This is a genomic window from Dendronalium sp. ChiSLP03b (assembly GCF_034531165.2).
GTDB lineage: Bacteria > Cyanobacteriota > Cyanobacteriia > Cyanobacteriales > Nostocaceae > Dendronalium > Dendronalium minutum.
Genome location: NZ_JAVRBR020000130.1, coordinates 1 through 56642, shown reverse-complemented (window position 1 = coordinate 56642; position 56642 = coordinate 1). Strand labels below are relative to the sequence as shown.

Sequence of the window (56642 nt, the reverse complement as noted above, 5' to 3'; positions counted from 1 at the left end):
AAGGGCTTCGCCCAACGGAAGTTTTGATTCGACAGGAACCGGAGCCACTTCGGTCTTGGGGTTTCACGCCAGTCCGCTCAATGGGGGGAACCCCCGCACGCGGCTGGCTCCCCAAGTGCAAGAAGTGGCATCTAAGACTCCAACTTCCTCACCGCGTCTTCTCTAAAATTTCCCCAAGACAGATGCCTAGAGTCAGATGCTACAACTCATGGTGCTGGATATTATCTTAGAAAAAGTAAACCTTTGGGAAATCAGAGGAAATGCGTTGTCAATTTTTGGCGCTGCGTCGAGTCTTAATTTCAGGAGTTACTAGCTGTCTTCTACTCTTGGCTACTCCTGCCTTTGCTGCTGAACGAGTATTGCTAAAGTATAGTGTTTTACGTGAACCTATTTCAGTACAGGAGCTATCTACCTTTGCCCAAACTGGCAAACTTTCAAATAAACTGCTACTTATAATAACTTTGGCGCAACAAGACCCCGATATAATTAGGCAGTATTTGACTACACCAGTGAAAATAAACCCTGTAGTTTTAGATAAAGTTTTGAATAGCGAGATTGGTATCGCTACATTAGATCGATTAAGTCAAGTTATTCATCCACCATCTCAAAAAGGAGATCGCCAGGCTTTACATTCTGCTTTCGTACTTTCTGCAAGCCAAGATGAGCAGATAACATTGCTAGAAATAATTCAAAATTATCCCACAGCGGAAGTGGAAATTGAAGGAGACCGTTTGGAGGGTGCCTACCGTCAACTCCGTCGCTTGCAAGAAAGTTTACAAGATATCCTCAGCCCTCAATAAGCTAAAGTTTCTAGGGTTTCCCGCAAATAACGCTGTACCTGTTGTTCCAGACGCAGTTCTTGCAATTGAGCAGTGCTTTCTAGCTGCCAGCGCTGGAAACCAGAACTAGCTGCGATTGCATCTTTAAGATTGTCCCATATTTCAGTATCACGAGAAAATTGGCGATCGCTAGCAGCTTGAATTTTAGCCATAGTTTCTCATTCCTCAGTTTCAACTTTGACAGTCCGCTGGGGCAAGATGTGATTCACCCGCACCCCTAAAATCGTGAAATCCTGCTTAATCTTTTCTAAAGATAATGGTTCTAAGGCAGCAAATTCTGTCTCATTTGTCACTAAAATTCGCATGACGCTCACGGGAATTTGCAAAAACAGATTGCTTGCTAAAAAGGTTAAACCGGCTAGCAGCAAAGCTAAACTACGCCATTGGGGTAGAAAACTAGCTACATTGATGACCCGCGGAGCAATTTGATAGAGTTGCCACAGCATCCCAATCGATAATATGGCTGCCACCAGAGCTAGTACGCGATTTATTTTTGTATTAATTAAGCAAAGAATTTTTCGTTGCTGCTCAGTCAGATTTTCTGGCTTGAGCGCTATTCCTAAGATAGCAAATATGTAAAAAGGGCGACGCAATTGCATCCAAAGTAGTGGTACAACACCAATGGTTGCTACTAGGCATAGCTCTATCCATACTGGCAAAACTGGTTTGCCTACCGACAAGAACAATAAACACATTACCAACAGAATTGGCAAAGTCGCTAATCCAGCGACGTGAATCCACAAGATTGGTTCAGAGCGAAATGAGCGCATATGTAAAGTGCTGGGTGCTGAGTTGTGAGTGCTGAGTTGTGAGTTTTAAGTTGTGAGTTTCAAGTTTTGAAATTAAATTTTTCTTTACTCAAGACTCATTGCTTTCACTCAGTACTCAGCACGTAATACTCAGCACTATTTTGTCAATGTGAGAGTACGACGCTTAGTCACCATTTGATAGGCTTCGATGATGTCACCTTCAGCCCAGTCATGGAATTTATCAACGCCAATACCGCATTCATAACCGGCATTGACTTCACGGGCATCTTCTTTCATCCGTTTGAGGGAATCAAGGACACCTTCATAAATGACTTTACCGTTACGACGCACCCGCAGTTTGCAGTTGCGAATCAGTTTGCCAGATTGAACGTAACAACCAGCAACTGCACCGCGACCGACTGGGAAGACGGCACGGACTTCGGTTTGTCCTAGAGGTTCTTCCACCAACTCCGGTTCTAGTAGACCTTCCAAGGCTCCTTGGATATCTTCTAGGAGTTTGTAGATGATGTTGTATTCTCGGACATCTACACCAGCTTCGTCGGCAGCTTGTCTGGCTCCACTGGCGTAAGTGGTGTTGAAACCGATGATTACAGCATTACTGGCGGCGGCTAAGTCGATATCTGTCTCGGTAATTTCTCCAGCAGTAGCCAACAGCATCCGGATTTGGACTTCGTTTTGTGGAATTTGCTTGAGCGCTCCCACAATGGCTTCCACGGAACCTTGTACGTCTCCCTTCAAGATCAAGTTGAGTTCTTTCAACTCGCCTTCTTGTGCTTGGGCTGAGAGGGTTGTCAGGGTGACACGTCCCTGCAATAGACGAGATAGGCGTTGTTTATCAGCGCGATCGCCTGCTAGCGCTCGTGCTTCTTTTTCGTTCTCGAAGACCTCGAAATCATCGCCTGCTGCTGGTACATCACTTAAACCCAGCACCTCGACTGCAAAGGAAGGAGAAGCAATATCTACTCTTCTGCCTCTGTCATCGACCATTGCCCGGACTTTACCAAATGCTGAGCCAGCCACCAGCATATCTCCCACATGGAGAGTGCCATTCTGAATGAGTAAGGTAGCAACTGCTCCTTTTGCCTTATCCAGATGTGCTTCAATCACGGTTCCTTTAGCGACACGATCTGGGTTAGCAGAGAGTTCTTCTACCTCTGCTACCAGCAGAATCATCTCTAGGAGGGTATCCAGGTTTTCGCCCTTGATAGCGCTTACGGGAACCATAATTGTCTCACCACCCCATTCTTCTGGTGTTAGACCATATTGGGTGAGTTCTTGTTTGACGCGATCGGGCTGTGCCCCTTCTTTGTCAATTTTGTTGATCGCTACAACAATTGGGACTTCGGCAGCTTGAGCATGGCTAATAGCTTCAATGGTTTGGGGACGTACACCATCATCAGCAGCTACCACCAAAACAGCAATGTCAGTTACCCTTGCTCCCCGTGCCCGCATTGCTGTGAAAGCTTCGTGACCGGGAGTATCCAAGAAGACTATCTGCTGCTTTTTACCCTCATGTTCGATATCCACATGGTAAGCACCAATGTGCTGGGTAATGCCACCAGCCTCGCCAGCTGCAACTTTGGTTTTACGAATTGAGTCGAGCAGAGTAGTTTTGCCATGGTCTACGTGACCCATAATTGTCACTACTGGCGGACGGCGATGGAGATTTTCCAAGTCTGTCACGTCAATCATTTCAGTGACTTTGCGGGCTTCTGCTTCGGGTTCAGCCGTTTCGACTTCGATTTCTAGCTCTTTGCCTACCAAGGTAATTGTGGGAATATCTAGGTTTTGGGTGATACTCACCGCCATACCTTTGAGGAACAGGATTTTCACAATTTCTGTATCAGCCACAGCCAAGAGATCGGCCAGTTCTTGGACTGTCATCGGACCTGTCACCACAACTTTTTCTGGTCGTTCGCGCTTTGTTTCTACTTCTTGGCGACGGTTTTGGTCGCGGCTAGAACTAGTTCTCTTACCTCTAGTCGTTGGGGCACTTGCAATTGCTGTGGCTGCTGTTTGTGCAGGTCGAGTCGCCTTGGGCTTGGGGGGACGGGCGATGGAAAGGCTAACCTGAACGGTTGCTGGTGATTCGAGATCGTCATCATCCAGGAGATCGTCTTCTTCAAAATCGTCATCCAGGATCGGCTTGACTCGTTTGCCTTTAACAACTCCCTTGCCAGCTTTTTCTTTTACCTCGTCAATGATTTCCTCTTCCTGCCACTTTTTCCCACCTTTGTTTATGCGAGGTGGTGTTGGGCGTTTGAGATCGAGGAGATCGGGTGCGATCGCGTCATCTCCAGCCTCTGTTTTTCCAGTCCCTCCTGGAATCGCTCTGGGCGGAGTCGCAATCGGCATAGCTGCTACGGCTTCCGATGGACGTACTGGTCTTGTAGGTCTTTGTCCATCTCCTAATGGAGCCGACCCAGGAGGTCTATTGCCTCTTTGCTCCGGTTTCATTGGCGACGGAGTGGGACGAGCCTGTTTTTGAACTGGAGCTTGTGGCGCTTCTGTCTGCGTCGGTTTCGCCACCTTGGGTTTAACGCCGTCACTGCGATCGCGCTTGAGAATTGGTTTCTCTGCCGGACTTCCCTGATCGCTTACAACGTAAGATTTTTCCGCTGCTGGTCTTGAGGGTGGAGAAACCAATTGTGGTTTCTGGGGTTTTTCCGGTTTTGGTCTGGGTGTAACGACTTTTTCCGGTTTTTGTACTGCTATTGTTTCCGGTATCTGTTCCGTTACCTGTGTCTGGGGCGTTTGTTCTGCCTCTGTAACAGTAGGTTCTTGGGAATTCTCAGATTGATTCCGGGGTACAGGTCGAGTTGGTGCCGTCGGCTTCATGGGCGAGACAGGTGTAGCGAAGGGCCGTGGAGGTGCAGGAGAATTAACTTCAGAAGAAGCAACTTGATTGTCGATAGCAACTGACGCATCTGGGGCGTTGGAGGTAGAATTTCTCAATATTTTGGGCTTGCGAATTTCCAAAATTTGTTGTTTGTGAGGTGGTGCAGGTCGGTTACGAGAGCCAGTTTGTGGTGAATTTGGTTTATGACTGGATGAACCTAGTTCTTTTTTTGGCATCACATTCGTAGATGCTAGTTTTTCGGCAGCCGTCCGGATACGTTCTGCCTCCGATTCTGAAATTGTGCTGCTATGGCTTTTGACCGCAATATTGAGCTGGTCGCAAATTGCTAATAGCTCTTTGTTATCCAAATTCAATTCCTTTGATAATTCGTAGATTCTAACTTTGCCGTTGTTCATCCACTCTTCCCCTTTAATTTACAGTTTTTTAGCGGATGGCTGCCTGGGAGTGCGACATCTCCATCCTTTGATTACTGTTTTTAGGTTGCCGTTAAGATTTTGCCGGTGCCTCCAATCAGGAAAGAGAGATGTTTCGGTTTAATGCTGGCATCTCCACCAGGAATGATGGTTGCCGAACTGCGCCTGAGCGCTACCAGGTTGCCATTCTGTAGTTTCTTGTTTTGCTGATTCTGAGTTTTCCACAACACAATCGAGTGAAAATTGTTGGGAGTATTGCTTTGCTACTCTTTTTGTGAAAGAGCCGCTTGCTAACTACACCCATTTACTATTTTGACACTAACCCCAGCAATTGCAGAGGGTGTGATTATAGCGCGATTAGTTCGGCTTTTGACACATATCCTCTGGGGATTACCGTTACAAAGTTGTTCAACTTAAATTTTATTTTGGGGTATTGTTTTAGGCTAGACGCTGCCACAATGTTTGATACAGTGTTTCTGGCACTGATGCATGTAGCGATCGCCCTAGTCGATTTTTTTTCTGAGCCGCTTGTAGGCAGCCAGGTTGCGGACAAATATAGGCTGAACGCCCCATGCCCCGATCTAATTGTACCTTTCCCGAAGGAAAGACGCGGACAATCCGCCAAAAGTCTTCTTTTGAACTGACTTTGCGGCAACTAATACAACGCCGATAATTCGGTTTCATTGGTCTTTGATGACCTCAGGTTAGCATTTTGGTTATGAAAATAAAGTTGATGATGCCAATCTTTATCTCTACCAAACCAACTATTCTTATCCTAAATAATTATTTAAGACTAGTATTGAGGTTAATCGTACCGGAACTCAACGCAGCTAATAAGTTACTCTTCATCGCTAGGCTCAAAAGATTCTTCATCTAATTCTTGTTGATTGTCATCTTCATCTTCTAGTTCTTCTTGTTCAATGTCATCTTCCTCTAGTTGATATTTGGTGTGGGCAGCGGCGAACTTGGCATCTTCTCCTGCATGGTCATATTTAGCTTTGTCTTTGATGTCGATTTTCCAACCAGTCAGTCGGGCTGCTAAACGAACATTTTGTCCTTCTTTCCCAATAGCTAAACTTAGTTGATCTTCTGCTACTAGTACATGAGTTTGTCGAGTTTCAGTATCCATGAGACGTACCTCATCCACCCGTGCTGGACTCAAAGCGTTAGCAATATATGTTGCTGGGTCTGGAGACCAGCGAATTACATCTATTTTTTCACCACGTAATTCGTTGACTACTACTTGAATTCGCGATCCCCTAGCTCCAATACAAGCACCAACTGGGTCTACATCGCGCTCCAGGGTATCTACAGCAATTTTAGTCCGGGGACCAACATAACGTGAGGGGGGATTGGCTTCCCGTGCTACGGCAACAATCCGTACCACTTCATCTTCGATTTCTGGCACTTCGTTGGCAAACAGATAAACTACCAAACCAGCATCAGCTCGAGATACCAATAACTGCGGTCCCCGTTGTTGCCCTTGGGAGACTTTTTTGAGGTATACCTTGAATGTGGCATTTGCTCGATAATTGTCGTTGGGCAATTGTTCCCGCTTTGGTAATTCAGCTTCAACTTCTGGCTGACCAAAGCCGCTATTTACTGCCAGAATGACTGATTGTCTTTCAAACCGCAGGACTCTAGCTTGCAATACAGTACTTTCCAAATCTTGGAACTCTTCTTGCACCATCTGGCGTTGCTGATCCCGAAGTTTTTGCGCCAGTACTTGCTTGGTTTGCATCGCCGCCATTCGCCCAAACTCTCCTTGATCTGGAGTAACATCCAAAACTACAGAGTCTCCCAATTGAGCTTCGGGCGCTACTTGTTGTACTTCATCTAGAGAAATCTGATGGTCGGTGTTGCTGACTTCTTCGACAATCGTTTTGGTGGAAAGAACGCGAAACCCTTCTCCATCAATATCGAGTTCTACTTCAAAATTATCAAAGTAATCTTCGTCAAACTGTTTTCGCTCCAAGTTTTGGGCGCGACGATATCTTTCGTAACCTTTCAGGAGTGCTTCTCTAATAGCTGATTGAACTGCTAAACGAGGTAAATTACGTTCCCGACTTATACTTTCAATTAATTCTTTTAATCCTGGTAAAGTAACCATTGACATAAGCATTCTCCTTAAATTTTATGTAAGCGCCCAGCAAAATTTAAAAATTAGGAGTTAGGAGGAGGTGGTGCGTTGGGAGACACTGCGTTGCGCGGGTTTCTCGCGTTTAAGCAAGTGTCGTCGGCTTTGCCGACTTGTACTCCTTCTCCTAGGTCGCCGCTAGCGCGAACGGAGAACCCGCAGGGTAGCAACTGCCGTTTAGGAGTTAGGAGTGAGGAGAGACGCGATTAATCGCGTCTCTCCTCACTCCTAACTCTCAACTCTTACCGTCGCTCATCTAGCTGCACCCTAATAATTAGGGAGCGGGGAATTTCAACTACACGTCCTTTTTGATTTAAATAAACTGCTGTGTCATCTCGGCGAATCAACTGACCAGTCCACTCTTGCTGTCCGTCGTAGAGTTGGGAAGTGGAGATAATTACAGGAAATCCTTTAAAGGAAATAAACTCCCTGTCGGTTACGAGTTGGCGCGAAATACCAGGACTGGACACTTCCAAGACATAAGCATCTGGAATAATCTCCGCCGCATCTAAGGAGGCTTCCAAAGAACGGCTCATTCTCTCACAATCATCTAAACCAGTATCCTGCTGGGGATTGCGAATATCTACCCGCAATACTGGTGGACGTTGGTTAGTGTGAAAAACTATGCCAACGACTTCTAAGCCCAGTTCTTCTGCTACTGGTGTCGCCAAATCTATAATTTGTGGGACTAAGGGATGAGTCATGCGAGAAATCAATAAAAAAAGTGGGCATCGACCCACTTCCTGCGATATGGATATCTTCCAAGAAGTCTTGTAACGAACCAATAGTGGTTCGCCTCTAATTCGAGTTTAGCGCATTTCTTTAATAGTCAATAGTCATTAGTCACTGGTCAGTAGTCAGTTGTTAGAAGGCAATAGGCAAGAGTCAGTGGTTATTCTGTGTGTTCCCCCGCTTCCCCGTCATCTCCCTCTGTTTCTTATCTTTCCCTAATTTCTGGAAGAGCAGCACTTTTGTCCATCGATGGCTGAACAGGTGCTTTTTCTCTTAGCTGTCTAGTTTGCTCCACAATTTGCTCTATGTCTTCTTCAGACAAACGCTGGACGTAGTTAATCTTGACTTCTTCTAAGAAATCAGAAAGTAAGCTCTGAAGTTCTGATAATACGTGTTTTTTCTGTACTTCTGCACCTAAGGCTTCGCTGAAGTGTTGCATTAGTTGACTGGATAATTTTGCACCTACAGGATCTTCGACAGCGCTGACTATAGCGTTGTATAGATTAGTTGTGATTTGAGTTGCTAGTTGTTCGCTCAGCTGAGTTTGTACTTCTCCTATGCCAGGTAAATTCTGGAGGTTGCGATAGACAGGGACTTGATGAAAAACTGTGGCGATATTGTGGCGCAAAAGGGCGACGATTTCTGGTTGAATTTGAGGTAGAACTTGATAGACTACTGTTTGCACAAAAATACCAGCGATCGCTTCTACTTCGTTGACATTATTAATATCTATGTATGGATGCAGGTTTTGTTGTTGCGATAGCCAGCGCGTCAAATCACCCCGCTGAATTGAACCCTGAATTTGGTTAATTACTCTCACTACAACAATTTCTGTGAGTTCTTCAGCAAAATTTGCGACGAATGCTTGATTTATTTGCCGCCGTAATGGCTGAAAATTTATTAACTGTGCTTGGTCGAGGCGAACTAACACAGGTACGATCCGCAACCATCGCCAAAATGGTAGCAGCAGAAATAAATCGTACCAGCGCCACAAAACTGCATTTAACCAACTCATACTCGGATGGCGACGCTGAATATAAAAAGAACGTGCTAGCAACTCGATACCAAATAAAAGCACAAATGGTAAGTCAATTAACCAGAAATAATCGATAAATTCGCCATTTTCTCCAATTTTACGGTAGTAGTTGGTGGCAATCAAAGGTTTGATTTTCTGATTGAAAAAATTAATTTCTTGCAACCAGCCCTTTTGAGATAAATAATCTTGACTCCAAAATGTAGCAAATGCAACTTTTGCAGATTCTTGGTTGGTGCGATCGCGTATGCGGTTTTTGATTTTTTCTAGAGTACCGCTCTTATCTGCTGCTGCAAATGGATTGCCATCGATCGTATCTCTGCTAAGACGACTGATTTCCTCCAACTGAGTCTTAACCTCTGGTGATGTTAAACCTGTTTGACTGACTTGTTCTTCTAATGCCTTTACTTTCTGGAGATAGTTGTTTGTTTCTCTATTGGGTTCAATGCCTTTAATTGGGTCATAAATTTGGGTAATTTCGGGCATTCTTCGCAAGTAAAAATCTCGCCAGGGCACGTAAGTCAAATTAAACAAAACCAAACATAAATTTACTGTGGCAACAATTGCCATTAGTCTTTCAAAGTAAAGGTTTCGCAGTTTTAGAGGTTTGTGATTAGCCATTTTTAGTTTTGAATTATACAGATTTGAATATAGCTTTAAGTTTTTCTATCCCATTACTACTACCTTAGTCAAGATACTTCTATAGGTAGATGGCAAAAATCGGGATGCTAATGCTAGTTAAATTTAATCAATAGTGTTCCAATTAATCAAAAATCATGAATAATTTAGACAAAAACTTTAAAGAAACGTAAAATGCACCTGTTAAGCTAATATATTCTGCTGATTCATCCCGAAGGAGTTTTCAATTATGTGGTGTGGGTTTCAAAAATCAAGTGTAACGATTGCCGCTACCTGCTTGATAACTGCTAGTTTCGTAATTTCAAATACAACTTTTGCTGCGCCTGTGCGTAGTTATTCGCCACAGCAATTCCGTGCTGTTTTGCGAGGATTAGGTTACAACGTTAAGGTCACAAATACACCTCTCACGGATGAAGAAACTAAAAAGGCAATCCGTGAATTTCAGAAGGGTTACAAACTACCTGTTGATGGGATAGCAGGGCCAAAAACTCAAGGTTTTGCCGCTAATATCATCCAAATTCTGCAAGCAAATTTGAATGCGACGCTTAAACCTAATCCTCCTCTACCCCGCGATCAATTTTATGGGACACGCACAGAAGCCGCTGTCAAGGAGTTTCAGAAAAAGTATAATTTGCAAGAAACTGGAATTGCTAATTTAGCACTTCGCCAAAAGCTGAATGAGGAGGCAAAGAAAGCTATTAGCCAGCCTAGTCCTAAACCGACATCTAGTCCGTCATCAACTCCCACAGCGACACCGACGGCTACACCAACTCCCACGGCGACACCGACGGCTACACCAACTCCCACGGCGACACCAACGGCTACCCCAACCCCCACGGCGACACCAACGGCTACCCCAACGGCTACGCCAACTCCCACGGCTACACCAACAGCTACGCCAACTCCAACAGCGACACCGACGGCTACGCCAACTCCCACACCCTAAGCATCACCAAATTAATTCTGGTGCTAAGACCTCAAGTCCTCTGATTTGGTTCTTCTAAAGGTCTACCTTTAGGTACAGGCAGCATGGGGCGACGGTCATCATAAGGCATGGGAATGTACTGTACGGTAGGTCGTCCGCCTTGTGGTTGGGGATACAAATCCATGAGTTCGTAGATAGAACGGGGCAGTCCGACAGTTACGGGCAGCCCCATTTCTGTTGCTTCCTCAACAGTGATGGGATAATCGTGGGTAACGCGCCCTGTTGTCAAAGCTTCGATAATCGATTCGATATTTTCAGGTAGAACTTTTTGTTTAGGTATATTATCTTTCAAGAGAGTCCGCACGAAGCGCTGCACCTGCTGAATTGCTTTGCGAGACAGGTCTGCCATAATTAGGGTTTCGTCGTCAACGTCACCGATGGGTTTATCTTCAATTACTTTCAGGATACTTGCCGCTGGAAAGTTACCCAGTTGGGGGTCAACTGGCCCTAAGACAGCATTAGCATCCATGACAATTTCATCAGCTGCCAGGGCAAGCATTGTACCGCCACTCATGGCATAGTGAGGTACAAAGACAGTGACTTTTGCTGAGTGGCGAATTAATGCTCTAGCGATTTGTTCAGTAGCTAGTACCAAACCGCCGGGAGTGTGCAAAATTAGGTCGATTGGGACATCTGGGGGTGTGAGGCGAATTGCCCGCAGTATCTGTTCTGAATCTTCGATAGTAATGTAGCGCGATAAGGGAATTCCCAGCAAGCTGATGGACTCTTGGCGGTGAATTAGTAAAATCACCCGACTTTTGCGTTCCTGCTGAAATTCCTGTAGGGCACGTAAGCGTCGATATTCTATCTGACGTTTTTGCCAAATTGGTTGCAGCGAAGAGAGGAGGAGGAAAATCCAGAATAAATCACCAATACCAAAGCCCATAGGATTGATTGTTCAAAATAACGATTGCCAGGATCAATTGTGACAAGTTATGGGCGATCGCAAGTCTATCTAGAGGTTAATAAAGCAACAAAGACAAGATACCTAGAGTTGTAACAATTAATAGTTTCGCAGTGACTCTTACTCATCTGCTCCCTGTTCTAGTCCTTTAATAATTACTCGGCTGTAAAACGATGCCATGAAACTTGTCCAAGTCTGGTAACTAGCGAAATATTACTTGTTCATTGGTGTAAAAAATTTCTATTAATTGCTTACAACTAACTATGACTGCCTAACTGACTTGGGGAATACTGAAATTAAGTTCCATTATAAGTGTATGAAAAATGGCAGAAAACAAAGTTAGTGCAAGACTTTCCCCAGGAGATCGGGAAGCAGTTATGCAAGCTATTGCTACTATCCGCGAAAAGTTACCGTTCTTAGTAGATTTGACAACTGAGGAGCGTAAATCTTTACCCAAGCTGGGGGATAAGAGTCGGGCGTTTGTGAGTAAGGCGTTAGAAATAGCCGCACAGAACCCTGACTTCTTACCTCGGTCTTTTGACTTGGATGAAATGCGCCGAGATATCGAACTATTTGAAGCCTTGTATCCGATTTTCCTGTCGTTGACACAACTGCAAGAACTAGTGGATGATACATCTGTGGCTGTGGGCAGTGAAGCTTATGCAGCGGGGTTGATGGTTTATAACTATGCCAAAGCTAGTGGTAAAGGCGCTGGTTTAGATTCAATTGTTGATGATTTAGGACGAAGATTTGCGCGTAAATCAAAAAAAGTGCAACCACAAGCCTTGTAAGTCGAGAAATTAACTCGACACTTATACCTGAAAACTTAACACTTTTAGCTCTGAGCTTAGATGTTTCTGTTTAAAGTGAAAAACTCCGAGTTCAGAAGCTCAAATTTGCTATTGTAAGTGAGAACGTTCTTGTTTGAAACGAGAACGTTTTAGTTTCAAGTGAGAATGTTCTTGGTTGAAACGAGAACTTTGCGGTTTGAAGTGAAAAAGTTTTCGTTTCAAGTTAATATTTTTGGGTTTAAAATTAAACAGTCGAGGGTCAAAGAGCAATACCTACGGTCAGTTACGCTAATGCTTGACATTCAGCATAGTCACGGCAAAAAATTATCGAGCAGTCTGGTAGTGAATTGAGTATTAGAGACTTTGATGTTTGAAAAACAGCACTTGCTCAAGCACCTTGATGCTTATCTTAGATATTCATGAATGATGAAAACTTGTTTGCTGGATTTGGGCTGGTTTTGCTTCTTGATACGAACGAGACGATTTTGCAGTGTCACTGCCCAAGCAAGACTTTGTGACTTTATATCTTGCAAGTAGGTGTGGAGGGTTTGAGTTTGCCCCTTCTTCGTTTGCTCCCTGTTGGCGAAAAGCAACTAGCGTCCATACAGGGATACGCGTGTTACGAATGCGTGGTTGTCCACCACATACACCAGCTGTCACTTGAATTGGCTTGCTGCTTAGTCGTTCTTGCAAAAAAATGCGCTCTTCTGGGGTGAGGGATTCGATGATTTGTACAAGTGAATCGACCAATCGCGTGTTCATGGGCTACTTTATTTCCGGCGATAACCCAAGGATATCAAAGCTAATTGAGCGGCGATCGCACCCAAGCTGGTAATTAATGAGGTATCACTTATATATTGATGGTGGTTGAACAATGGTAATTTTCATTATTCAATGGAAGACCATATTTGCTGGATGTGCTGACGCACTTTTTCCCAATCATTTGGATGTAAAGTTCCTAGTTGACGCTCTAATAGGCGCTTTTCTACTGTGTTTATCTTATGCAATCTAACTACCGACGGACGCATTAAACCTGCTTGCTGCCATTCGATAATTTCAACATCAAAAGCAGTTTGAGTTATTTGACTGGTAATCCGCGCGACGATAATATCATCATCTCCTGTATCTAAAATTAATAACACCGGACGCAGTTTGAATGTTACTGCATCAGAAAAAGGCAATTTGAGTAAAATGACTGAGCCAGATTGATAATTTTGCATTGCTTAAATCGTGTCGTAGATAGCATCATCTTCGCTGTAGCCTTTTAATAATTGATCGGCTGCAAGACGCTGCCAAGCTGCTTCCTCTTGTTCTTCTTCTGTAGGTTCAGTGACGAGAATAATTACTTTTACCTGCTGATTATTTGCTAACTGTTGCCAAATCACATCTGGTAATTCTATTTTGCCTTCAGTGGTAACGTTTGCTGGAAATTCGTATGCTTTCATGTTGTTTTTAATGTTTGTCAGTCTTACTTACTATTTTGACGCTGTTATTCCACAACTAGCTGCGTCGCCAAATTTTGATATTTCCGCTTTTATCGCCAGCAGCAAGCCAACTTCCATCGGGAGTAAAGGCGACGGAAATAACCTGGTCGAAAAGACTGAGGGTTTTGATGACTCGCAACTCGCCGCGTCGATTTTTTGCCAGATAGGTTATGCCTATACCACCTTCGCCCAATTTTCTCTCAATGATGTAGCGCCTACCAAATAACTGCTGCCCCGAATTCCACACCATTGGTCAAGACCGTAGTTTTACTGATATTTTATTTTGGCACACCATAAATATCTGTTTTTGGCAAGTTAAATTTTAGGCAATTATGATGCAGCCTACAATAAGCAGTGTATTCAATCGTAATCAACCTATGGCGATCAAACCTTCATCCTGGCTAGAGAAAGGTATTCAACTTGAAAAAGTCAGTAATATTAATCTGTTTAAAATTACAGACGAATTGTCAGATCGTATGCAAGAACTTGTTGACAAAAAAACAGCTGATTCTCAGACACCAGAAGAAGAGGCTGAACTGGAAGCAATTGGTGAATTAGTGATAATTGTTACCTACATCAATGGGATGATTGCTAATGAAGCACGAGAATCCAACGAACCAGGAAATAAGGACATGGGAATAGACAGAAATTAATAGAGACGTTGTAATGCAACGTCTCTACATCTAGTTTATTGCATTAGAATTTGCCGGATTAAAATACTCATTACCTCATCTGGGTTGCCAGTTGGTACTAGCGGACTCCAATCTCCTACGCTGGCGTAGCCAATTACTTGTAAATAGTGAATTGTACTAGTAACGGCTTTTTCAGAACCAATCAATATATGCTTAATCGGTTTTCTCTTAGGAAATGGCTTTTCAGTCGATTGTTTGGTGGTAGGTGTATCTAAATATTCACCTAAGAACTGTTCTAATTTTGACTGGGCGGAATCTTTTGATTGTGCCATGATAATAATTGTCTCTGATAAAGGGGCCAGATAAGGGCGATCGCATTCATCTTTCCGGGATTGGGCGATCGCCTTTATCATGCTTTCATATTAGTGTATAATTTTATACCTGTCAAGTATATGTTCAAAAATTATTATTAGCAATTACCAAGTTCTTAGACGAAACAATTATCCTTACTTCGAGTAATGTTGGCAACACTAATTAACAGAATTGCTGAATATTATTAAAAATTTAATTCCGCCAAAAAAAATGCTAGAGAAACTAAAAATTAGCTCATCCAGCAAGACTCAATTATTCGCAATAAGTCTAATCTTCCGGCTCAATTCCTGCATCAAATACCAGTATCTAATTTCTTCTCCCCCTGCTCATCCAAGCGATTGATTATTTTTTTATTTGGAAGTCCCTTGGGTGAGGGCTGTCATGGTGGATTTTCCTTTAGTATGTGTCAAAATTTGGGAGCTACCCTGGTGTTTGACTTTATAGATTTCCCCAATCCCCCTTTTTTAGGGGGCTATGGTTACTCATCTTCATCAAGTTCTAAATCCTCGTCTGTCAGTTCTTGATGGGGGATGGCGGCGATAATTGCATCTATTACCTTGGCAACTGGTAAAATCTCGATATTAAGGTCGGGGAATTTTTGCCCTTTGGGAACGATCGCTCTCTTAAATCCTAATTTAGCTGCTTCTTTTAAGCGCAATTCCATCTGGGAAACCGATCGCACTTGTCCGCCTAACCCAACTTCACCAATCAATACCGTACCTGGATCGACGATGCGATCGCGGAAACTAGCAACGATCGCAATGGCTATGCCTAAATCTACTGCTGGTTCTTCGACATTCAACCCACCAGCCGAAGCCACGTAGGAATCTAACTTCGACATCGGAATCCCTACCCGTTTTTCTAACACCGCGAGAATTTGCACCAAGCGGTTATAGTCTATACCAGTGGCAGCACGACGGGGGGAAGGGTAACTGGTAGGACTTACAAGGGCCTGCAACTCGACGACAATGGGGCGAGTTCCTTCGCAAGCAACAACAATTGCAGTACCAGGAGCAGGATCGTCACGATTACCTAGAAATAGCTCACTAGGATTGGGGACTTCTCGCAATCCATTTTGCACCATTTCAAAGATGCCAATTTCGTGAGTCGCTCCAAAGCGGTTTTTTACAGTTCGTAATAATCGATGGGAGGCAAAGCGATCGCCTTCAAAATACAATACTGTATCAACTAAGTGTTCTAAAACTTTCGGCCCGGCGATCGCTCCTTCTTTGGTAACGTGTCCCACAATTAACATTGTGATATCTTCGTGCTTGGCCACCTTCATCAACGCCGCTGTACATTCTCTTACTTGTGCTACTGAACCAGGCGCAGAAGTCAGTGCTGGAAAGAACACAGTTTGAATACTATCAATTACAGCCAGATTAGGTCTGAGAGATTCTATCTCCTTTAAAATCTCCTCCAAATCTGTTTCCGGCAATACATACAAATCTGCATCTACATGTGCCGATTCTTCGGAAGTTTCTACTGCTGCTGTTACCTTTTCATCACTAGTGTCTACTGCTGTGCCATTCTCATCACTAAGTATCTCCAAGGGTTTTGATACTCCCAAGCGAGAAGCTCGTAATTTTACCTGTTGTCCTGATTCTTCTCCAGTTACGTAGAGAATACGGTATCTCTGCGCTAGTTGACTTGATACTTGCAGCAGTAAGGTCGATTTACCAATACCTGGGTCACCGCCAATCAAGACCATCGAACCAGGAACAACTCCACCACCTAGCACTCTATCCAGTTCTTCATAACCAGATTCCCAACGTGCAATTTGGCGATCGCTAATTTGCTCAAATGTCAGAGAAGCGCGTGGTTTTGCTGGTTTGACAGCGGTTTTGCCATTATTTTGAGTTGCGTGCCAACTACTTATGCCTCTAGTGGGTATATCAACTGAGGACTGGATAGCAATCTGCTCTTCTAAAGAATTGTATGTGCCACAATTTGGACACTTGCCAAACCACTGGGAAGATTCTGCCCCACATTCGTTACAAGTGAAAAAGGTTTTAGATTTTGCCATTCTTAAAACTTGTTAAATAATCTTAATTTTTGCTTAATGTTTTGGTCAAAACTAAAATCCATGAATAGTAATAGTTGGAGCTTTTTCCCAATCAATTGATGGAATGATATCTTAATATTATGGTATTAAAAATTAATCATGAAAAATTTTAGTTAAGGAGCGTTGAGAAACTTGGAAAGTCATAAAGAAAAAATCCTGGTGGTAGACGACGAAGCCAGCATTCGCCGGATTTTGGAAACGCGCCTTTCCATGATTGGCTACGATGTAGTAACGGCTGGCGACGGGGAAGAAGCTTTGGAAACTTTTCGCAAAGCCGATCCTGACCTAGTAGTTTTGGATGTGATGATGCCAAAGCTAGATGGCTACGGTGTGTGTCAAGAATTACGTAAGGAATCGGATGTCCCTATTATTATGCTAACAGCCTTAGGGGACGTGGCCGATCGCATCACTGGTTTGGAATTGGGTGCTGATGACTATGTAGTTAAACCATTTTCACCCAAAGAGTTAGAAGCTCGGATTCGCTCAGTGTTGCGGCGAGTAGACAAAACTGGTGCTTCTGGTATTCCTAGTTCTGGGGTAATCCACGTTGGGAATATCAAAATTGATACGAACAAACGGCAAGTCTACAAAGGCGATGAGCGTATTCGACTGACGGGAATGGAATTTAGCCTCCTAGAGTTGCTAGTGAGTCGCTCTGGAGAAGCTTTTTCTCGTTCGGAAATTTTGCAGGAGGTATGGGGTTACACACCAGAACGCCATGTAGATACTCGTGTGGTAGATGTGCATATCTCGCGTTTGCGGGCAAAGTTAGAAGACGATCCTAGTAACCCAGAATTGATCCTGACTGCACGAGGTACTGGATATCTGTTTCAACGGATCATTGAACCTGGAGAGGAGTGAAGAGTAAGGGAAGCAGGGGAAGCTAGGGAAGTAAATAGTATAGATAACTCCTTACTCAGTAATACGAGTTGCTACCTGCGGCAAGCCCTTAGGGTGACGCTCCTTTTCCTGACGGAGACGCTACGCGTAGCTTGCTTCGACCTAGGAGTACGTCGCTAACGCTGCGCTAACACTAGTTACTCATGGGGAGCCACTGCGTTGGGCAGCTCTGCAAACTTGAAACAAGTGGCATCTAGGACTGCGACTGCCTCACCGCTACGCTAACACTACGGCGCTGTCTCTCCAATGGGTACCTTACCACCGCACTAGCTCCTCAGCACTCCTTACTCAAAACTGAACAAACATGACTAAACCCGATCCTAATCGAGTTTTACGTCGTCTACCCCTTGTTGTCGGCGGATTAGGCGCTGTACTCTTGCTGATTAACCGTTTGTTGACACCAGAACTAACAGAGTCCCAATCGCGTGGAGATGTGCTGGGTGTAATTTTGAGTGCGGTGTTGATTTTGACGGGTTTAATTTGGCAGCAAGTACAGCCGCGATCGCCTGATTCTGTAGAACTAATTGGAGAAGAGGGTTTTATCTTAGCACCAGATTTACCAGAAGCTATGAAAACAGAATTAGCTTGGGCATCGCATCTGTTATTAACTAATACAGTCACGCGATCGCTGGTGGTTTTCTATCAAGGTAAAATTTTGTTGCGTCGCGGCATTCTGGCTCCTAAATCTGAAGTAGTACCAGGGCCAATCTTAAAACGAGTACTAGAAAAACAACAGCCTGTTTATTTAGTTGCTTTGAAAGTATATCCAGGAAGAGTCGAATTTGATTATTTACCAGAAAATACTCAAGGTGTAATTTGTCAACCAATTGGCGATCGAGGTGTTCTAATTTTAGGAGCAAATGCTCCTCGTAGTTACACTAAACAAGATGAAAATTGGATTGCTGGAATTGCAGATAAATTAGCTGTTACTCTTAGCTCTAATTTATAAAATATTGTTGGTTGTTCGTTGAGCTATAAGTCACCAAGAAGTCAAAAAGTTCCATCCTTCCTTTTCTTGTACTGCCTTTAAATTTTTCTGTTGAAGTAAATTATCATATTCTCCTGAATCAATCCATTTTAATAACTCGCCAGTCCGCATAACTACCCAGGAAAGCTCGTCTTCCGCATAGCTTAATATTTTGGTGACTTGATCTACGGTATCAAAGCTAGTGGATGCAAATTCCCGAGCTTGGGCGAGGAAATCTTCAATGACAGCAGTTGTCAAGTACTCATCTGGCAAACCTGCGAGTTTCAGCAGTGCAGTGGTAGCCACATCAATATCTTGACAAGCTAACAAACCGGCGCGATCGGTAGTGAACTTGGACATCATCCGCCAATTATACAAAGCTAGTTCCATTCCACTAGCTACCAAGCCACCTAATCCTAGTGTCGTACTGCTCAAGACATTTTTCAAAGTTGGCATCACAAATGCCATTTGGTAATAAATCATATGCTGGCTCTTAATGCGAGCGACTTCGTGTCCCAAAACGTAAAGCAACTCATCTGCATCCAGCCATTCCATTGCATCTAAATTAATCCCGACAAGAGGTTTTTCCACCCCAATAATGTAGGTTCGGATGTGACCTGCGCCTCGATATAGATACATTTCTGGAAGTGGAGCAATATCAAGAATTTGGCACGTTTCTACAAGTGCCTGATGCAATTGAGGAAAATTACGGGTTGTGATTCTAATTTCACTGCCAAGGCTTTGCAGTCTCAGTAAGCGATCTATGCCATACTCATTAATTTTTTTGAGCAGCAGGGAGATACCGGGCATACTTTTCAAAGAGGCTAAGGCTTTGCGATCGAAGGGGTGTTCGTAAGCCTCTGAACTCAGTCCAGTTAATATTTTTCTTGTCATGGATTTTGAGCTTGCTGTAAGAGTGTTTGGGAAGTTAAATTACTGAGTACAAATAGGCTGTGCTGTCACCAGGCATATTGCTAGCGGTTTGTCTACTACCCAAACCTCAAGTAAGTAGGTCAGCGTGAATGTTTCTCGTTAAAACAAGGCAGATGGCAGAGGGCAGATGGCAGAAGGAAAGAAGGTTTGAGGTGACTTTACTTTCTGTTACATACTTCGGTTTATTTGCACCGTTCTACTTAATATGGTTGCTGTTCCGTTTTATGAACAATATAAATCGCATCTACCAGCAACTGATTAGTCTCCACCAACGACAATTACCAAGACGAGTCAAGAGCGATCGCAGACAAATTTTACCAGATTGAGGTAAAAGATTATATAAGGAGAAAAACAAGATTCCCGAATTTTCTAAAAATTCGGGAATCTTGGTCTTTTAAATTTCACAAATCAGATAGGATTGCTATAGCTGAGTCAAAAATTTTAAATTTTATGCAAATTATTTATTGGCTATTGGTTGCCTTAATGGTTGTGGGTATCATTGGTGCTGTGGTTCCTGCCATTCCTGGTACCAGTTTAATTTTAATTGCAATTATTATTTGGGGAATTGTTAGTAGTTCTTTTGTAGCTATTAAAATACCACTCATCGTTACAGTTATCGTTTTACTCCTCAGTGTGGGAGTTGATTTTTTAGCTGGCTACTTAGGAGCAAAACAAGCAGGTGCTAGTAAGTGGGGACAAATTGGTGCAGTTGTGGGTTTACTGTTAGGATTTTTTGGATTATTGCCAACTTTACCTTTTGGAGGGCCGCTACTCGGAATTTTATTTGGGCCTCTGTTAGGAGCAATTATTGGTGAATACATTTACCGTCGTCAATTCTGGTTGGCAGTTAAGGCTGGTGTAGGAATTGTGGTAGGAACATTGATTGGGAATTTAATTCAAGGAGTATTAGCGATCGCCGCAGTTATAGTTTTCCTAGTCACAACTTGGCCGCAAGTCTTTGGTGCGTAGAACTTAGTTAATTTAGCCAAAAAATAAAATTGAGTAGATATGAGTTTCTTGTAATCAAGCGATTCACAACTAACTTGCAAAACTAGGGTGGGTAAGATGTCTACTTCGCAAAAAGTTCAGGAAATGTTGTGTTGCAAATTAAATGTGTTTTAACTTACCCTATCTACTCAATCCCATCATTAAGCTACTGGAGAAGATTTTTTGCTTTTCCGCAAGCCAAACAAACCTGTTAATGCCAAAGCACCTAGACTGAGAATACTTGCTGGTTCAGGTGTACTGACTTTTAAAAGAACACCATCGCCAGTCTTGAAGTTACCACCAATGCTACCAAGCTTAATCACAAATGAATCTACATTTGTCAGCTTCACTTTCTTGATATTGCTATCAAGGCCTGAAGCAATTGCTTCATTAAAGGCAACACCATTTACATTCAGAATAGTAGTCCCATTTTGTTCTACATCAAAGAATGATAATTCTAATTCTGAGATTGTTTGAGTAAAATTGAACTTGAATTGACCAACTTCCAATTCACCATTTTCAACAAGACTACCGTTAGCTTTAATCGCTACTGGACGGAACCAATTTTCGATTGCAGTTGGGTTTGTTCCTGCATCAGGATTTGTGAATTTAATTACAAGTCCAGGATTCAATTGATTTGGATAGTTGTTTACAGTTGAACTTTTATCGCTAAACAACAGACTTCGTTTGTAATTTGGGCTATAAACTTCACTGCTGATTGTGTAGCCAAAGGGAACTGTAGAGATACAGTTCCCTGTAAAACAAGCAACGTTTGTTAGTGCAATTTCCCCTTCTTGTTGAGGAACTAAAGAAGCAGCTTCCGCCTTAGATATATTATTAACCAAGCTTAAGCTCAGGGTAGATGCTACAAGTGTGGTTGCTAGAATGGTGAACTTTTTCATTAGTATCTCCAAAATTTTGATTGCTAATGTTTTAGCCGAGAAATGTTTTGTACATGTTTGGTCAACACATTCGCCATGTTATTTGGAGATTTACTTAAGTGTCATCTGGCAAGATATTGTATTCACCCAATCTTTATTGGTGGATTTACTTATGTAAACCGTATTGAGATAATTACTTACTATATCTGTTTTTATATTACATTTCATATTATTAGTACTTACAAAAAAAATATTGTTGTTTCAGTATTTAGCTGGACTTTACTAAAAAAGTAAAATGTTTTTACAATAAAATTTGAAGTAATAATAAACCTATTGCGGTTTTACGCTGGTTGTAATACGCCCTTTAAGTAGGTAGACATAATTAAATGTAAGATGTCATTGCGTTCGCGTAGCGTCTCGTAGAGAGGAGGAACGACGTAGGCAGAGCCTTCTCGCAGAGTAGCAATCACAAAGACTGTCATTGCAAGGAACGAAGCAATGACAGAACATATTATATTTATTTGCGCCGATCTACTTAATAGCAAAAAACCTCTCCTATTGTGGAGAGGTTTTTGTGAGTGTAGAATATTTCAAGATGGGCTAATTTACAGCAGTGGTAATTTGAATTACTTGAAAAGCCCTGTAAACTTCTGATTTTTATTTTTTACAAAGTCTCGTTAAAAATACAGACTCAAACTGACTGCAAAGATTTTCTAGCTTCAGTTGCTACTGGTTCTACTTCATCATTTGTCAGGGTTTCTAATACAGATTTGGCATCTGCACCACCTAAACGAGTTAAAGCTTGCACAATTCTATAACGGATTTGCCAATCTGGATTGGTGGCATATGGAGTTAACAGGGGAATTGCCTCCATATTTCCTAACTCACCAAGTGAACTAATAGCCGCAGTTTGTACCAATTCGTTCTCGGAAGAAAGTGCTTGTTTGAGTAGTGCAAAGGCTCGCGGATCGCCAAACTCTCCTAATGTAGCGATGATACTGAATTGTACTAGCCACTCGTTGCTGGTTTGGTAAAGCCGCTCTAAGTCTTCAAAAGCAGCATGTAGTTTCAAAGCACCCAAACAGTCTGCTGCTGCTGCTTGGACATCAGCTTCGGGGTCGTTGAGCAAGCGATCGCGCAATATATCCAACGATAAATCTAGATTCTGTGTTCCAAGTGTATCCAACTGACTGACCGCTGAGTATCGGACTCTGGAATTGCTATCACCAATAGCAATTTGAATCAGTTCAAAGGCGATTGTTGGTTCTAGTTCGCGGATTTGATTAACTGCTCGCAAGCGATCGCCTAAATCCTCTGAACTGAGCAATTGCTTCACAGATTCAGGAGTAATACTCATCTAGTTATCCTAATTTTCAAAAGTTTTTTAAAAAATAGCCACATAGTCAGTAGTCACTAGCAACTGACAACTGACAACTGACAACTGACTAATATTAACTAGCAGCCATTGCCCGAATAATATCACCACGGGTAAGGATGCCAATAACTTGACCCGCGCTATCAAGTACAGGTAAACGGTGAACATTGCGATCGTGCATAAGTTGAGCAGCTTCTTTTACAGTTTTGTCAGGAGCAATAGTAATGGGGTTTTTGCTCATCACTTCTCCAACAGTTTGCCCTAGTGCCTTGTGCAGGTCACGTTCATAAGTACCAGGATTTTGTAAATAGATGACACTATCAAGAAACATAATGTAAGCCGGAGGAGTCACACCAGTTTCTTGCCACATCAAGTCTGTTTCCGAAATAATGCCCACCAATTTATCAGTATCATCTACAACAGGTAGCCCACTGATACGTCGTTCAGCAATAATTTGGACGGCTTCCTTTAGTGGAGTTTCAGCCCTAACAACAATTGGGTTGTGGCTCATCACCTCGGCAACGGTTTTAGGCATTTGCTTGCTAAACTCTCAATCAAAGTCTCTGGGATTATTGTAGAAAATTGCGGGTCTTAACCTGATTCAGTTAATACATTGTTACGGTATTGGTCATTATTAGAGACGCGATTAATCGCGTCTGTACAATAGTCAGTTGTCAGTAGTTAGGAGTTTTATCTCCTCTGCTTCCCCCGCTTCCCCTGCTTCTCCTACTCTCCGACTCCCCTTCAGAGCAGAAATGATTTGACTATTTGCTTGAGGAAAAGCAAACTCTTCCAGTTCATCTAAATTCACCCAGCGAATTTCATCACATTCTAGGGGTTGAGGAATACCTGTAAGCAGGCAACATTGATGCACTGTCAGGGTAACCCGCAAATGGGTATAGGTGTGGTCAATGGTAATTAGATGCTCTCTGACTTCAATCTCTATTCCTAGTTCTTCATAAATTTCTCTTTGAATGCACTCTTCCACAGTTTCACCAGGCTCAATTTTGCCACCAGGAAATTCCCATAAACCGCCCATTACACCTTCTGGACGACGGCGATCGATTAAAATTTGCTCTTGGTCATTCCAAATTACAGCAACACCAATAATTTTGTGGGGTGGCACAGCACTGGTTTCACTCATTGTTTGTAGGACTTATAGGGTGCTATTAAATCTTTACTGATGACTAACAATAAAACTCGGCAGGCGGGCTTAAGTATCTGCCGAGTTTGCTTTTATTAAAAATACAACTTGCTTTTGGTTTATCCATGTACCGACTCTATATATATTAAATCTAAGATGGTAGCGGATTTAACCAAGATTCATATTTTACCAAATTTTAAATGTGTCTTCAATTAATAAAGCGGCAATAGTATAAAACTCCAGCGGCGTTAGCACTTATGCCAATATTAGGATGATTATTGCTAACGCATAGCTGTGGATGTGGCTGAAGGGAAGGTGAGCGATCAAGATTCTGCATAAAACTAATTTTTGATTTTCTTACCCGCAACTATAACCGGGTGAAAATGCAATCAGGCTGAATTTTTTATCGAAAATTTCAATTTGCTATTCAGCTTCGTTATCAATAGTTTCAGTTCCTTGCAAAGCCATATCAAAGTTCATTCTCTGTTCAGCATTCCGCAAGAAATAACCACTAATCATTGCCGAAGCAAGTAGCCGACCAAGGCTTTCTCGACTCGTTGTAACCGTCACGCCAAAGTGTTCTGAAGGTAGATTGCCCAACAATCCTACAATGTTGCGCTCCATGACTTGGAAGACTTCGGTAGAACTGGGTTTGGATAACTGGGTAACTGTCTCTGGACTCAAGGATTTAACATATTGCCACAGCAAATTACCAGTTTCTGACTCACTATTAAAAAATTCTGAAACTTGATTGGATGAGTTACTCACGTTGTACCTCCCGTACTAAAACTGCTAAATACAGTATTTGTAAATTGAATAATTAAAGACCTGTTCTTTATTTGACTTGACTGACTATTAAGTGTTCCTGTCAAATAATGTAACAAGCTAATTCTTACTTGGGAGTCGTTGTAACCGTACCAAAAGCAGCGTATTTTCTTCCCTTAATTGTCAGTAGTTTCTTTTGCACTCACCACTAACTAATGACCCCTTCAGAGTGACGCTCCTGCGTCGCTAGCGCGGTGAGCCAATTGGAGTGGCTCACCAAGACTGCGCTGACTCACCACTGACTAACTCGCCAAATATTCATCCATGCTGGCTTTAGACTTGCGAAGTTTGGTTAAAGCTTCGCGCTCTATTTGTCGTACTCGTTCGCGGCTAATATTAAGGATTTCGCCTATTCTGGCAAGTGTCAGCGCTTGTCCGTCAGTTAACCCAAAGCGCAAGGTAATCACTTCCCGCTGTTGGGCGGTGAGTTGTTCCATCAACCGCTCTAAGTCATTAGATAGGGAAGATTGCATGACAAATTCTTCTGGAGAAGCTCCTGGATCTTCCAGCATTTCTCCAAGTTCGGTATCGTAATTATCTCCCAACCGTAAATCTAAGGATAAGGGCAATCGCGCTTTTTCGAGATACTCTCTCACTTGCTTTGGAGTTAATTCTAATTCTTGAGCTAGCTCAGCAGCTGTGGGAGCGCGTCCCAATCTTTGAGATAACTGGCGCTGAGCCTTTTTAATTTTATTTAGCTTTTCGGTAATATGAATTGGCAAGCGGATGGTGCGAGCTTTTTCGGCGATCGCCCGAGTAATTGCTTGACGAATCCACCAATAAGCATAGGTAGAAAACCTATAACCTTTGGTGGGGTCAAACTTTTCTACACCCCGTTGCATCCCAATGCTGCCTTCTTGGATTAAGTCGAGTAAATCGACATTGCGTTTAATATACTTTTTGGCAACAGATACCACTAGTCGCAAGTTGGCTTCTACCATCTTGCGCTTGGCAATTTCACCCTCTGCGATCGCTTCGTTTAACTCTGGTATTTCTAGTTTTGTGGCCTTTGCCCACTCTTCTATTGTTGGTTGACGACCCAACTGGGTAGCAAGCTCTTCCCTTACATCATGCAATGTGGTTGAACGTTGCACCTGTTTGCCATAACAAATTTCCTCCTCGTGAGTTAAGAGTGGCACACGGCCAATCTCACGCAGGTAAGTCCGCACGAGGTCTGTGGCTGTTGGAGCGGTCTTCATGGCGCTACTCATTGGTAATGATGGGTTTTTAGTTAGGGTCATTAACTTAATAAATGTTCTTTGAGGCTGCTACCCAGTTAGCTTTATAGTTGGCTATTTGCGCGCCCGATAATTACGTCGGCTGCTCATATTAATCAAATTAAGGTCTTAACTGCTAGACGTTACAGTTATTTCTCAGCTTTCACAAGTATCTATGGTTAGATAAAAGGTAGCGAGACAGACACTTTTTGTATTTAATCATTATTAATAATTGTAACATTTATGAGAAAAATTGGAATATCTGCCAGCCCTGAATTTTTTGGCTGTTAGAGTTCATACATGTAGATTTATCGCAAAAGCCGATATTTGATCCTCATCTCAAATTGACTAACACAGGTGATTGTGAAGTAATGAACATGAAGTGCTAAATACAAAGAAGAAGGTTGAAGTTGCCATCTCCTTTAAGACTATTTGTCAGCCGACTTATATAAATCTTTGTACATATAAAAATAACTTACTCATATTTGTTAAAATATCTCAATAAAAACAATTATTATTCTTTTATAATAATTGCTTAATTTTCCTTGTAAATACCGCTTAATGCAGATTGAGGAAAGAGAAGGGGAGGTAGGGGAGGCAGAGGGGCAGAGGGAGATGAGGAAGAAATAATAGTTCTTTTTGCCTGTTCCCTTGTTCTTCTGACAACTGACCCTACTCTTCTCCTGACGGAGACGCTACGCGTAGCTTGCTTAAGAGCAGGGGTACAAGAACGGCATCGCTGAACGGGTGACGCTCCTAACCTCGCTACCGCTACGCTAACGCCAGTTATTCATGGGGGAAACCCCAATCGCTAGCGGTTATTGCAGTAATCTTGGATAACTTTTACGTCCAAAGTCGTATTTTGCAAAGAACGGATGGCGGCGACAGTGGCTTTTGCCCCAGCAATAGTGGTAATGATGGGGATTTTATAAGCTAAGGCGGTGCGGCGGATTAGCCTAGCATCAGTCTGGGCTTCTTCCCCAGAGGGCGTGTTGATGATGAGTTGGATTTTCTGATTTTTGATGGCATCTAAGACATGAGGACGACCTTCATGGAGTTTCAGCACCAGCTCAATATCTAAACCCTGTTCTTGAAGAACTTGGCGTGTGCCAAGTGTAGCCATGACAGTAAAGCCTAGCTCAATAAATTCCCTAACTACAGAAACTGAAGCTGCTTTGTCGCGATCGCTCATCGACACAAACACTGTTCCTTTCAGAGGTAAACGCTCTCCTGCACCGAGTTCTGCTTTGGCAAAGGCACGTCCAAAGTCACTGTCGATTCCCATTACTTCACCAGTGGAGCGCATCTCTGGGCCTAATAGTGTATCAGTTCCAGGGAATTTATTAAAGGGGAGAACTGCTTCTTTAACGGCAATGTGCGATGGGATGACTTCCTGGGTGAAGTTTAGCTCCTCTAAAGTTTTACCGGACATAATTAAGGATGCTAGTTTCGCCAAGGGCACACCTGTAGCTTTAGAAACAAAGGGCACTGTGCGCGAGGCGCGGGGGTTGGCTTCTAAGATGTAAACTTGGGGAGAATAGCCGCCAGCACCGACAACGGCAAACTGAATATTCATCAATCCCACTACTGAAAGAGACTGTGCTAATTGCACCGTCCAAGTACGAATTTGATTGAGTACTGCTGGTGATAGAGAAATTGAGGGTAATGTGCAAGCCGAATCTCCGGAGTGAATTCCGGCTTGTTCGATGTGTTCCATGATGCCACCAATCACGACTCGTCCGGTGTGGTCGGCGATCGCATCGACATCGACTTCAATGGCGTTTTCCAAAAACTTGTCAATCAAAATCGGATGTTCTGGTTCTACCTGGACTGCAAAAGTCATGTAGCGTTCTAGTTCCGTATCAGAGTAGACAATTTCCATCGCCCGTCCCCCCAATACATAGCTAGGACGCACCACCACCGGATAGCCAATCCGTTTGGCGACAATTAGCGCATCTTCATAACTCCGAGCTGTACCATTTGGTGGTTGGGCAATATCCAACTGTTTGAGAATTTTCTCAAATCGCTCTCTGTCTTCTGCTCTGTCGATAGAATCGGGTGATGTGCCCCAAATTTTGGGCACAGGGGAAGAATTTTCTGTTTGCGCCTCTGCTAACTTCAGCAAATACTCTTGCAAAGGTACTGCTAACTTCAGCGGTGTTTGTCCGCCGAATTGAATAATTATTCCGACAGGATTTTCAGCTTCGATGATGTTAAGGACATCTTCTTTGGTCAACGGCTCAAAGTAAAGCCGATCGCTGGTGTCATAATCGGTTGAGACTGTCTCTGGGTTGGAGTTGACCATGATTGTCTCAAACCCTGCTCCCTTCAACGCATAGGCGGCGTGACAACAACAATAGTCAAACTCGATTCCCTGACCAATACGGTTGGGGCCACCACCCAAAATCATTACTTTGGGCTTGGTAGTTGGTAAAACTTCTGTTTCTTCTTCGTAGGTGGAGTAGTAGTAAGGGGTAAACGCTTCAAATTCAGCAGCGCAGGTGTCTACGGTTTTATAAACAGGAATGACTCCTAGCTGTTGGCGGTAGGCGCGGACTTCATCTTCAGCAGTTTTGGTGGCAAAAGCAATCTGGCGATCGCTAAATCCATTCCGCTTTACTTCATAAAGTTGTTCTTTTGTCAACTGCTTTAAGGGCGTGCGCTTGATGAATTTCTCCGTCTCTAGCAGTTGCTGCATTTTATCTAGGAACCACGGGTCAATGGCTGTAAGTTCATAAATTTCTTCATTACTCATCCCTAGTAGCAAAGCATGACGTAAGGCAAAGATGCGATCGGGATTTGGTGTCCGTAGCAGGGCCCGAATTTGTTCGCCGCTGGGTAATTTTTCGGCTTTGTCGCAACCCCAGCCAGCGCGTCCAGTTTCTAAAGAACGCAGCGCTTTTTGAAAGGATTCATTGAATGTCCGCCCAATTGCCATTGCTTCCCCTACCGACTTCATTTGTGTTGTCAGCACTGGTTCCGAGCCTGGGAACTTTTCAAAGGCGAAACGGGGAATTTTGGTTACCACATAGTCAATTGTCGGCTCAAAGGATGCCGGAGTTTTCTTAGTAATGTCATTTTTTATTTCATCTAGGGTATAGCCAATAGCTAGCTTGGCCGCCATTTTGGCGATGGGGAAACCCGTGGCTTTAGAAGCCAAGGCCGAACTGCGGGAAACACGAGGGTTCATCTCAATTACAATCACATCACCATTCACGGGATTAACGGCGAACTGAATATTAGAACCGCCAGTTTCCACGCCAATCTCGCGGATGATTTTAATTGCCATGTCCCGCAGCCGCTGATATTCTTTATCGGTGAGGGTTTGGGCGGGAGCAACGGTAATTGAGTCACCAGTATGGATGCCCATCGGATCGAGGTTTTCGATGGAACAGATAATCACGACGTTATCTGCTAAGTCGCGCATTACTTCTAACTCGTATTCTTTCCAGCCTAGTAGAGACTGGTCGATGAGAATTTGTGAAACGGGACTGGCATCTATACCTACCTGTGCCATTTCTTCAAATTCTTCTTGGTTGTAGGCTATACCGCCACCAGTACCGCCCATGGTGAAGGCAGGACGAATAATTAAAGGATAAGTGCCAATTTGGCGAGCGATCGCTCTAGCTTCTTCTAAAGTTGAAGCAGTACCACTGGGACATACATCTACCCCAATCTTGGCCATGGCATCGTTAAACAGTTTTCGGTCTTCAGCTTTCTCAATTGCTGGTAACTTCGCACCGATTAATTCAACGTTGTACTGTTCCAAGACACCATTTTTTGCTAATGCCACAGCGATGTTCAGGGCAGTTTGTCCTCCCATAGTTGGCAGCAGGGCATCGGGACGTTCTTTGGCGATTACTTTTTCAACTAGGTCTGGTGTCAGCGGTTCAATATAAGTGCGATCGGCCGTTTCCGGATCGGTCATAATTGTCGCTGGGTTGGAGTTGACCAATACCACCTCATAGCCTTCTTCTCGCAACGCTTTACAGGCTTGGGTGCCAGAGTAGTCAAACTCACAGGCTTGTCCGATGACAATGGGGCCAGATCCTAACAGCAATATCTTTCGGAGGTCTTGACGGCGGGGCATAGTCGTTGGGATGGAGATGGAGTAGGAGAATACAAATCCTGATTATTTTAAGGTTCTTTCCCCCTGGTTATGTTTTTTATTATCAAGTTTTCTAAGTTTGCTCGTAAGGCAGGAGGCGGAAGGCAGTCCCGATGAAACAAGGTTCACCGCTAGTCATGAAAGAAGGACAAGAGACGCGGGGACGCGGTGATGGGGGAGTAGGGAAGACAAGGGAAAAATAATAACTACTCTTACCTATTGCCTTCTGACCACTGACTAATGACTAATGACTAATGACTAATGACTTATCTCATTGTCTCTTCTTTTATGGATGCTTAAGTTTAAGAAATTCTCAGAAAAGAATTTTTGAGTGTTTTGCAATTTTTTTCAATTAAACTAATGACTCTTGGAATAATTATGAATTTTTTAGGTAAATATCATGAACTGTTAACAACGAACAGAATTGTTTAAATAAAAATAGTTCCTAATAAGCTAAATACTAATTATTGTTGACAAATATTTAGTATTACATATTACATATTATGTTTTTTTATATACTTAAATTAAAAATGGCAGAGAGATTATACTGCTCTCTGCCATTCTTTATATTTTTTTAAGACCTAATGCTACGAACTTTTTCTTCAGTCTAGAGTACACCAATCTAGATTATGAGCGTATTAGTTTTGAGCAGGTTGGACAAACCCTAGGGTTAAACTGTCTTTGGCTAGGAAGTGAGCCAAATGATAAGCCCGTTCTTCAGTCTTTAACAGAATTTTTTCGTACAGATAACGCGTACCGCGATCGCCCAAACTTTCTGCCTGAGCGGCTTGACGGCGAATAACATTGATGATGGCTTGTTCTGCTGCTAGGTCGTTTTCTACCATCTTGCGGGCGGAAAATGCACCATCGGGTTCTTGCTCAAAACAGGTTAATTCTGCTAATTTGCTGAAGCTAGCAGCTGGCACACCACCTAGCCCGTTCAAGCGTTCGCCAATTTCATGGACATGGTCTTGAACTTCGTTGTAGCTTTCGTTAAAAAACTCATGCAGTGAATAAAACTCTGCACCTTCAACTACAAAATGATGTTTTTGGTACTGTAAGTACAGTGCCTGAAAACTAGCTAAAACAACGTTAAATCCTTCGGTAACTGGAGCGGTTACACTGCGATCCAGTAATACAGGATTGTCATAGACTTGACCAAAATTTTGTACCAAAGTTTGCGTATCAGCCATTGTTCTCCTCGCTTTTCAACAGTTATAGTTTTTAACTGCTTAGTCTCTATATATTAACATTTAAAAAATAAAAGCAAGCCCAAACATTATCACAAAATCTTGAAATTTTTGTCGCTAAAAGTGCAAAATTTCCTTTTTGGTAGGATGATCTAACATCCTTTTTTGAATGCATGGCTACTACTAGTCATGAAAATATTTCCTTAAAAGCAAATACACCTCATGAGGGGATGAGGGAGATGAGGGAGATGAGGGAGATGAGGAAGAAATTCTACTTTATCTCCTTATCCCTGTGTCTTCCCCAGTTCTCCCAGCTTCCCCTGCTCCCTTAATTCTCCTTGTTCTCTTATCTGCCTTATCTGCTTGCAGCAGGAAATTGTTGCAAAATTTTTATATTCTTTGGTAAACTAATTGAGAATTGTTTGCACTTAAGTTATCTTTAGATTAAAGAAGCTGCACTCCTAAGAAAGACAAACATCAGGGAGTAAAAGCAAGGTAGTTACTGCAATTCGATCGCACTTTGAGGGCTAGTTTCTTGAAATCGTTTAGTTCAGAAGTAGAAAACAAGCACGTTGTTGAAGTTAATTGGTTAGACCGCTGGCAAGTCTATCAACGCTTACAGGAGCTAGATATTCCTTGTTGGTGTGAGACTAACCAGCCATTGAGAGTTGAAATTGGCAATGCCACGGCAGCTGTTCAACTTTGGTACGTGATGCAGCGATTTACTGCCTCTCGTCAAGACCTAATTTGGACTCTTGAACATAGTTGGCATCGTGACGAACGGTTGTGATGGGCGAGTGTTCGGCACATCTTAAGTTAATGTCTTGAGCTTACCTTTAGTTAAAAATGGGTTAAACAATATGAGTGCATACTACAGCAGGGAAATATCAGAGTTTTGCCTTGAAGGCAGATTTATCGATTTTGTTATTAAAGATGGTTATAAGCTAAAAGGCTTGTTATTAGGGACTTCTGAAGGTGAATGCTACGTTAAACTCGCTAAACATTTAAGGGCTACTTTTGACTGGAGATTGGCACCAGGTACTTGGTTACAAGTTGTTGGTCAAAAAAAGCATGACCTCAAAAAGGGCGAATTCACATTCAAAGCTGAGCGTGTGATGGCAGCACGCAGCGAGATGGAGAGAGTTCCGACTATTACCGCAGTCCAGGAACCGCCAGCAGTTGATAAGGTTAAAGCAAAAACACCTAAGACTAAAGCAACGATTTTGGTGTGTCAGAAGTCTGATTGTATGAAACGCGGTGGTAAAGCAGTTTGTCAAGCTTTGGAAGCCAGTTTAAGCGATCGCGGTTTAGAAGACCAAGTTACCATTAAAGGTACTGGTTGCATGAAAAACTGCAAAGCTGGCCCCAACTTAGTAATGCCAGACAAAACCCGCTACAGCCGTATTGGCGCTGCACAAGTCCCCGCGATTATGGACAAACATTTTGCTGACAAGAGTATAAAGGAGCAGTTAGAGAATCCACGGGAAATAGTAATACCTGTGACAAGTTTCGCTGACGCTTCTAGCTAAATCTCTACCGTATTAATAAAAAAATTAATAATAAATATTTTTGTTTTCCTGAAAACTCCATAGACCTTTTGCAAATCTCTGGCAAAAGGTCTGATTTTATTGAGATTACTATATCTATACTCTTAACTCTTAAAACCCAAAAGCACTGCTGTAACGCTCCTCTGCCCAAGGTTCACCACGGCGGTGGTAGCCATTACGCTCCCAAAAACCAAGTTCCTCCCGATTAAGAAACTCTAAACTATTGATCCACTTGGCACTTTTCCAAGCATAGAGGTGAGGTATAACTAGCCGCATTGGACCACCGTGTTCTGCTGGTAAAGGTTCACCAAATAATTGAAAGGCAAAGAAATTTTCTTCCCGTACAAAATCTTCCATTGAAATATTAGTGGTGTAACCACCGTAGCAGTGTTCCATAACATGGACTGCTTGGGGATCTACCTCAATCAAACCCATAAAATCTACTACCTTAATACCTGTCCACTTGACATCCAACTTCGACCAGCGCGTTACACAGTGAAAGTCTGCTGTGAATTCATGGTGAGGTAGTGCCATAAAGTCTGACCAAGTCAAGACAATGGGTTTAGCCAAACCCCAAACTCGAAATTCCCAATCTTCTGTGCTGACTTGGGGTGTTGCACCGTAGGTTAATACAGGGAAGCCTTTAGCTAAATGTTGACCGGGGGGGACGCGTTGGCTTTCTTCCTGGTTTGGTTGTTGAAAAAATTTACCTGGCATAATATTTTAAAAATCGGGAGTAGGGAATAAGGCGTAGGCAAAGGATAATTTTTATCCTTTTACTGAACACCAAATAGCCCATATCTCCGGATACTTTACTATTTATATGATTGTTGACTCATCAGTCATAAGTACAAGGTAATGGTAATTGAGAACAATTACTCATTACCAACTTCTTATAGACCAAATTAGCTTTTGGGAACTAGCTCTTATCGATGAGGAATTATTCTTCTTCCTCTTCTTCAGCAGTTGGATAGACAAATGTAGAACGCCCCGTCAAAATCGATTTGCCTAGGGAGATAGCTTTCTGAGCTTCAACAACGGCTTTATGTCTCCAGGTAGCTCGACGTTTATCTCGTTTGGATTTGGATGTTTTCTTCTTTGGAACAGCCATGATAGCGGATATCGCAATTCTTGACAACCTTTTTATTCTAAGCCATCAACTCTACCAAGCCAAAATATTGGGCGAAGAGGACACGGGGGCGCGGTGAGGCAGTCGCAGTCCTGGATGCCACTTGCTTCAAGTCGGCAGAGCCGCCCAACGCAGTGGCTCCGCTTCCCGTCGGTTGCGATAGCACAGCGAAGCGCGAGTCTTCTCCCAAGGGGAGCCACTGCGGTCTTGGGGTTTCCCCAAGTGGAGCAAGTGGCGTGAGACGCTAAGAGCGAACGATCATCACTGCCGAACACGGAGAGTTCTTTCCCCGCGTCTTCCTCATTTCCCTACCCTCTACTTTGCTGGCTGATTAGCAGGAGATGGTGCTTTTGCTGGCTGATTAGCAGGAGATGGCGCTTTTGCTGGCTCATTAACAGGAACTGAATTAGCAGGTTGTGGAGGTGCTGGAATAGCGATCGCTGCTTGATTTGGCTGAACTATGTCAAACATTAGTAGCGATCGCGCAGTTTTGAAGTAAGTTGCCCAACGTTGAGCATCGGGTCGTGTGCGCCATTGTTGGCGACTGACTTCTAAAGCTAAAACTGGTGCGATCGCGCCATAATTTTGTACGGATACAATAACTGAAGCATCTGTGACTAAGATATCTTGGTCGAAGCTACGTTGAGCAGCGGCTCTGGCAGTCGCTTCCGCTCTTCTGAGTATGGTTTCGTAGTTTTCATCTGGCAATCGGTCAATAGTCAGGTCAACTCTGGCTGTATAAGCTCGCACAATCTGGGGTGCGATCGTTTCTGCCACAAGCCATATGGGCATTGTGGAGAAAATTAAAACCATTAATGGAAATATCCGGATCTTCTTGGCAATTTGGCTAATAACTGAAAAAGAAACGATCGATGATAGTAGGTGAGTAACGCTCTTGGTCATAGCTTTATAGCTCCTTATTGATGAACTGTAATTTGAATTTAGTGTGTGTATTTTCCGATAAATCCAACGTAATTTTAAATACTTAAAACAAATGGTTCAATGAGAATCTCCTAGACTATAAGACATAGGTTAGCTTTGTTTTTTCAGCAAAGCCAACCGCAATTTTAGGCAAACACATAACAACCGACAAAGAGCGGGATGGCAAATTACTGGGCGATCGCTATTGGCATTAATCAATATCAGTTATTTCAACCTTTGCGTTGCGCTCAAGCAGATGCCGAGGTGCTAAGTGAGTTTTTGGTTCATGAAGCAGGTTTTGCACCCCAACGCTGTCTATTGATGACAGACACTTCGCCGCCAATTGGGGATAGATCTACATATCCCACGAAGGAAAATATTCTTTTGTTACTTGAGGATTTGACAGCAACGTGTTGGCAACCTCAAGACCATCTATGGTTATTCTTTAGCGGTTATGGAGTTAACTACGACGGTCAAGATTACTTGATGCCAGTGGAAGGCAATCCTGAATTAGCGCAGGAGACTGGCATAGAAGTGCGATCGCTAATGCAAAGTCTGCAATTAGCTGAACTTAACGTATTACTGCTGTTGGATATTAACCGCGCTTCTGGCGCTCAAGCGGATGCTCCTGCTGGGCAAGAAACCATAGAACTAGCCGAAGAACTACAACTTGCAACAATTATTTCTTGCCAACCAGACCAATTCTCCCGTGAAAGTAGCGAGCTAGGTCACGGATTCTTTACCGCAGCCTTGTTAGAAGCTTTGCGTTCTGGTAATGGTAGCAGCTTGGTGGAGCTAGAAAACTACCTCAGCATTCTTACCCCAGAATTGTGTCAACATTATTGGCGGCCCATACAAAACCCTGTAACGGTTATGCCAGCTGGTGAGCAAAATATTTTGCCTGATGTCGGAATACAAAGCAATCGTCTAGAAGTCCCCGGCACAATAGAACCCGCTGAAGTAGAACCAATTATTTTTCCACAGGAAACCTTTGCTGTTGCCCTTGCAGCTCCCTCCCTCGAAGAAAAATCCCCGATAACTTCAGCCAAATCACAAAAATTGGGCATGTGGGGAGAATCGGTAGAAACTACCCTAGGTGCTAGTTCCCAGCAGGCAAAATCCTCATTTACCTCAGAGAGGGGAAAGTTTGAGGAACAACAGCAGTATTTTAACCAGCCATCCCAACCAGTCGTACCATCCCAGGAAGTAGGAGGCAGGTTTCTCCCAAATGTTCCACAGCCTCATATCACTCGCTTGCCTGCAAATAAGGAAAACACGGCATTGTGGAAACAGTTTTTATTTTGGGGTGGAGGCACAATCCTGGTAGTAGCTTTCATTTCTGTAGTTGTTCTCCGCGATCGAGCAAGATTGCTCAAAGCTAGACAGATATCGCCAGGATCGCCGAATACTGCCTCAGATGTCCGCTCCATATCAGAGACACCTTCACTAATTCCACCAAAAAACCAATCCAGCGCCCAAATAGCTTCTAATTCTGAGTCAAAAAAGCGGAACCAAGCAGTGCTAGACCTAGCGAAAAAGTCCCTCAAACGAACTCAAGCTAGCGATTTGAGGTTAGCGATCGCCACTGCTCGGAAAATTAAACCAGGTGAACCGCTTTACGAACAAGCTCAGGAAAATATTAAGATTTGGAGCCGGATGATTTTAGATTTGGCAGAAGGTCGTGCTAAACAGAGACAGTATGCTAATGCCATTGCCGCTGCTCAATTAATCGCTAAAGACGAAGCCCTTTATCCCAAAGCACAAGCAGCAGTTAATCAGTGGCGGTTAGAGGCCAAGCAGTACCTAGGTAACAGAACTCTTTTAGATGCTGCTAATCGCTTAATTGAGCCAGGACAAGCATCTACTTATAATCGTGCTATCGAAGTAGCCAAGAGAGTACCACAAGGTCAACCAGGCTTCGATATGGCACAGAAATCGATTAGGAACTGGAGCGAAAAAATTCTGGATATAGCTAAGAGCCGTGCTGACCAAGGAAACCTGACGGCAGCCATTGCAACCGCTGCTTTAGTCCCAGAGGTGACAGCCGTTTACGAAGATGCTCAAGAAGCAATTCAAAAATGGCAGGCAAGAAAAATTAAAAATTAAAATATAATCAAAAGTCCAGAGTCAAAAGAAACTGCTATTGACTCTGGACTTTTGACTATTGACTCTTGAATTAGCAGTATCGCGATACATCTTCGCCGCATTCATCGGCTAGATAGCAAAGCGCTCTAAAACGTAAACCAACCACTTCTTCATATAAGGGGTTGATTTTACACATGGGTGGAATGTGAAACAGGGTTTTCCCGAATAATTTGATATCGCGCTCAAAAGGACATTGAGCAGGAATCAGTTTACACAAGCGGTGAGCTAGTTGGCGATCGCGAACTTGAATGCTTTCTACCCGCCGCCGCAGGGGTTGGAGAATGTCACAGTAAGTCTTGGAAACTGGACTATGCAACTGGGCTAGATGGGTGTTGCTAGTTTCTGCTTGATTGATCGAAACCCAGCTTGCAAGAAAAATCTTTTTTGTGGTATTATCGAATACCTTCATGATTAAGCCTCTGTGTTATTGAGGGTATTCACCTTGCTGATGAATACATACGACGTGGCAACGACCTTTCTCGGAAGAATCGTGTCCTGACTGAGATATAATATGGATTCAAAACAGCCACTTAAGTCAGAACCTAAATTATTACTACGTCAAGTTAATCGCAATTTCCCTAGGATCGGTAGCGTAATAATACGATCTTGTTCATAACTTGACACAGTTTAAATTTTAATAAAGACATCTATCGTTGGACGGATTTTCGATTATAATTCACAAAACTTAACAAAGCCACTTCTTGCCAAAATTTTTGGTAAGTACAAGTACCAGAGATTAAAATAACTTTGCTGACAGTTGAATGCCTTAGAAGCTGGGCTGTTGATAATCTGACCCCGCTCCTGGCAATAGTTCGGTAAAGAAAGTGATTCTTCAATTTGCAACCTATAGTGTTTTGGGGCTAACTTACCTGGGGTTAGCATTAGGTTACATTCCTGGGTTACGCATGAACCGCGCCACTATTGCCTTGGTCGGATCTGCATTTTTAATTGCTCTGGGTGTTCTAAATTTACAGGAAGCATGGCAAGCTATTGATGCTAACACCATCGTGTTTTTGTTGAGCATGATGGTAGTTAATACTAATTTATCCTATGCAGGATTTTTTCGGCGATCGCTATTGGTGCTGTTGAGTTTTACTCGTAGTCCTCTAGGCTTGTTAATTGTTCTAACCTTTGCCAGTGGTATCCTTAGCGCCTTTTTTCTCAATGACACGCTGGCGCTGATTTTTACACCCTTGATCTTGAGCTTGACTCAAACTTTAGGTTTAAATCCGATTCCCTATTTGCTAGCGATCGCTGGTGCGACTAATATAGGCTCGGTAGCAACTTTGAGCGGTAATCCTCAAAACATCCTGATTGGTTCGTTTTCTAATATTCCCTACCTAGATTTTTTGCGGCAGTTGGCTCCAATTGCCCTACTGGGCTTGGTTGTTCAGGTGGGACTGCTGTGGCTACTTTACCCAGATGTACGCGCAACTCGACCTTGCCAGCAATTACCTACTGGTAAAGAACGCATTTTCAAACCGTTATTTTATAAAAGTTTAGTAATCACCATTGGACTGCTAATTGCTTTTGCGGTCGGCTTGCCTTTAGCAGAGTCTGCCCTAGTTGCTGCTAGCTTGTTGCTAATCACTCGGCGGATTAAACCTCAACGCATTCTCAAAAAGGTAGATTGGAATCTGCTGGTAATGTTTTCAGGACTGTTTATTCTCACAAAAGTTACACAGAAGTTGAATTTACTACAGCCATTTACCCATGCTGTCAACTCTACTGCGAGTTTTTTGGGTGTAACGGTTGTCTTATCTAACCTTATTTCTAATGTACCAGCTGTACTCTTATTACATCCCCTGATTCCTAGAGAAGATACCCAATACTGGCTATTGCTGGCGGCCGGATCGACTTTGGCAGGTAATCTAACTTTGTTTGGTTCAGTTGCTAACTTGATAGTTGTGGAAGCTGCTGCTGATTTAGGTTACAAGCTCAGCTTTTTGGAACATCTGCGCTTTGGGTTGCCATTGACCTTGTGTACTTTACTTCTAGTTTATCTTTTCATTCATTGAAAGCGATCGCTTTTCAAAGTATTAAATAGTGGGACTTAGACAAAAAATACCCAGAAAAACAAGTCAAATGTATATACAAAGAGACTTTGACATCGTTTTGCCTAGTTTCTTTCCAAAAAATGTTTAAGTCCCGTTAGGGCATCAAATCACGCAAAAACGCACAGACGCAAAGATTTTCTTTGCGTCTGTGCGTGAGGCATTTATCTTGAATTACTTATGATGCTACTTGAGCAGTAGTCCTAGGTCGCCGTCTTCTACCATCGGCAACTTTTACAGGCGGTTCGTCCGGAATTTGCATTAACAAAGTCACAGATGGTTGACATTGCAATTCTCGGCGAATGGAGCGTTGTAATTCCCGCTCTAAAGTTTCTTGCAATCCACCCCAGTCTACTTCTGGTTGTTCGCCTTCCAAAGAAGCAAATTCTGACCAGCGAACGCTGAGAATTTCTTCAATCCGCTGTTGTACCCATTTTTGCAGCAGCGATCGCTCTACACTTGTAACTACACCCCGCAGATGAATTTCTGGCTTGGCCATCAGTTTGCCACTCCAATCGATGGCAGCAGCGATGGTGACAATGCCTTCTTCGGCCATACGTTGCCTTTCTTGCAAAACTTTGGCACTCACCATCCCAGAACTAGTAGTATCCACCAGTTCGATACCAGATGGCACTTTGCCAGCAACACGGATGGCATCTTCAGTCAGTTCTACAACATCACCATTCTGAATGACGATCATATTTTCTGCGGGGATGCCCATACTTTGAGCCGTTTCTGCGTGCTTCACCAGCATCCGATGTTCGCCGTGAAATGGCACAAAGAACTTAGGTCGAGTTAAGGCAATCATCAACTTTTGGTCTTCTTGACAGCCGTGACCTGAGACGTGAATTCCTTTGTCTCGACCATAGACTACTTTTGCCCCCTGAATCATCAATTTATCGATAGTGTTGACTACAGCAATCGTGTTTCCGGGAATTGGATTGGCGGAAAATACTACTGTATCTCCTTGGCGGATTTTGATGTGGGGGTGTTCTTTGTTGGCAATCCGAGTCATTGCTGACATCGGCTCACCCTGTGAACCTGTAGTGAGAATCAGCACATTTTCTTCAGGCAGGTTACGGACTGCGTGCAACGGTTGCAGCAAATTATCTTCACACTTGATGTAACCTAGATTGCGGGCATGAGCAATTAAATTCAACATGGAACGCCCGACAACCGTCACTACACGATTGTGCTTCTTCGCCAGATCCAAAATCATGTTGATGCGATGCACGCTGGAAGCAAATGTAGTCACGAACAGTCGTCCAGTAGCTTGACTAAATACTCGATCAAGGTTGGGATAAACGGAACGTTCCGAAGGTGTGAATCCTGGTACTTCTGAATTAGTAGAATCACTCAATAAGCAAAGTACGCCTTGTTCGCCGTGTTCTGCTAGTCGTTGCAGATCAAACCTTTCTCCATCTACTGGAGTATGGTCAATTTTAAAGTCTCCCGTGTGAATCACCACACCCAGAGGAGTATGAATAGCAACAGTAAAGCTATCGGCAATAGAGTGAGTGTTGCGGATATATTCTACAAAAAAAGATTTGCCAATTCGCACGACATCGCGGGGAAGAACTGTTCTTAATTCTGTGCGATCGCGCACTCCTGCCTCTTCCAATTTACCCTCTAGCATTGCCATTGCTAGTCTTGGCCCGTAAATCACAGGGATTTCAAATTGCTTTAGGTGAAAAGCAATACCACCGATGTGATCTTCATGACCGTGGGTAACGATCATGCCTTTAATTTTGTGATGATTTTCTCGCAAATAAGTCGTATCTGGCAGGACAATATTTACCCCATGCATTGCCTCTGTGGGAAAGGCTAACCCTGCATCTAATAAGACAATTTCATCATCGTATTCAAAAACACAGGTATTTTTACCAATTTCATGTAAACCGCCCAAAGGAATAATTTTAAGGGCGGAATTAGCTTCGTTTTTAGCCATTTTCTCCTTAGATTGTTGTTTTGTTTAGTGTTAATAAATTGAAAGTTAGCGTTCTTTTATGAAAGACAATACCGACTTTCTATCTTGAAAGCAGCCAAATTTTAATTCAGATGTTCAATTATTTGTTCAATAAAAGTGATTTTACACTGAAGTATTGATTGTATATTTATACTGTTTGTAGCACAGACTTTCAGAGTGCAGAATTGTCACAATTATGCCCTTTCTCTATATGCATCATTAAACAACCAGAAGTTAGTAATTCAACAAATTGCTGCCTAGATTAAACCAAGTTTTTCCAGCACCGCCTCTAACTTATGACTTACTTCCGACTCAGCTTCACATAGTGGCAAACGAGTTGAACCAACCTCCCAACCTTGAAGTTTTAAAGCTTGTTTTACTGGAATGGGATTTGTAGTTAAAAATAAGGCTTTAAATAACGGGAAGAGTTGGAGATGAATCTCACTGGCAACTTCAATTTTTCCCGCACTAAAAGCTTGAATCATCTGCTGTAGTTGATTTCCTACCAGATGAGAAGCCACACTTACTACACCCTTTGCTCCAATCGCTAACAAGGGCAAAGTTAAAGAATCATCTCCAGCGTAAATGTGAAATTCTTTTGGTGTCAAGCGGCGAATCTCACTCGCTTGGTCTAAATTTCCACTAGCTTCTTTTATGCCAACAATATTGTTAATTTCAGCTAACCGGGCAACTGTTTCGGGACTGAGGTTTTGACCAGTACGTCCGGGGATATTGTATAACAACAACGGTAGATCGGGACAAGCCTGCGCTATCGCCTGAAAGTGTTGGTAAAGACCTGCTTGCGGAGGTTTGTTGTAATAAGGAACGACTTGTAAAGAACCATGCACTCCTATTTTAGCTGCTTTTTGGGTTGCAGCGATCGCTTCTTTTGTGGAATTAGAACCACATCCTGCTATTACCTTGGCTTTGCCTGCCACGGTCTGCAATACTTCCACAAACAACTGGTATTCCTCGTCCCAACTGAGGGTGGGGGATTCCCCTGTTGTACCACACACCACCAATGTATCTGTGCCGTTGTTAGCTAGATGTTCTGCCAGTTCTGCCGCTACATCATAGTTGACACTACCGTCTATTTTAAACGGCGTAATCATAGCGGTTAAAACTCTGCCAAATTCTCCCACCCTCTTTTCACTCCTGATTACCCAAACTGTTTTATCGACCTTGGTGGTTTTTTATTGTAATAACCTATTCGCCAATTGCTTTCAAGCGTAATTTGCACATATGTCAGTTATTATTTATCAGTTCTTTGTGTCTGACCACTGACTACTGTACAGTCGCAAGGCCTTGCGCCTGTACTATATTGAAACGTATGTCGTTGCAGGCCTAAGTAGATTTTTATCTGCTAGTAACTCAGCAATTTGTACTGCATTTAGCGCTGCGCCTTTACGGATTTGGTCACCACAAAGCCACAGTTCCAAACCGTGAGGATGGGAAATATCTTGACGAATCCTACCCACTAAAACTTCATCTCGACCTGTAGCTTCAATAGGCATAGGAAAATGATTGCTTCCCCAATCTTCTACCAATTTAACCCCTGGGGAACTACTGAGAATAACTCTTGCTTCATCTGAACTGAAAGGTTCCTCAAATTCTAGATTAATTGCTTCTGAATGGGCACGGAGTACGGGAACCCGTACACAAGTTGCAGTAATTCTAATCTCTTGCGTTCCAAAGATTTTTTGGGTTTCGTTGACCATTTTCATTTCTTCCTCACAGTACCCTAAATCATTCAAGGGCGAGTTATGAGGAAATAAATTAAACGCCAACGGGTAAGGTAATACTTCAGCGACTGGTGAGCGTCCTTCTAATATGGCACTGGCTTGAGTTTTTACTTCTGCCATTGCTTTAGCACCAGCACCACTAGCAGATTGATAGGTTGAAGCCACAATACGTTGTACTGGTCTTACTTGATGCAAGGGCCAAACTGCCACTGCCATCAAAATTGTTGTGCAGTTGGGATTAGCAATAATACCTTTGTGATTAGCAGCAGCTTGGGGATTTACCTCTGGAACCACTAAAGGTATTTCCGGGTTCATCCGAAAAGCGCTGGAATTATCAACTACTACTGCACCTTTTTCTACTGCAACTGCGGCCCAAGTTTTCGATGTGGAACTACCTGCACTAGCTAGCACTAAATCTACGTTTTCAAAGGCGCGATCGCTCACTGAATCTATTGGCAGATTTTCTCCTTTAAATTGCAGTGTCCGTCCTACACTTCTCTCTGAGGCTAACAGTTTCAAATCCGAAACCGGAAAATTACGTTGCTCCAATAATTCCAGCAACTCTGTGCCGACAGCACCAGTCGCTCCCAAAATAGCTACACGATAAGATTTCGTCAATCTGGCTTCCTCCTTTAAGAGGTTATGTGCGATTTTTTAGAACAATTTACAACTTATCCTTATTTATTTAAATGACAATAGTAGAATTCAAATAAAGTTTTTTTAACTATAGTCGAACCTTATTCAAAGGATACATTTATTTTTTAGCTAAAATCAGTTAAGTGCTATTGGAATTTACAATAATTACTGTTTAAATCTACTACACATTTAAAAAATTATATACATCATACAATAGTTCAGTGGAGAACTGAAGCATCTACACTCAACCTTGGTACAAGTCTTCAACTTTTGAGGTAAAGCAACATTATGCCTCTCAAGTGGGTTAGTAAGACGATAAATATACTATGATCCAGATGGAATTAAACTAGCACGGCAGAAAACAAGGCTATACGGTAAAGCAATAGCTTTAGATGAGTCACACAAGACAGACTCAACTATAAAAAAGTATTGGAGTAAGAACTAGTTGATAACCAGGATATCACGGTGTTAGCCCTCTGAGTCACAAGTCCACTTTGATTAGTGATTGGCGACTAAGGACTGGGAATTAGAGAGCAGGGCAGCCACTGCGGTGAAGCAAGCTAAGCGCCGCGGCGACCTTAGGAGAAAGGTAGGAACTTCCGTGGGAACCCCCCTTCGAGTTCGCAGTCGCCTGATGCCACTTGCTCTACTTGGAGAGCCAGTCTTGTGAGCGGGTCTCCCCAAGTAGAAGAACTGCCATTAGTGCAGCGAAGCGCGAGTCCTAGAGCGTCTGGGGAACTGCTGAAGCCAAAGGATGGATGGGTTTCCCAGCACAGAGTAAGTGGCGTGGAGCAGAGGAGAGAATTCTAAAATGATTTCTCCTTGTTCCCAGTACCCAGTCTCTTTAAATGGGTTAAGTTATTCCGGTAAAGTTTCCAGTCTTTTGCCATTGGCAGTACACTGGATCTCTACTGAAGGGCATCGATCCATTGTTTGGATTCCATGACATGCCTTGTGGATAACTCTTATCCTCGCCAAGAGACATCAACCCACAAAAGCGGTAAATCGCGTCTTGTGTGTACTTGGAGTTAAAAATACCAGAAAATAGAAACTAAGCATGAAAGTCACCCAGGAGAAACTTCCCGCCAGCCAAATTGGCCTGGAAATAGAGATTACGCCGGACATTACTAAGCAAACTTACGAACAGGTAATTAGAAACTTAACAAGTACTACAAATATTCCTGGGTTTCGTAAAGGCAAGGTACCCCGGCAAATATTACTACAGCGCCTAGGCGTAACTCGCATCAAGGCAGCAGCGCTGGAAGAATTAATTCAAGATGGTATCGAGAAAGCAGTCAAACAAGAAGCTATCCAGGCAATTGGTCAACCGCAATTGCGCACTTCGTTTGAGGAATTGATTAATAATTATGAACCTGGGAAACCTTTGACCTTTGCTGCTGCTGTCGATGTGGAGCCAGAAGTTAACTTAGTACAGTACACGGGTCTGCAAGCCAAAGCAGAGGAAATCAAGTACGACCCGACTCAGGTGGAGAACGTCCTAGATAAGGAACGTCAAGAAATGGCCACCTTGATTCCTGTAGAAGGACGTGCAGCTCAAATTGGTGATGTGGCTGTAGTTGATTTTAAAGGTGTAATCACCAAAGCTGAGGGTGAGGATGAAACAGCCGAACCTACACCAATTCCTGGAGGTGAAGCAACTGATTTTCAGGTGGAATTGCAGGAAGATAAGTTTATTCCCGGTTTTGTCTCTGGGATGATCGGGATGAATCCTGGAGAAACCAAAGAAATTTCGGCTCAGTTCCCAGATCCCTATGCCAACGAAGAACTGGCTGGAAAACCAGCGCTGTTCACAGTGACGCTCAAAGAACTGAAGGAAAAAGAGCTACCAGAATTAAATGATGACTTCGCTCAGGAAGTTAGCGACTTCAACACCTTGGATGAGTTGCGTGGGTCTTTGGAAGAGCGATATCAAAAAGAAGCTGAGGAAAAAACCAAAAACAATCAGCAGGAGGCTTTGTTAGCGGAATTGCTCAAGCATGTGGAAGTTGACTTGCCACAAACATTGATTGAACAAGAAGTAGACGCAATGCTGACACAAACAGCAGTCCGGCTTTCTCAACAAGGATTAGATGTCAAAAAGTTGTTTACTCAAGATATTATTCCTCAGTTACGAGAGCGATCGCGCGGTGAGGCGATCGAACGCCTGAAAAGATCCTTGGGATTGCGGGAAGTCAGCAAACGCGAGTCCATCGAAGTGACACCCGAAGAAATCCAAGCTAGAGTCACAGAACTGTTGCAGCAGTATCCAGATCAAGACATAGACGAAGATAGACTGCACTCAGTGGTGGAAAACGAACTGTTAACTGAAAAAATCATTGATTGGCTTTTAGAACACTCATCAATTGAACTTGTACCCGAAGGTTCTTTAAGCGCAGCACCCGAAACAGAATCTTTGAGTGCTACCGAGGAAACAGAAGTTGAACTCGCACAGTCTCAGACAACTGAACCTCAGACTGAGGAACAAAGCACCGCAGCTACTACAGAATCAACAGAAGGACAATGAATAGTCCAACAGTAAAAAGTTCTTGACGATCGGTGCTGAGTCATGAGTATTACAAATGTTTACTCAGCATTAAGCATCGCTGGAGGCGGAATATTTACGCAATCTTCAATAAATTGCGGCATATATCACCGCCTTAGCTTGATACTGTGTTACACGAGAAGAATTATAGATGAGGCATAATGGTTAACACATACCCCAAATAGAAGTCGTATCCTTGAAAAAGGCGGCACTAGCTGCTAAAACTCTGTCCTATTTTATTCTCAAATGTTCTTGTATGCTTACATCGCAGTCGGGAAATTACCCTATTAACAATTCAAGTCGAATTGGAATTTACTCCCACATGAGTGGCTCTAGCAACATCGTGCCGATGGTGGTAGAACAGTCTGGTATGGGAGAAAGAGCTTTCGACATCTACTCCCGCCTACTGCGAGAGCGGATTATATTTTTGGGAACGCCCATAGATGATGCTGTTGCCAATTCTATTGTTGCTCAGTTGCTATTTCTAGATGCTGAAGACTCAGAAAAGGATATTCAACTGTACATCAATTCTCCTGGCGGCTCCGTCTACGCAGGGATGGCAATCTATGATACAATTCAGCAAATCCGTCCCGATGTAGTTACCATATGTTTTGGATTAGCCGCGAGCATGGGGGCATTTTTACTGACAGCAGGAACTGCGGGTAAGCGTATGTCTCTACCCGATTCCCGGATCATGATTCACCAACCGTTGGGTGGCGCTCAAGGTCAAGCCATTGACATCGAAATTCAAGCAAGGGAGATTCTTTACATTAAAGCTAAGTTGAATCAGTTACTGGCTAATCATACTGGTCAACCTCTAGAAAGAATCGAAGCAGATACCGAGCGCGACTTTTTTATGTCGGCAGAAGAGGCTAAAAACTACGGCTTGATAGATCAAGTCATCTCCAGACAAAATCTTCCCACTGCAGGGGAAAACGTCACCATTCTGAAATAAGAGGCCGGTATGTCTAAGTACGACTCCCATTTAAAATGTTCGTTTTGTGGCAAGTCTCAAGAACAGGTGCGTAAATTGATCGCAGGGCCGGGAGTCTACATCTGCGATGAATGCGTAGACTTGTGTAATGAAATACTAGATGAGGAGTTACTCGACACAAATGGTGCGGCTTCGCAACCAGCACCCAAGTCAGAACCGCCACAAAAACGCCGTGCCCGCTCTTCCAGTCTCTCTTTTAATCAAATACCAAAACCCAGAGAGATTAAGAAGTACCTAGACGAACATGTCATCGGTCAAGACGAAGCTAAGAAGGTGCTATCAGTTGCGGTTTACAATCACTACAAGCGACTGGCAATCCTTCAATCCAAAGGCAATGGTAAAGGCGGAGCAGATGATTCGGTAGAACTGCAAAAGTCCAATATTCTGTTAATTGGACCGACAGGCTGTGGCAAAACTCTGTTAGCGCAAACCTTGGCCAAAATCCTGGATGTACCCTTTGCTGTAGCTGATGCCACCACGCTGACAGAAGCTGGGTATGTAGGAGAAGATGTCGAAAATATCTTGCTGCGACTGTTGCAAGTGGCAGATTTGGATGTAGAGGAAGCACAACGCGGCATTATCTACATCGACGAAATTGACAAGATTGCCCGCAAGAGTGAAAATCCCTCAATTACACGCGATGTCTCCGGCGAAGGCGTGCAGCAAGCGTTGCTGAAAATGTTAGAAGGAACAGTCGCTAACGTACCACCTCAGGGAGGACGAAAGCATCCTTATCAAGACTGCATCCAGATTGATACCAGCAATATTCTCTTTGTCTGTGGGGGTGCTTTCGTAGGCTTAGAGAAGGTAGTAGAGCAGAGAGCAGGCAAAAAGTCAATAGGTTTTGTCCAGCCGGGAGAAGGGCAGTCGAAAGAGAAGCGAACTGCTGATACTCTCCGCTATCTAGAACCGGATGACTTGGTGAAATTTGGCATGATTCCTGAATTTATTGGGCGGGTGCCAATGGTAGCAGTGGTAGATCCACTGGATGAAGAAGCGCTGATGGCGATTCTCACCCAACCACGCAGCGCCTTGGTGAAGCAGTATCAAAAACTGCTGAAGATGGATAACGTCCAATTAGACTTTAAACCAGAAGCCTTGAAAGCGATCGCGCAAGAAGCCTACCGCCGTAAAACTGGCGCGAGGGCACTGCGAGGCATTGTGGAAGAACTGATGTTGGAAGTCATGTACGAGTTACCATCCCGTAAGGATGTGACTCGCTGTACAGTTACGCGGGAGATGGTCGAAAAACGCTCAACAGCTGAACTGCTTGTACATCCATCTTCTCTACCGAAGCCAGAATCAGCATAAGGTTAAGTGCTGAGTGCTGAGTAAAGTTAGGAGTGTAGAATTAATTCTAAACTCCTAATTCAACATTCAAAACTCCTAACTATTGTAGAGACGCGATTAATCGCGTCTCTACTCCTAACTTTCAAACATGTCTTTTATTAACGTTCGTGGCATTAAGCATTACTACGAGTGGGTGAAAGAACCATCTAGTTCTTTGGTTAAGCCAGTGATGGTTTTCATCCATGGTTGGGCTGGTTCGGCTAGGTATTGGAGAAGCACTGCTGAAGCTTTATTAGATCGATTTGATTGTTTACTCTACGATATGCGAGGATTTGGGCGTTCTAGTGGCAAGCCAACTATTGCCCAAGCTAGCGAATCTGTTGTTGAGTCCCAGTCACACGCCACTTGCTTCAACCTGGGGAACCCCGGCAACGCAGTGGCTCCTCAAGAAGAATCAGTGGCAATCCGAGAGTTAACCTATGAAATGGAGGAGTATGCTGAGGACTTGGCAGCTTTGTTAGATGAGTTGCACCTCCAGCGTGTCTTTATCAATGCCCACTCCATGGGTGCTTCTGTAGCCACTATGTTTTTTAACCGCTATCCTCAAAGAGTCGAAAGAGGAATTTTAACTTGTAGCGGTGTTTTTGAATATGATGAAAAATCCTTTACAGCCTTTCATAAATTCGGAGGCTATGTAGTTAAATTCCGTCCCAAATGGTTAGGAAAAATCCCATTTGTTGACCGGATGTTTATGGCGAGATTTTTGCACAGTCCCATACCAACTTCGGAGCGTCAGGCATTTTTGCAAGATTTTCTCGAAGCAGATTATGATGCAGCTTTGGGTACAATTTTTACTTCCGTTAGCAAAGCACAATCTGAAGTCATGCCACAAGAGTTTGCCAAGCTGACAGTGCCAACTTTGATGATATCAGGGGAATATGACAAAATTATTCCAGCCCAGATGGGTCGTCAAGCAGCAGCCCTGAGCGACAAAGTTGAGTTTGTCGTTATTCCCAATACAGCCCATTTCCCAATGTTGGAAGATGCACCAACTTACCTACGCCGGGTGCGAAAGTTTTTGCAAATTCCCACACCAGAATTGCAAGTGGGTTAACTGAATTTGAAAGGTTCGCTGTAGCTTTCATTAAAGCAAACTCGGTCGACGGGGAAGCGTCCGCCGTATTGCTTGAAAGGTTCCTGAGCATAGCCAAGTGCTAGTAAACAACAAATATCCACTTCTTCAGGAATTTGGAATGCTTCTTTTACTTGAGCGCTGTCAAATCCTTCCATCGGACAGCTATCAACACCAAAGCTTTTCGCCACAATCATCATGTACGCTACCGCTAACATGGCGTGGCGGTTAGTCCAAGCTTCTATTGTCTCAAAACTGGGATGATTGGCAAAAAATTCGGGAATGCTAGAACGCATGTAATTTGCGTAGCTATCAGTCATAATGCCAACATCTTCCCCTAGATGGATGACAGAAGTGATATATTCCATCTGGGTTACACGCCGATCGCCACAACAAATCAACACTACTGGCACTTCACCGACTTGACGCTGGTTAAAAGCGCAAGCTTGGAGTTTATCTTTATTTTCTTGCTCCCTAACGACAATAAATCGCCAAGGCTGGAGGTTAAAGCCTGATGGTGCTTGGATTCCTAGTTCGAGAATTTCTTGTAAAATCGCTTCGGGAATGCGATCGCCACTGAAAGATCGAGCAGCACGACGTTGCTTGATTGCTTCCACCAGACCAATGTAGGGGTGCATTTCCACAATCATAATTTTATGACATTTATATTAAGTGCATCTTTCTATGTCATTCTCCTCCTATCTGTATCTTTCTCCTCTCTACCTTTGGGTTAACCTAAACCTAGTTCTCGTTTTAACAAGTTAATTGAGTTGGTGCCGATGTAATTTTCCACCTTAATCAGTTTGGGTGGGCGAATAATATCTTCCATAGATGCTTGTACAGCGGCTTGCACCGCCGGAAAACTGGCTTGGTCGCTGATAATTACCTCAGCTCGCTTGACGAGCGCCTGAAGTTTGTAAGCATCTTTTGGTTGCGAAGTCATTACCAGTAGTTCATCACCACGTAAACCGTGAAGAATGACTTCAGCAGCGCGGACAATTCCAGAACTCAGGCTAACTATGCCCACACAATTTTCTTTTGGTAGAGTTTTTAGTAGGGTGAGTTCTTTAGTGTAGTCATAGATATCTAGAGGAATTACACGTACAGCTTTCGGAGCTGCGATCGCTTCTACATCATGAATGAAATACCGACTTGTGACCACCGTAGCAGAGTTCGTTTTATCTAGCACGGCTGCTAATTCTTCCATAGCTACCAATTGGATCGGTATTTTTAGAGCCTGTTCTAACTCATACACCATTAATTCACCAGCACCCATGTCATGGGATGGCACAGCAACCAACACTTGGGCGCTACAACGCAAACGCCAGTCAATTTCTGCTAAAAATAGCTCCCTGGCTTGATTCAGCGAGCAGCCTTGGGAGAGCAGTTCGTCAAGTGCTTGCTGGACAACTTTATCTGCGTCGGGATGTTGTTTGAGAATTGGCGATTGCAGCCTGCCACCACCTTCGTGGCCTTGGGCGCGGACATAAATTCCCGAACCAGCCAGACTTTCTACAAATCCATCGTCTTCCAACTGGCGGTAAACTTTACTAATGGTATTACGGTGTAATCCAGTTTGCATTGCCAACGCTCGTGTGCTTGGCAATTTGTAACCAGGTGGATATTGCCGAGAAGCGATCGCAAAGCGGATTTGATTAAACAGCTGGGCTGATGCGGGAATTTCACTGTCTGGCTGAATACGGAATTGAATCATCACCAAACCTCCTGAATAATAAGTGCTGAGCGCTGAGTCCTGAGTTTTGAGTGCTGCTTTCCTACTCAGCACTCCTCACCCTTGTAAAGACGCGATTAATCGCGTCTTTACTCAGCACTCCTTTGGCGCTCGGCTGCATACATTGCCTGTCAGATATTTTACTTAAAATGCATTTTTTCTCAGGTAAATTACTAATGCAGTCACTTTTACTAATTGATAATTTGATTGGAAATAGCTTAGACATACTGGCATAGTTATATCAAATAATTACACGGCTAGTTAAACAGCACTGGTAAAAAATATCATGACACGGGCAATAGAAACCACAACGGTTAAACTTTCTCTACCAGACGCTACGCGAACGCAAGATAATTTTCAAGTAGCGGCTTATCTAGCGCAACCCCAAGAATCTGGCTCGTATCCAGGAATTGTAGTGTTGCAAGAGATTTTTGGTGTCAACGTTCACATTCGGGAAGTTACAGAACGGATTGCTCAAGAAGGGTATGTAGCGATCGCACCTGCACTTTTCCAACGTCAAGCCCCTGGTTTTGAAACTGGCTACACTCCCCAAGATATTGAAACTGGTAGAGGCTATGCGATGCAAACAAAAGCATCAGAGTTATTAAGCGATATTCAATCAGCAATTGACTACCTCAAAAGCCTGCCTCAAGTAAAAAAAGATGGCTTTGGTTGCATTGGCTTTTGTTTTGGTGGTCATGTAGCATATCTTGCTGCCACATTATCAGATATCAAAGCTGCTGCTTGCTTCTACGGTGCTGGAATTACTACGCGCACATTTGGAGGTGGCGCTCCTACTGTTACTCGCACTCCAGAAATCAAAGGCACACTTTATGCTTTCTTTGGTACAGAAGATGGCAGTATTTCTGCTGAACAGATAGATGAGATTGAAGCAGGGTTAGAAAAATATAACATTCCGCATCGTGTGTTTCGCTACGATGGAGCTGACCACGGATTTTTCTGTAACCATCGCGCCAGCTATAATCCTAGAGCAGCAACCGATGCTTGGCAGCAAGTGCAACAACTCTTTGGTCAACTAATCTGAAAACCCATGTAGCCGTTGCATACTTCTCGTTTAGGTTGTCTTTAGTCAGTCATTAGTGGAAAACAATTGACAACTGACAACTGACAACTGACAACAGTAGCATCAGCTCAAATAACAATTTATCTTCAATTGTCATGAACTCCGAATCGAAACTTTCTCAAACAGCCAATTCGTCTTTTACAATGGACGATTTTGCCAAAGCACTAGAAAAACACGACTACCAGTTTCAAAAAGGACAGGTTGTACATGGCAAAGTTTTCCAACTTGACCATGATGGAGCTTATGTCGATATTGGTGGCAAGTCGTCGGCTTTTCTTCCCCGCGATGAGGCTTCTTTGAGAACTGTTACCGATTTATCAGAGGTGCTGCCATTGCAAGAGGAACTGGAATTTTTGATCATTCGAGATCAAGATGCCGAGGGCCAAGTTACTCTTTCACGACGGCAACTAGAAATTCAGCACATCTGGGATAGGCTGGCGCAAATGCAGGAAAATGCTCAGAATGTGCAAGTACGGGTTACGGGTGTAAATAAAGGTGGTGTCACTGTCGATATTCTTTCTTTGCGAGGATTTATTCCGCGATCGCACTTGGCTGAACGCGATAACTTAGAAGCACTCAAAGGTCAAACTCTCAACGTTGGCTTTTTGGAAATTAATCGCAACACCAATAAACTCATACTTTCCCAGCGCTTGGCAACTCGTTCTAGTAACTTCAACTTGTTAGAACTAGGTCAGTTAGTAGAAGGCAAAGTTACTGGCATCAAACCTTTTGGCGTGTTTGTCGATTTGGATGGTATTAGTGCTTTGTTGCACATCAAGCAAGTCAGCCAAAAATTCATTGATTCTCTAGAAAAAGTCTTTCAAGTTGGTCAAATAATTAAAGCTGTAATTATTGATTTGGATGAAGGTAAAGGTCGAGTTGCTCTTTCTACTAGGGTTTTGGAAAACTTCCCTGGTGAAGTGCTAGAGAATATGGACGAAGTAATGGCTTCAGCCGAGGCGCGTGCTAATCGAGCCAGCAACAAAGCAGCTGAATAGCTATATTTAATTTTCTTTGTGTCTTTGTGGTTGAAAAATAAATTTTATTGACCACTAAGACACCAAGTAAAATCATAAGCCAATAGTGGAGATGAAAGCAGATTTTTCATTCACTTTGATAAGGCTACTATTAAACACAGAGCAGCGATTTTTCCTGTTAATAGCTATTTTGGAGTTTCTGTAAAGTATCTTCATGAAAAGCAAATTTAATTAACTCGATTAATTTGCCCCAACTATACAACTCAGAATCTGAAGTAGCTCGCCGAAATTCCTGAGTCAAAAATTCTGTCCACCACTGGGGTGCTTGTTTTTTGCAGGCATGGTCATGTTGCGATCGCCAGCGCTTACGCCATTTGATAAAGTCTATTTCAGCAGGTGGTTGCACTCCTACAATTGGTGGAAAATCTGCGTAGCTGACAAACTTGCTTACACCTTTGGCGTGGACGTAAACTACATACCGCCAGCATTCCACTGTGTAAATATCTTCAAAGCTAATTTTGTACATCAAGCAAATTGCTTCTTCTGTCACAAATCGCGCGAGTTGATGGCGAGTTAACGATTTGTAAACAATTTTTGATTCGCGGATGACAAGCGTTTTTACTTTGAGTGATGATACCATAAAAATGCCAGTGAATCGGGTAGATTTCTGCCCTGTCAATGCATACAGGTGAAGACGCTATCCGTTTTACGGGATATGTATTGTGTATGATGCGATCGCCTTTCAGTTTTGCAGGCCGGGGGGCGATCGTTTTATATAATTCAATATATTGAACGATAGAATTCAATCGTTTGTCAATAGATTAATGGGGCTGATTAAGCTAAGAATTCGAGAATTCGCCGATGAGAAGGGTTGGACGCTGAAAGATGTAGCTGACCGTTCGGGAGTTGCCTACAGTTCAGTTAGGGCATATGCAAGAGCGCCAGGGCTGGCAATGGTAGATTTTACTTCAATCTTGAAGATGGCCCGCGCCTTGGATGTGATGATTGAAGACTTGGTGGAAGTAGTAGAAGAATAGTTTGCAGTTGGGGAACCGCTATTATATTGAATGCAACGGTGGAACCTCGAAGTCATTAAACGAAACAACATTATAAGACGAAGCTGCTAGAGCTTTCATCAGTTTGCCGTTGAGAGTCAGCAAAGCAGCACCAACTTGCTGTGAAAGCGCAACATAAGAGGCATCATAGGCGGAAATTCCGTAAGCCAAGCTGATGCGTTTGTCATCTGTCGCGGTCTTCTCGAATTAGTTCAGTACTATCAGGTAAGCCAAAGTCTGCTGGATTCAAGCGACGGCGACGGCGACTAATTTCCTCTAGAAGTTTTGGGACATTTTTTCGTCTTTCGTCATCCGTTGGCTGCATTTTTGCCTGCACAGCGTTCTGCAAGATTGTAATAACTTGAGCATCAATTGAGTTATTTTCAGCTTTAGCTAATTGTTGCAGCTGTTCGTATAAATCATCGGGTATGTTTAGCGGATTAAGGATAGCCATTGATTGACCTCCCATAAGAATTTATTGGTAATGGTAGCATGATGGCATTAGGAAGGCACTTCATAGAAAGAACCCCTCTCACAGGAGAGGAGTACAGTAGCTGTTATGGTTTAGATGCTATTTATTAAGCGTGTCAATTGCTTCTTGAATCAATTGCTTAGTCTTGTGAAGATTTAGCAGTCTAGTTTGGTCGTAGCGTTCTGGGAGTGGAAGTAACTTACCTTCTAGGGTTGCTCGAATTAGCGCGGCTTGTTCATCAGTGGGTTCTCCTATTTCATAAAGAATTGTGCCAAGTGCTTCAGAACTTCTCCAACTAGGATTTCGTAAGCCTCTTTTATGGTCTTGGAACTGCTGAATAGCTTGCATTGGAAAAGCCAATAACGGAGTAATCCAGCTTGTTTTATACCCTGGATTCCCTATCGACTTGATTCCGTATCGTGCAGCTAAGTCTTTCAATTCTTTAAGGGTTTTGCTTTCAAGTTCAGAACGTGTAAACATAGAAGTGCCTAATTTTCTAATTGGGTTTGGCAGCTATCTCAACTTGCTAGGGTCGGCTAGCTGCCAATTAAATTATCGCACGACTTCATGCGATATAGTATTTATATCTATATCAGAATTTTTTATGCCTAATTACGAAGAAAAACCTTATTTAAAAAAGCATCAATTCACCACTGATAGGGAAGAAGCATTAACCGCAAAAATAACTCTCAGACTTCCCCCATCTATGCTGGAAAAATTAAAAAATCTAGATAACTATCCAGAATTTATCAGGCAAGCAATTTCGGATGCACTAAATAAGCTTGAAAATTCAAATGACGCTACAGAAGATTGATAATAATTCGTAATTCTTAGAAAGGTTATTGGGTTTGGGCTGAAGCTTTTAGTCTTGCATATAAATCATTGAATATATGCAAATAAAGGGTAGCGATCGCATTTGATTTGTGGGTGCGATCGCTTTATTATCTCTATTATCTTTCCTGTGATTCTTCTAGTAGAGATTTTAGTGGTGTTTTTCGTAAAACCCAATCAAGATAAAGTACAAGAATCTGCATTTTCAGAAAGTTGCTGCCGCACTTGATATTGGCATCACTCATTATCCATTTACAAAACTTTTCTAGCAGTATTCCAACAACAACTTCAACTGACTTATTTATAACTAAAGGGATTAGTATTTCTAGCATTGCGATTTCCTCAGTAGCTTGACTGAGTTCAATGTCGCAATTTTTTTTTGTAGTTATTTATCTGACTTACCTTGACTTAGCCTGACTTACACTGATTTAACTCCACAATTTGATAAAAACTTTGGCTACACTGGCTTATAAGTAATTGTGGGAGTGGTCAATGTCTATACCAGAGGACTTTCTTAAGCAACTGGAGCAATACAGTGAATTGTCGCACCGAGAGAAACAAGTCTTTCTGGAAATATTCGGTCTTAGTAAGAGTCGAGTCAACGTAGTTCAAGAATTAAACATTTCTGAAAGTAACCTCAGCACTTGCCTCACAGGTATTTACAAAAAATTTTGTATCACTGGTAATGGCCCTGTTAAAGAAAGCCGCTTACGGGAGTATCTGAGCAAAAGATACTCACAGCAAAAACCCTCTGGCCATTTAACTACAGATGGTATAGATGATTCTATTGATACTTTAGTGCAAGAAATCCGCAAATAAATCAAACCTTATATCAAAAAAAAGTGCGGAACCATGAGGGTATTAGATATGCCTAAGCCAATTGAGTTAACAGGAAAACAAGGTATTTACACAAATGTCAATATTCTGGAGGCAATAACAGGACGAAGACGGCTAAAAGTTGCGGAACTAATGCAAGGCTGTGACCATGATAACTTTGAGCGACTTGGACTTAGCAGAGTAAAACAGAAACGAGTCTCAGGATTAGAGGTTGTACAGCGTTATAGTAAGTTGATGGTTTTAGGTAAACCAGGAGCAGGAAAAACCACTTTTTTAAAATATCTAGCAATGCAGTGTATTGAAGGGAGATTTCAAGCAAACAGAGTTCCCTTGTTTATCACATTAAAAGATTTTGCAGAAGCACCTAAAAAAC

63 protein-coding genes (1 of these 63 running past the window's edge) are annotated in these 56642 nt (G+C 43.0%); 24 read left to right on the top strand and 39 right to left on the bottom strand.

Features of this window, described 5'->3' with window-relative positions:
• Both RMY31_RS30525 and RMY31_RS30520 read left to right on the top strand, forming a co-directional pair.
• Positions 1–166 carry the 3' portion of a hypothetical protein gene (locus RMY31_RS30525; protein WP_322663066.1) on the top strand. 65 nt of this gene lie to the left of the window's left edge, so only the last 166 of its 231 coding nucleotides appear in the window; its start codon lies off the left edge, out of view; it ends in the stop codon at positions 164–166.
• 94 nt (positions 167–260) lie between these two features.
• On the top strand, positions 261–800 hold the full coding sequence (locus RMY31_RS30520) for an alpha/beta hydrolase (RefSeq protein WP_322663064.1): 540 nt from the start codon (positions 261–263) through the stop codon (positions 798–800).
• Here the strand turns inward: RMY31_RS30520 and RMY31_RS30515 are convergent.
• The 7 genes from RMY31_RS30515 to RMY31_RS30485 form a co-directional block, all read right to left on the bottom strand.
• The gene (locus RMY31_RS30515) at positions 794–991 is read right to left on the bottom strand and encodes a hypothetical protein (protein ID WP_322663062.1); all 198 of its coding nucleotides are present in this window, start codon (positions 989–991) and stop codon (positions 794–796) included. The genes RMY31_RS30520 and RMY31_RS30515 overlap by 7 nt on opposite strands.
• 6 nt (positions 992–997) lie before the next feature.
• A complete protein-coding gene (locus RMY31_RS30510; protein WP_322663060.1) occupies positions 998–1609 on the bottom strand; it encodes a low-complexity tail membrane protein in 612 nt (203 codons plus the stop codon).
• A gap of 135 nt (positions 1610–1744) precedes the next feature.
• A complete protein-coding gene (gene infB, locus RMY31_RS30505; RefSeq protein WP_322663058.1) occupies positions 1745–4864 on the bottom strand; it encodes a translation initiation factor IF-2 in 3120 nt (1039 codons plus the stop codon).
• Between the two features lie 456 nt (positions 4865–5320).
• Positions 5321–5566, bottom strand: coding sequence for a YlxR family protein (locus tag RMY31_RS30500; protein ID WP_322663056.1), 246 nt, complete (start codon positions 5564–5566; stop codon positions 5321–5323).
• Positions 5567–5720: 154 nt separating this feature from the next.
• Complete coding sequence (nusA, locus tag RMY31_RS30495) at positions 5721–6998, bottom strand: transcription termination factor NusA (RefSeq protein WP_322663054.1); 1278 nt, start codon at positions 6996–6998, stop codon at positions 5721–5723.
• A gap of 263 nt (positions 6999–7261) precedes the next feature.
• Positions 7262–7723, bottom strand: coding sequence for a ribosome maturation factor RimP (gene rimP, locus RMY31_RS30490; RefSeq protein WP_322663052.1), 462 nt, complete (start codon positions 7721–7723; stop codon positions 7262–7264).
• A 233-nt stretch (positions 7724–7956) separates the two neighbouring features.
• Positions 7957–9405: a hypothetical protein gene (locus tag RMY31_RS30485; protein ID WP_322663050.1), complete on the bottom strand. Its 1449-nt coding sequence runs from the start codon at positions 9403–9405 to the stop codon at positions 7957–7959.
• A 247-nt stretch (positions 9406–9652) separates the two neighbouring features.
• On the opposite strand from RMY31_RS30485, the gene RMY31_RS30480 reads away from it, so the two are divergent.
• Positions 9653–10369, top strand: coding sequence for a peptidoglycan-binding protein (locus tag RMY31_RS30480; protein WP_322663047.1), 717 nt, complete (start codon positions 9653–9655; stop codon positions 10367–10369).
• A 31-nt stretch (positions 10370–10400) separates the two neighbouring features.
• On the opposite strand, the gene RMY31_RS30475 is transcribed toward RMY31_RS30480, so the two are convergent.
• Positions 10401–11294 (bottom strand): SDH family Clp fold serine proteinase, encoded by an 894-nt coding sequence (locus RMY31_RS30475; RefSeq protein WP_322663045.1) that lies wholly within the window; start codon positions 11292–11294, stop codon positions 10401–10403.
• Between the two features lie 341 nt (positions 11295–11635).
• Here RMY31_RS30475 and RMY31_RS30470 point away from each other — a divergent pair, with 341 nt between their 5' ends.
• On the top strand, positions 11636–12103 hold the full coding sequence (locus RMY31_RS30470; RefSeq protein WP_322663044.1) for a hypothetical protein: 468 nt from the start codon (positions 11636–11638) through the stop codon (positions 12101–12103).
• 417 nt (positions 12104–12520) lie between these two features.
• On the opposite strand, the gene RMY31_RS30465 is transcribed toward RMY31_RS30470, so the two are convergent.
• The 4 genes from RMY31_RS30465 to RMY31_RS30450 all read right to left on the bottom strand — a co-directional run bounded on the left by RMY31_RS30465 (position 12521) and on the right by RMY31_RS30450 (position 13837).
• Complete coding sequence (locus RMY31_RS30465; RefSeq protein WP_322663042.1) at positions 12521–12865, bottom strand: DUF433 domain-containing protein; 345 nt, start codon at positions 12863–12865, stop codon at positions 12521–12523.
• A gap of 125 nt (positions 12866–12990) precedes the next feature.
• Entirely contained in the window at positions 12991–13323 is a 333-nt protein-coding gene (locus tag RMY31_RS30460; protein ID WP_322663039.1) for a type II toxin-antitoxin system PemK/MazF family toxin, read from the bottom strand.
• 3 nt (positions 13324–13326) lie between these two features.
• Entirely contained in the window at positions 13327–13548 is a 222-nt protein-coding gene (locus RMY31_RS30455; RefSeq protein ID WP_322663038.1) for a hypothetical protein, read from the bottom strand.
• A gap of 55 nt (positions 13549–13603) precedes the next feature.
• A complete protein-coding gene (locus tag RMY31_RS30450; protein ID WP_322663036.1) occupies positions 13604–13837 on the bottom strand; it encodes a hypothetical protein in 234 nt (77 codons plus the stop codon).
• An 82-nt stretch (positions 13838–13919) separates the two neighbouring features.
• Between RMY31_RS30450 and RMY31_RS30445 the strand changes: the two genes are divergently transcribed.
• Positions 13920–14240, top strand: a complete 321-nt coding sequence (locus RMY31_RS30445) for a hypothetical protein (RefSeq protein WP_322663034.1) — start codon at positions 13920–13922, stop codon at positions 14238–14240.
• A 35-nt stretch (positions 14241–14275) separates the two neighbouring features.
• Here the strand turns inward: RMY31_RS30445 and RMY31_RS30440 are convergent, their stop codons facing one another.
• On the bottom strand, positions 14276–14551 hold the full coding sequence (locus RMY31_RS30440) for a hypothetical protein (protein ID WP_322663072.1): 276 nt from the start codon (positions 14549–14551) through the stop codon (positions 14276–14278).
• 518 nt (positions 14552–15069) lie between these two features.
• On the bottom strand, positions 15070–16617 hold the full coding sequence (gene radA / locus RMY31_RS30435; RefSeq protein WP_322663033.1) for a DNA repair protein RadA: 1548 nt from the start codon (positions 16615–16617) through the stop codon (positions 15070–15072).
• A gap of 171 nt (positions 16618–16788) precedes the next feature.
• Between radA and rpaB the strand changes: the two genes are divergently transcribed.
• Both rpaB and RMY31_RS30425 read left to right on the top strand, forming a co-directional pair.
• Positions 16789–17517, top strand: a complete 729-nt coding sequence (gene rpaB / locus RMY31_RS30430; RefSeq protein ID WP_017742704.1) for a response regulator transcription factor RpaB — start codon at positions 16789–16791, stop codon at positions 17515–17517.
• Positions 17518–17860: 343 nt separating this feature from the next.
• Complete coding sequence (locus RMY31_RS30425; protein WP_322663030.1) at positions 17861–18505, top strand: cofactor assembly of complex C subunit B; 645 nt, start codon at positions 17861–17863, stop codon at positions 18503–18505.
• A 30-nt stretch (positions 18506–18535) separates the two neighbouring features.
• Here the strand turns inward: RMY31_RS30425 and RMY31_RS30420 are convergent, their stop codons facing one another.
• Positions 18536–19417 (bottom strand): M48 family metallopeptidase, encoded by an 882-nt coding sequence (locus RMY31_RS30420; protein WP_322663028.1) that lies wholly within the window; start codon positions 19415–19417, stop codon positions 18536–18538.
• Positions 19418–19545: 128 nt separating this feature from the next.
• Between RMY31_RS30420 and RMY31_RS30415 the strand changes: the two genes are divergently transcribed.
• Positions 19546–19782 (top strand): hypothetical protein, encoded by a 237-nt coding sequence (locus RMY31_RS30415; protein ID WP_322663026.1) that lies wholly within the window; start codon positions 19546–19548, stop codon positions 19780–19782.
• 124 nt (positions 19783–19906) lie between these two features.
• Entirely contained in the window at positions 19907–20425 is a 519-nt protein-coding gene (locus tag RMY31_RS30410) for a DUF456 domain-containing protein (protein WP_322663024.1), read from the top strand.
• Positions 20426–20604: 179 nt separating this feature from the next.
• On the opposite strand, the gene RMY31_RS30405 is transcribed toward RMY31_RS30410, so the two are convergent.
• From RMY31_RS30405 to RMY31_RS30365, 9 genes are all read right to left on the bottom strand, one after another.
• Entirely contained in the window at positions 20605–21345 is a 741-nt protein-coding gene (locus tag RMY31_RS30405) for an LEVG family PEP-CTERM protein (RefSeq protein ID WP_322663022.1), read from the bottom strand.
• A 320-nt stretch (positions 21346–21665) separates the two neighbouring features.
• Entirely contained in the window at positions 21666–21806 is a 141-nt protein-coding gene (locus RMY31_RS30400) for a hypothetical protein (RefSeq protein WP_322663020.1), read from the bottom strand.
• A gap of 209 nt (positions 21807–22015) precedes the next feature.
• The gene (gene nblB / locus RMY31_RS30395) at positions 22016–22681 is read right to left on the bottom strand and encodes a phycobilisome degradation protein NblB (protein WP_322663018.1); all 666 of its coding nucleotides are present in this window, start codon (positions 22679–22681) and stop codon (positions 22016–22018) included.
• 94 nt (positions 22682–22775) lie between these two features.
• Positions 22776–23234, bottom strand: coding sequence for a CBS domain-containing protein (locus tag RMY31_RS30390; protein WP_322663016.1), 459 nt, complete (start codon positions 23232–23234; stop codon positions 22776–22778).
• A gap of 132 nt (positions 23235–23366) precedes the next feature.
• Entirely contained in the window at positions 23367–23843 is a 477-nt protein-coding gene (mutT, locus tag RMY31_RS30385; protein WP_322663014.1) for an 8-oxo-dGTP diphosphatase MutT, read from the bottom strand.
• Positions 23844–24266: 423 nt separating this feature from the next.
• A complete protein-coding gene (locus RMY31_RS30380; protein ID WP_322663012.1) occupies positions 24267–24611 on the bottom strand; it encodes a DUF760 domain-containing protein in 345 nt (114 codons plus the stop codon).
• 299 nt (positions 24612–24910) lie between these two features.
• A complete protein-coding gene (locus RMY31_RS30375; RefSeq protein ID WP_322663010.1) occupies positions 24911–25867 on the bottom strand; it encodes an RNA polymerase sigma factor, RpoD/SigA family in 957 nt (318 codons plus the stop codon).
• Positions 25868–26696: 829 nt separating this feature from the next.
• Entirely contained in the window at positions 26697–29975 is a 3279-nt protein-coding gene (gene carB / locus RMY31_RS30370; RefSeq protein ID WP_322663008.1) for a carbamoyl-phosphate synthase large subunit, read from the bottom strand.
• 656 nt (positions 29976–30631) lie between these two features.
• Positions 30632–31186 carry a Dps family protein gene (locus tag RMY31_RS30365; protein ID WP_322662997.1) on the bottom strand — a complete coding sequence of 185 codons (555 nt, stop codon included), beginning with the start codon at positions 31184–31186 and terminating at the stop codon, positions 30632–30634.
• 532 nt (positions 31187–31718) lie between these two features.
• On the opposite strand from RMY31_RS30365, the gene RMY31_RS30360 reads away from it, so the two are divergent.
• Together RMY31_RS30360 and RMY31_RS30355 are read left to right on the top strand one after the other, a co-directional pair.
• Positions 31719–31973, top strand: a complete 255-nt coding sequence (locus tag RMY31_RS30360; RefSeq protein ID WP_322662996.1) for an Asr1405/Asl0597 family protein — start codon at positions 31719–31721, stop codon at positions 31971–31973.
• 70 nt (positions 31974–32043) lie between these two features.
• Positions 32044–32712: a (2Fe-2S) ferredoxin domain-containing protein gene (locus RMY31_RS30355; protein ID WP_322662994.1), complete on the top strand. Its 669-nt coding sequence runs from the start codon at positions 32044–32046 to the stop codon at positions 32710–32712.
• Between the two features lie 129 nt (positions 32713–32841).
• On the opposite strand, the gene RMY31_RS30350 is transcribed toward RMY31_RS30355, so the two are convergent.
• The 4 genes from RMY31_RS30350 to RMY31_RS30335 all read right to left on the bottom strand — a co-directional run bounded on the left by RMY31_RS30350 (position 32842) and on the right by RMY31_RS30335 (position 34762).
• Positions 32842–33447, bottom strand: a complete 606-nt coding sequence (locus tag RMY31_RS30350) for a sulfite oxidase-like oxidoreductase (RefSeq protein WP_322662992.1) — start codon at positions 33445–33447, stop codon at positions 32842–32844.
• Between the two features lie 223 nt (positions 33448–33670).
• Positions 33671–33841 (bottom strand): 50S ribosomal protein L32, encoded by a 171-nt coding sequence (gene rpmF, locus RMY31_RS30345; RefSeq protein ID WP_206263871.1) that lies wholly within the window; start codon positions 33839–33841, stop codon positions 33671–33673.
• A gap of 37 nt (positions 33842–33878) precedes the next feature.
• Positions 33879–34049, bottom strand: a complete 171-nt coding sequence (locus tag RMY31_RS30340; protein ID WP_322662989.1) for a hypothetical protein — start codon at positions 34047–34049, stop codon at positions 33879–33881.
• A 125-nt stretch (positions 34050–34174) separates the two neighbouring features.
• A complete protein-coding gene (locus RMY31_RS30335; RefSeq protein ID WP_322662987.1) occupies positions 34175–34762 on the bottom strand; it encodes a hypothetical protein in 588 nt (195 codons plus the stop codon).
• Positions 34763–34960: 198 nt separating this feature from the next.
• On the opposite strand from RMY31_RS30335, the gene RMY31_RS30330 reads away from it, so the two are divergent.
• Positions 34961–36886, top strand: a complete 1926-nt coding sequence (locus RMY31_RS30330) for a caspase domain-containing protein (protein ID WP_322662985.1) — start codon at positions 34961–34963, stop codon at positions 36884–36886.
• A gap of 70 nt (positions 36887–36956) precedes the next feature.
• Here RMY31_RS30330 and RMY31_RS30325 read toward each other — a convergent pair whose 3' ends face one another.
• Complete coding sequence (locus RMY31_RS30325; RefSeq protein WP_322662983.1) at positions 36957–37334, bottom strand: Mo-dependent nitrogenase C-terminal domain-containing protein; 378 nt, start codon at positions 37332–37334, stop codon at positions 36957–36959.
• Positions 37335–37752: 418 nt separating this feature from the next.
• On the opposite strand from RMY31_RS30325, the gene RMY31_RS30320 reads away from it, so the two are divergent.
• Complete coding sequence (locus tag RMY31_RS30320) at positions 37753–38943, top strand: anion transporter (RefSeq protein ID WP_322663070.1); 1191 nt, start codon at positions 37753–37755, stop codon at positions 38941–38943.
• A 214-nt stretch (positions 38944–39157) separates the two neighbouring features.
• On the opposite strand, the gene RMY31_RS30315 is transcribed toward RMY31_RS30320, so the two are convergent.
• From RMY31_RS30315 to RMY31_RS30305, 3 genes are all read right to left on the bottom strand, one after another.
• Positions 39158–40927 carry a ribonuclease J gene (locus RMY31_RS30315; RefSeq protein ID WP_322662981.1) on the bottom strand — a complete coding sequence of 590 codons (1770 nt, stop codon included), beginning with the start codon at positions 40925–40927 and terminating at the stop codon, positions 39158–39160.
• Between the two features lie 275 nt (positions 40928–41202).
• Positions 41203–42087 (bottom strand): 4-hydroxy-tetrahydrodipicolinate synthase, encoded by an 885-nt coding sequence (gene dapA / locus RMY31_RS30310; RefSeq protein ID WP_322662979.1) that lies wholly within the window; start codon positions 42085–42087, stop codon positions 41203–41205.
• 174 nt (positions 42088–42261) lie between these two features.
• Complete coding sequence (locus RMY31_RS30305) at positions 42262–43305, bottom strand: aspartate-semialdehyde dehydrogenase (protein WP_322662977.1); 1044 nt, start codon at positions 43303–43305, stop codon at positions 42262–42264.
• Positions 43306–43989: 684 nt separating this feature from the next.
• Here RMY31_RS30305 and RMY31_RS30300 point away from each other — a divergent pair.
• From RMY31_RS30300 to RMY31_RS30280, 5 genes are all read left to right on the top strand, one after another.
• On the top strand, positions 43990–44133 hold the full coding sequence (locus RMY31_RS30300) for a hypothetical protein (protein WP_409878877.1): 144 nt from the start codon (positions 43990–43992) through the stop codon (positions 44131–44133).
• Positions 44134–44380: 247 nt separating this feature from the next.
• On the top strand, positions 44381–45847 hold the full coding sequence (gene tig, locus RMY31_RS30295) for a trigger factor (RefSeq protein WP_322662975.1): 1467 nt from the start codon (positions 44381–44383) through the stop codon (positions 45845–45847).
• A gap of 274 nt (positions 45848–46121) precedes the next feature.
• Positions 46122–46820, top strand: a complete 699-nt coding sequence (gene clpP, locus RMY31_RS30290) for an ATP-dependent Clp endopeptidase proteolytic subunit ClpP (protein ID WP_322662973.1) — start codon at positions 46122–46124, stop codon at positions 46818–46820.
• A gap of 9 nt (positions 46821–46829) precedes the next feature.
• Positions 46830–48170, top strand: coding sequence for an ATP-dependent protease ATP-binding subunit ClpX (gene clpX, locus RMY31_RS30285; protein ID WP_322662970.1), 1341 nt, complete (start codon positions 46830–46832; stop codon positions 48168–48170).
• A 127-nt stretch (positions 48171–48297) separates the two neighbouring features.
• Positions 48298–49263 (top strand): alpha/beta hydrolase, encoded by a 966-nt coding sequence (locus tag RMY31_RS30280; protein ID WP_322662969.1) that lies wholly within the window; start codon positions 48298–48300, stop codon positions 49261–49263.
• On the opposite strand, the gene RMY31_RS30275 is transcribed toward RMY31_RS30280, so the two are convergent.
• Together RMY31_RS30275 and RMY31_RS30270 are read right to left on the bottom strand one after the other, a co-directional pair.
• Complete coding sequence (locus tag RMY31_RS30275) at positions 49260–49931, bottom strand: nitroreductase family protein (RefSeq protein WP_409878873.1); 672 nt, start codon at positions 49929–49931, stop codon at positions 49260–49262. The genes RMY31_RS30280 and RMY31_RS30275 overlap by 4 nt on opposite strands.
• Before the next feature lie 80 nt (positions 49932–50011).
• Positions 50012–50995 carry a GntR family transcriptional regulator gene (locus RMY31_RS30270; RefSeq protein WP_322662967.1) on the bottom strand — a complete coding sequence of 328 codons (984 nt, stop codon included), beginning with the start codon at positions 50993–50995 and terminating at the stop codon, positions 50012–50014.
• A 304-nt stretch (positions 50996–51299) separates the two neighbouring features.
• On the opposite strand from RMY31_RS30270, the gene RMY31_RS30265 reads away from it, so the two are divergent.
• The gene (locus RMY31_RS30265; protein WP_322662965.1) at positions 51300–52058 is read left to right on the top strand and encodes a dienelactone hydrolase family protein; all 759 of its coding nucleotides are present in this window, start codon (positions 51300–51302) and stop codon (positions 52056–52058) included.
• 134 nt (positions 52059–52192) lie between these two features.
• Positions 52193–53095 (top strand): S1 RNA-binding domain-containing protein, encoded by a 903-nt coding sequence (locus RMY31_RS30260; protein ID WP_322662963.1) that lies wholly within the window; start codon positions 52193–52195, stop codon positions 53093–53095.
• 157 nt (positions 53096–53252) lie between these two features.
• On the opposite strand, the gene RMY31_RS30255 is transcribed toward RMY31_RS30260, so the two are convergent.
• Positions 53253–53714: a hypothetical protein gene (locus RMY31_RS30255; protein ID WP_322662961.1), complete on the bottom strand. Its 462-nt coding sequence runs from the start codon at positions 53712–53714 to the stop codon at positions 53253–53255.
• Between the two features lie 184 nt (positions 53715–53898).
• On the opposite strand from RMY31_RS30255, the gene RMY31_RS30250 reads away from it, so the two are divergent.
• Positions 53899–54111, top strand: a complete 213-nt coding sequence (locus RMY31_RS30250; protein WP_200320187.1) for a helix-turn-helix domain-containing protein — start codon at positions 53899–53901, stop codon at positions 54109–54111.
• A gap of 21 nt (positions 54112–54132) precedes the next feature.
• Here RMY31_RS30250 and RMY31_RS30245 read toward each other — a convergent pair whose 3' ends face one another.
• The 3 genes from RMY31_RS30245 to RMY31_RS30235 form a co-directional block, all read right to left on the bottom strand.
• A complete protein-coding gene (locus RMY31_RS30245; protein WP_322662958.1) occupies positions 54133–54300 on the bottom strand; it encodes a hypothetical protein in 168 nt (55 codons plus the stop codon).
• 13 nt (positions 54301–54313) lie between these two features.
• Complete coding sequence (locus RMY31_RS30240) at positions 54314–54598, bottom strand: hypothetical protein (RefSeq protein WP_409878869.1); 285 nt, start codon at positions 54596–54598, stop codon at positions 54314–54316.
• Positions 54599–54700: 102 nt separating this feature from the next.
• Positions 54701–55081 carry a hypothetical protein gene (locus tag RMY31_RS30235; RefSeq protein WP_322662954.1) on the bottom strand — a complete coding sequence of 127 codons (381 nt, stop codon included), beginning with the start codon at positions 55079–55081 and terminating at the stop codon, positions 54701–54703.
• 124 nt (positions 55082–55205) lie between these two features.
• Here RMY31_RS30235 and RMY31_RS30230 point away from each other — a divergent pair, with 124 nt between their 5' ends.
• Positions 55206–55415, top strand: a complete 210-nt coding sequence (locus tag RMY31_RS30230) for a hypothetical protein (RefSeq protein WP_322662952.1) — start codon at positions 55206–55208, stop codon at positions 55413–55415.
• 136 nt (positions 55416–55551) lie between these two features.
• On the opposite strand, the gene RMY31_RS30225 is transcribed toward RMY31_RS30230, so the two are convergent.
• The gene (locus RMY31_RS30225; RefSeq protein ID WP_322662951.1) at positions 55552–55764 is read right to left on the bottom strand and encodes a hypothetical protein; all 213 of its coding nucleotides are present in this window, start codon (positions 55762–55764) and stop codon (positions 55552–55554) included.
• A gap of 160 nt (positions 55765–55924) precedes the next feature.
• On the opposite strand from RMY31_RS30225, the gene RMY31_RS30220 reads away from it, so the two are divergent.
• Positions 55925–56251, top strand: coding sequence for a hypothetical protein (locus RMY31_RS30220; RefSeq protein ID WP_409878866.1), 327 nt, complete (start codon positions 55925–55927; stop codon positions 56249–56251).
• Positions 56252–56299: 48 nt separating this feature from the next.
• Positions 56300–56642, top strand: a 343-nt coding sequence (locus tag RMY31_RS30215) for an NACHT domain-containing protein (RefSeq protein WP_409878864.1), incomplete at its 3' end; no start/stop codon positions are given.

Excerpts from the sequence above, each read along its gene's own strand:
- RMY31_RS30520 (WP_322663064.1), top strand. The coding sequence starts at position 261 with ATGCGTTGTCAATTTTTGGCGCTGCGTCGAGTCTTAATTTCAGGAGTT.
- RMY31_RS30420 (WP_322663028.1), bottom strand. The coding sequence starts at position 19,417 with ATGACAAGAAAAATATTAACTGGACTGAGTTCAGAGGCTTACGAACAC.
- RMY31_RS30425 (WP_322663030.1), top strand. The coding sequence starts at position 17,861 with ATGACTAAACCCGATCCTAATCGAGTTTTACGTCGTCTACCCCTTGTT.
- RMY31_RS30355 (WP_322662994.1), top strand. The coding sequence starts at position 32,044 with ATGAGTGCATACTACAGCAGGGAAATATCAGAGTTTTGCCTTGAAGGC.
- RMY31_RS30390 (WP_322663016.1), bottom strand. The coding sequence starts at position 23,234 with ATGCCTAAAACCGTTGCCGAGGTGATGAGCCACAACCCAATTGTTGTT.
- RMY31_RS30485 (WP_322663050.1), bottom strand. The coding sequence starts at position 9,405 with ATGGCTAATCACAAACCTCTAAAACTGCGAAACCTTTACTTTGAAAGA.
- clpX (WP_322662970.1), top strand. The coding sequence starts at position 46,830 with ATGTCTAAGTACGACTCCCATTTAAAATGTTCGTTTTGTGGCAAGTCT.
- RMY31_RS30220 (WP_409878866.1), top strand. The coding sequence starts at position 55,925 with ATGTCTATACCAGAGGACTTTCTTAAGCAACTGGAGCAATACAGTGAA.
- RMY31_RS30455 (WP_322663038.1), bottom strand. The coding sequence starts at position 13,548 with ATGAAAGCATACGAATTTCCAGCAAACGTTACCACTGAAGGCAAAATA.
- RMY31_RS30275 (WP_409878873.1), bottom strand. The coding sequence starts at position 49,931 with ATGATTGTGGAAATGCACCCCTACATTGGTCTGGTGGAAGCAATCAAG.
- RMY31_RS30470 (WP_322663044.1), top strand. The coding sequence starts at position 11,636 with ATGGCAGAAAACAAAGTTAGTGCAAGACTTTCCCCAGGAGATCGGGAA.
- infB (WP_322663058.1), bottom strand. The coding sequence starts at position 4,864 with ATGAACAACGGCAAAGTTAGAATCTACGAATTATCAAAGGAATTGAAT.
- RMY31_RS30365 (WP_322662997.1), bottom strand. The coding sequence starts at position 31,186 with ATGGCTGATACGCAAACTTTGGTACAAAATTTTGGTCAAGTCTATGAC.
- RMY31_RS30515 (WP_322663062.1), bottom strand. The coding sequence starts at position 991 with ATGGCTAAAATTCAAGCTGCTAGCGATCGCCAATTTTCTCGTGATACT.
- RMY31_RS30235 (WP_322662954.1), bottom strand. The coding sequence starts at position 55,081 with ATGTTTACACGTTCTGAACTTGAAAGCAAAACCCTTAAAGAATTGAAA.
- RMY31_RS30250 (WP_200320187.1), top strand. The coding sequence starts at position 53,899 with ATGGGGCTGATTAAGCTAAGAATTCGAGAATTCGCCGATGAGAAGGGT.
- clpP (WP_322662973.1), top strand. The coding sequence starts at position 46,122 with ATGCTTACATCGCAGTCGGGAAATTACCCTATTAACAATTCAAGTCGA.
- RMY31_RS30330 (WP_322662985.1), top strand. The coding sequence starts at position 34,961 with ATGGCAAATTACTGGGCGATCGCTATTGGCATTAATCAATATCAGTTA.
- tig (WP_322662975.1), top strand. The coding sequence starts at position 44,381 with ATGAAAGTCACCCAGGAGAAACTTCCCGCCAGCCAAATTGGCCTGGAA.
- RMY31_RS30260 (WP_322662963.1), top strand. The coding sequence starts at position 52,193 with ATGAACTCCGAATCGAAACTTTCTCAAACAGCCAATTCGTCTTTTACA.
- RMY31_RS30440 (WP_322663072.1), bottom strand. The coding sequence starts at position 14,551 with ATGGCACAATCAAAAGATTCCGCCCAGTCAAAATTAGAACAGTTCTTA.
- radA (WP_322663033.1), bottom strand. The coding sequence starts at position 16,617 with ATGGCAAAATCTAAAACCTTTTTCACTTGTAACGAATGTGGGGCAGAA.
- RMY31_RS30335 (WP_322662987.1), bottom strand. The coding sequence starts at position 34,762 with ATGACCAAGAGCGTTACTCACCTACTATCATCGATCGTTTCTTTTTCA.
- RMY31_RS30265 (WP_322662965.1), top strand. The coding sequence starts at position 51,300 with ATGACACGGGCAATAGAAACCACAACGGTTAAACTTTCTCTACCAGAC.
- RMY31_RS30405 (WP_322663022.1), bottom strand. The coding sequence starts at position 21,345 with ATGAAAAAGTTCACCATTCTAGCAACCACACTTGTAGCATCTACCCTG.
- RMY31_RS30445 (WP_322663034.1), top strand. The coding sequence starts at position 13,920 with ATGATGCAGCCTACAATAAGCAGTGTATTCAATCGTAATCAACCTATG.
- RMY31_RS30270 (WP_322662967.1), bottom strand. The coding sequence starts at position 50,995 with ATGATTCAATTCCGTATTCAGCCAGACAGTGAAATTCCCGCATCAGCC.
- RMY31_RS30325 (WP_322662983.1), bottom strand. The coding sequence starts at position 37,334 with ATGAAGGTATTCGATAATACCACAAAAAAGATTTTTCTTGCAAGCTGG.
- RMY31_RS30225 (WP_322662951.1), bottom strand. The coding sequence starts at position 55,764 with ATGCTAGAAATACTAATCCCTTTAGTTATAAATAAGTCAGTTGAAGTT.
- nusA (WP_322663054.1), bottom strand. The coding sequence starts at position 6,998 with ATGTCAATGGTTACTTTACCAGGATTAAAAGAATTAATTGAAAGTATA.
- rpmF (WP_206263871.1), bottom strand. The coding sequence starts at position 33,841 with ATGGCTGTTCCAAAGAAGAAAACATCCAAATCCAAACGAGATAAACGT.
- RMY31_RS30315 (WP_322662981.1), bottom strand. The coding sequence starts at position 40,927 with ATGGCTAAAAACGAAGCTAATTCCGCCCTTAAAATTATTCCTTTGGGC.
- RMY31_RS30410 (WP_322663024.1), top strand. The coding sequence starts at position 19,907 with ATGCAAATTATTTATTGGCTATTGGTTGCCTTAATGGTTGTGGGTATC.
- RMY31_RS30465 (WP_322663042.1), bottom strand. The coding sequence starts at position 12,865 with ATGAACACGCGATTGGTCGATTCACTTGTACAAATCATCGAATCCCTC.
- RMY31_RS30230 (WP_322662952.1), top strand. The coding sequence starts at position 55,206 with ATGCCTAATTACGAAGAAAAACCTTATTTAAAAAAGCATCAATTCACC.
- RMY31_RS30400 (WP_322663020.1), bottom strand. The coding sequence starts at position 21,806 with ATGACAGTCTTTGTGATTGCTACTCTGCGAGAAGGCTCTGCCTACGTC.
- RMY31_RS30460 (WP_322663039.1), bottom strand. The coding sequence starts at position 13,323 with ATGCAAAATTATCAATCTGGCTCAGTCATTTTACTCAAATTGCCTTTT.
- RMY31_RS30475 (WP_322663045.1), bottom strand. The coding sequence starts at position 11,294 with ATGGGCTTTGGTATTGGTGATTTATTCTGGATTTTCCTCCTCCTCTCT.
- nblB (WP_322663018.1), bottom strand. The coding sequence starts at position 22,681 with ATGAGTATTACTCCTGAATCTGTGAAGCAATTGCTCAGTTCAGAGGAT.
- RMY31_RS30240 (WP_409878869.1), bottom strand. The coding sequence starts at position 54,598 with ATGGGAGGTCAATCAATGGCTATCCTTAATCCGCTAAACATACCCGAT.
- RMY31_RS30500 (WP_322663056.1), bottom strand. The coding sequence starts at position 5,566 with ATGAAACCGAATTATCGGCGTTGTATTAGTTGCCGCAAAGTCAGTTCA.
- RMY31_RS30255 (WP_322662961.1), bottom strand. The coding sequence starts at position 53,714 with ATGGTATCATCACTCAAAGTAAAAACGCTTGTCATCCGCGAATCAAAA.
- RMY31_RS30375 (WP_322663010.1), bottom strand. The coding sequence starts at position 25,867 with ATGAAGACCGCTCCAACAGCCACAGACCTCGTGCGGACTTACCTGCGT.
- RMY31_RS30510 (WP_322663060.1), bottom strand. The coding sequence starts at position 1,609 with ATGCGCTCATTTCGCTCTGAACCAATCTTGTGGATTCACGTCGCTGGA.
- RMY31_RS30450 (WP_322663036.1), bottom strand. The coding sequence starts at position 13,837 with ATGGTGTGGAATTCGGGGCAGCAGTTATTTGGTAGGCGCTACATCATT.
- carB (WP_322663008.1), bottom strand. The coding sequence starts at position 29,975 with ATGCCCCGCCGTCAAGACCTCCGAAAGATATTGCTGTTAGGATCTGGC.
- mutT (WP_322663014.1), bottom strand. The coding sequence starts at position 23,843 with ATGAGTGAAACCAGTGCTGTGCCACCCCACAAAATTATTGGTGTTGCT.
- RMY31_RS30350 (WP_322662992.1), bottom strand. The coding sequence starts at position 33,447 with ATGCCAGGTAAATTTTTTCAACAACCAAACCAGGAAGAAAGCCAACGC.
- rimP (WP_322663052.1), bottom strand. The coding sequence starts at position 7,723 with ATGACTCATCCCTTAGTCCCACAAATTATAGATTTGGCGACACCAGTA.
- RMY31_RS30280 (WP_322662969.1), top strand. The coding sequence starts at position 48,298 with ATGTCTTTTATTAACGTTCGTGGCATTAAGCATTACTACGAGTGGGTG.
- RMY31_RS30415 (WP_322663026.1), top strand. The coding sequence starts at position 19,546 with ATGTTTCTCGTTAAAACAAGGCAGATGGCAGAGGGCAGATGGCAGAAG.
- RMY31_RS30480 (WP_322663047.1), top strand. The coding sequence starts at position 9,653 with ATGTGGTGTGGGTTTCAAAAATCAAGTGTAACGATTGCCGCTACCTGC.